The organism is Sphingobacterium psychroaquaticum, from assembly GCF_900177625.1.
In the GTDB taxonomy this organism is placed as follows: Bacteria; Bacteroidota; Bacteroidia; order Sphingobacteriales; family Sphingobacteriaceae; genus Sphingobacterium; species Sphingobacterium psychroaquaticum.
In genome coordinates, this window is record NZ_FXAU01000009.1 from 1 (window position 1) to 57,671 (window position 57,671).

General features: G+C 41.6%; 41 protein-coding genes (1 of these 41 running past the window's edge). 9 read left to right on the plus strand and 32 right to left on the minus strand.

What is annotated here, in order from left to right:
• Positions 1–1,392: 1,392 nt before the first annotated feature.
• From B9Y69_RS18295 to spt, 5 genes are read right to left on the minus strand one after another with little or no spacing between them, the layout of a single operon-like run.
• Positions 1,393–1,776, minus strand: coding sequence for a GtrA family protein (locus tag B9Y69_RS18295; protein WP_085474446.1), 384 nt, complete (start codon positions 1,774–1,776; stop codon positions 1,393–1,395).
• Positions 1,777–1,779: 3 nt separating this feature from the next.
• The gene (locus B9Y69_RS18300; RefSeq protein ID WP_085474537.1) at positions 1,780–2,466 is read right to left on the minus strand and encodes a CDP-alcohol phosphatidyltransferase family protein; all 687 of its coding nucleotides are present in this window, start codon (positions 2,464–2,466) and stop codon (positions 1,780–1,782) included.
• Between the two features lie 11 nt (positions 2,467–2,477).
• On the minus strand, positions 2,478–3,476 hold the full coding sequence (locus tag B9Y69_RS18305; protein ID WP_085474447.1) for an NAD-dependent epimerase/dehydratase family protein: 999 nt from the start codon (positions 3,474–3,476) through the stop codon (positions 2,478–2,480).
• Entirely contained in the window at positions 3,473–4,594 is a 1,122-nt protein-coding gene (locus B9Y69_RS18310) for a GNAT family N-acetyltransferase (protein ID WP_085474448.1), read from the minus strand. Before B9Y69_RS18310 ends, B9Y69_RS18305 begins: the two co-directional genes overlap by 4 nt.
• 4 nt (positions 4,595–4,598) lie before the next feature.
• Complete coding sequence (spt, locus tag B9Y69_RS18315) at positions 4,599–5,807, minus strand: serine palmitoyltransferase (protein WP_085474449.1); 1,209 nt, start codon at positions 5,805–5,807, stop codon at positions 4,599–4,601.
• 356 nt (positions 5,808–6,163) lie between these two features.
• On the opposite strand from spt, the gene smpB reads away from it, so the two are divergent.
• The gene (smpB, locus tag B9Y69_RS18320; RefSeq protein ID WP_085474450.1) at positions 6,164–6,619 is read left to right on the plus strand and encodes an SsrA-binding protein SmpB; all 456 of its coding nucleotides are present in this window, start codon (positions 6,164–6,166) and stop codon (positions 6,617–6,619) included.
• 5 nt (positions 6,620–6,624) lie between these two features.
• Here the strand turns inward: smpB and B9Y69_RS18325 are convergent, their stop codons facing one another.
• Complete coding sequence (locus B9Y69_RS18325; protein WP_085474451.1) at positions 6,625–7,533, minus strand: AraC family transcriptional regulator; 909 nt, start codon at positions 7,531–7,533, stop codon at positions 6,625–6,627.
• A gap of 150 nt (positions 7,534–7,683) precedes the next feature.
• On the opposite strand from B9Y69_RS18325, the gene B9Y69_RS18330 reads away from it, so the two are divergent.
• From B9Y69_RS18330 to B9Y69_RS18340, 3 genes are all read left to right on the plus strand, one after another.
• Entirely contained in the window at positions 7,684–9,186 is a 1,503-nt protein-coding gene (locus tag B9Y69_RS18330) for an aldehyde dehydrogenase family protein (protein ID WP_085474452.1), read from the plus strand.
• Positions 9,187–9,279: 93 nt separating this feature from the next.
• Positions 9,280–10,308, plus strand: coding sequence for an alcohol dehydrogenase AdhP (gene adhP, locus B9Y69_RS18335; RefSeq protein WP_085474453.1), 1,029 nt, complete (start codon positions 9,280–9,282; stop codon positions 10,306–10,308).
• Between the two features lie 118 nt (positions 10,309–10,426).
• Positions 10,427–10,801, plus strand: coding sequence for a DUF779 domain-containing protein (locus tag B9Y69_RS18340; RefSeq protein WP_085474454.1), 375 nt, complete (start codon positions 10,427–10,429; stop codon positions 10,799–10,801).
• 23 nt (positions 10,802–10,824) lie between these two features.
• On the opposite strand, the gene B9Y69_RS18345 is transcribed toward B9Y69_RS18340, so the two are convergent.
• From B9Y69_RS18345 to B9Y69_RS18355, 3 genes are read right to left on the minus strand one after another with little or no spacing between them, the layout of a single operon-like run.
• Positions 10,825–11,226, minus strand: coding sequence for an acyl-CoA thioesterase (locus tag B9Y69_RS18345; protein ID WP_085474455.1), 402 nt, complete (start codon positions 11,224–11,226; stop codon positions 10,825–10,827).
• A 21-nt stretch (positions 11,227–11,247) separates the two neighbouring features.
• Positions 11,248–13,062 (minus strand): MutS-related protein, encoded by a 1,815-nt coding sequence (locus B9Y69_RS18350; RefSeq protein ID WP_085474456.1) that lies wholly within the window; start codon positions 13,060–13,062, stop codon positions 11,248–11,250.
• A 48-nt stretch (positions 13,063–13,110) separates the two neighbouring features.
• Entirely contained in the window at positions 13,111–13,767 is a 657-nt protein-coding gene (locus B9Y69_RS18355; protein WP_085474457.1) for a protein-L-isoaspartate(D-aspartate) O-methyltransferase, read from the minus strand.
• A gap of 126 nt (positions 13,768–13,893) precedes the next feature.
• Here B9Y69_RS18355 and B9Y69_RS18360 point away from each other — a divergent pair, with 126 nt between their 5' ends.
• A complete protein-coding gene (locus B9Y69_RS18360) occupies positions 13,894–14,757 on the plus strand; it encodes a DUF4886 domain-containing protein (protein WP_085474458.1) in 864 nt (287 codons plus the stop codon).
• An 8-nt stretch (positions 14,758–14,765) separates the two neighbouring features.
• Here the strand turns inward: B9Y69_RS18360 and B9Y69_RS18365 are convergent, their stop codons facing one another.
• Both B9Y69_RS18365 and glmS read right to left on the minus strand, forming a co-directional pair.
• A complete protein-coding gene (locus tag B9Y69_RS18365) occupies positions 14,766–16,940 on the minus strand; it encodes a DUF4954 family protein (protein WP_085474459.1) in 2,175 nt (724 codons plus the stop codon).
• 5 nt (positions 16,941–16,945) lie between these two features.
• Positions 16,946–18,787 carry a glutamine--fructose-6-phosphate transaminase (isomerizing) gene (glmS, locus tag B9Y69_RS18370; RefSeq protein ID WP_085474460.1) on the minus strand — a complete coding sequence of 614 codons (1,842 nt, stop codon included), beginning with the start codon at positions 18,785–18,787 and terminating at the stop codon, positions 16,946–16,948.
• 258 nt (positions 18,788–19,045) lie between these two features.
• Here glmS and B9Y69_RS18375 point away from each other — a divergent pair, with 258 nt between their 5' ends.
• The gene (locus B9Y69_RS18375; protein ID WP_085474461.1) at positions 19,046–19,825 is read left to right on the plus strand and encodes a hypothetical protein; all 780 of its coding nucleotides are present in this window, start codon (positions 19,046–19,048) and stop codon (positions 19,823–19,825) included.
• A gap of 43 nt (positions 19,826–19,868) precedes the next feature.
• Here the strand turns inward: B9Y69_RS18375 and B9Y69_RS18380 are convergent, their stop codons facing one another.
• The 4 genes from B9Y69_RS18380 to B9Y69_RS18395 all read right to left on the minus strand — a co-directional run bounded on the left by B9Y69_RS18380 (position 19,869) and on the right by B9Y69_RS18395 (position 26,144).
• A complete protein-coding gene (locus B9Y69_RS18380) occupies positions 19,869–21,308 on the minus strand; it encodes a TolC family protein (protein WP_085474462.1) in 1,440 nt (479 codons plus the stop codon).
• A complete protein-coding gene (locus B9Y69_RS18385; protein WP_085474463.1) occupies positions 21,301–24,468 on the minus strand; it encodes an efflux RND transporter permease subunit in 3,168 nt (1,055 codons plus the stop codon). The genes B9Y69_RS18380 and B9Y69_RS18385 overlap by 8 nt, the downstream gene beginning before the upstream one ends.
• Positions 24,469–24,489: 21 nt before the next feature.
• A complete protein-coding gene (locus B9Y69_RS18390; protein WP_085474464.1) occupies positions 24,490–25,581 on the minus strand; it encodes an efflux RND transporter periplasmic adaptor subunit in 1,092 nt (363 codons plus the stop codon).
• 173 nt (positions 25,582–25,754) lie between these two features.
• Positions 25,755–26,144, minus strand: coding sequence for a hypothetical protein (locus B9Y69_RS18395; protein WP_085474465.1), 390 nt, complete (start codon positions 26,142–26,144; stop codon positions 25,755–25,757).
• Between the two features lie 239 nt (positions 26,145–26,383).
• Here B9Y69_RS18395 and B9Y69_RS18400 point away from each other — a divergent pair, with 239 nt between their 5' ends.
• Entirely contained in the window at positions 26,384–28,090 is a 1,707-nt protein-coding gene (locus B9Y69_RS18400; RefSeq protein WP_085474466.1) for a 3-ketosteroid-delta-1-dehydrogenase, read from the plus strand.
• A 20-nt stretch (positions 28,091–28,110) separates the two neighbouring features.
• On the opposite strand, the gene B9Y69_RS18405 is transcribed toward B9Y69_RS18400, so the two are convergent.
• From B9Y69_RS18405 to B9Y69_RS18420, 4 genes are all read right to left on the minus strand, one after another.
• Complete coding sequence (locus tag B9Y69_RS18405) at positions 28,111–29,040, minus strand: class I SAM-dependent methyltransferase (protein WP_085474538.1); 930 nt, start codon at positions 29,038–29,040, stop codon at positions 28,111–28,113.
• A gap of 188 nt (positions 29,041–29,228) precedes the next feature.
• Complete coding sequence (locus tag B9Y69_RS18410) at positions 29,229–31,892, minus strand: DUF5916 domain-containing protein (protein ID WP_085474467.1); 2,664 nt, start codon at positions 31,890–31,892, stop codon at positions 29,229–29,231.
• 160 nt (positions 31,893–32,052) lie between these two features.
• On the minus strand, positions 32,053–32,559 hold the full coding sequence (locus B9Y69_RS18415; RefSeq protein ID WP_085474468.1) for a GNAT family N-acetyltransferase: 507 nt from the start codon (positions 32,557–32,559) through the stop codon (positions 32,053–32,055).
• Between the two features lie 77 nt (positions 32,560–32,636).
• Positions 32,637–34,853: a TlpA family protein disulfide reductase gene (locus B9Y69_RS18420; RefSeq protein ID WP_085474469.1), complete on the minus strand. Its 2,217-nt coding sequence runs from the start codon at positions 34,851–34,853 to the stop codon at positions 32,637–32,639.
• A gap of 197 nt (positions 34,854–35,050) precedes the next feature.
• Here B9Y69_RS18420 and B9Y69_RS18425 point away from each other — a divergent pair, with 197 nt between their 5' ends.
• Both B9Y69_RS18425 and bioB read left to right on the plus strand, forming a co-directional pair.
• On the plus strand, positions 35,051–36,859 hold the full coding sequence (locus B9Y69_RS18425) for a M60 family metallopeptidase (RefSeq protein WP_085474470.1): 1,809 nt from the start codon (positions 35,051–35,053) through the stop codon (positions 36,857–36,859).
• 454 nt (positions 36,860–37,313) lie between these two features.
• Positions 37,314–38,288, plus strand: a complete 975-nt coding sequence (gene bioB / locus B9Y69_RS18430; RefSeq protein WP_085474471.1) for a biotin synthase BioB — start codon at positions 37,314–37,316, stop codon at positions 38,286–38,288.
• Positions 38,289–38,371: 83 nt separating this feature from the next.
• On the opposite strand, the gene trxB is transcribed toward bioB, so the two are convergent.
• From trxB to B9Y69_RS18495, 13 genes are all read right to left on the minus strand, one after another.
• Positions 38,372–39,334 (minus strand): thioredoxin-disulfide reductase, encoded by a 963-nt coding sequence (gene trxB / locus B9Y69_RS18435; RefSeq protein ID WP_085474472.1) that lies wholly within the window; start codon positions 39,332–39,334, stop codon positions 38,372–38,374.
• Positions 39,335–39,350: 16 nt separating this feature from the next.
• Entirely contained in the window at positions 39,351–40,286 is a 936-nt protein-coding gene (locus tag B9Y69_RS18440; RefSeq protein WP_085474473.1) for a 3'-5' exonuclease, read from the minus strand.
• 336 nt (positions 40,287–40,622) lie between these two features.
• Positions 40,623–41,741, minus strand: a complete 1,119-nt coding sequence (locus B9Y69_RS18445) for a discoidin domain-containing protein (protein ID WP_085474474.1) — start codon at positions 41,739–41,741, stop codon at positions 40,623–40,625.
• A 3-nt stretch (positions 41,742–41,744) separates the two neighbouring features.
• Entirely contained in the window at positions 41,745–43,514 is a 1,770-nt protein-coding gene (locus B9Y69_RS18450; RefSeq protein WP_085474475.1) for a LamG-like jellyroll fold domain-containing protein, read from the minus strand.
• Between the two features lie 13 nt (positions 43,515–43,527).
• Complete coding sequence (locus B9Y69_RS18455; RefSeq protein ID WP_085474476.1) at positions 43,528–45,516, minus strand: M60 family metallopeptidase; 1,989 nt, start codon at positions 45,514–45,516, stop codon at positions 43,528–43,530.
• Positions 45,517–45,550: 34 nt separating this feature from the next.
• Complete coding sequence (locus tag B9Y69_RS18460; RefSeq protein WP_085474477.1) at positions 45,551–47,272, minus strand: LamG-like jellyroll fold domain-containing protein; 1,722 nt, start codon at positions 47,270–47,272, stop codon at positions 45,551–45,553.
• A 14-nt stretch (positions 47,273–47,286) separates the two neighbouring features.
• Positions 47,287–48,930 carry a DUF5008 domain-containing protein gene (locus tag B9Y69_RS18465; RefSeq protein WP_085474478.1) on the minus strand — a complete coding sequence of 548 codons (1,644 nt, stop codon included), beginning with the start codon at positions 48,928–48,930 and terminating at the stop codon, positions 47,287–47,289.
• Positions 48,931–48,938: 8 nt separating this feature from the next.
• Positions 48,939–49,682 (minus strand): fasciclin domain-containing protein, encoded by a 744-nt coding sequence (locus tag B9Y69_RS18470; protein WP_085474479.1) that lies wholly within the window; start codon positions 49,680–49,682, stop codon positions 48,939–48,941.
• 11 nt (positions 49,683–49,693) lie between these two features.
• Positions 49,694–51,229 carry a RagB/SusD family nutrient uptake outer membrane protein gene (locus tag B9Y69_RS18475; RefSeq protein WP_085474480.1) on the minus strand — a complete coding sequence of 512 codons (1,536 nt, stop codon included), beginning with the start codon at positions 51,227–51,229 and terminating at the stop codon, positions 49,694–49,696.
• A gap of 12 nt (positions 51,230–51,241) precedes the next feature.
• On the minus strand, positions 51,242–54,385 hold the full coding sequence (locus tag B9Y69_RS18480; RefSeq protein ID WP_085474481.1) for a SusC/RagA family TonB-linked outer membrane protein: 3,144 nt from the start codon (positions 54,383–54,385) through the stop codon (positions 51,242–51,244).
• 11 nt (positions 54,386–54,396) lie between these two features.
• The gene (locus B9Y69_RS18485) at positions 54,397–55,446 is read right to left on the minus strand and encodes a DUF5007 domain-containing protein (RefSeq protein ID WP_234991306.1); all 1,050 of its coding nucleotides are present in this window, start codon (positions 55,444–55,446) and stop codon (positions 54,397–54,399) included.
• A gap of 3 nt (positions 55,447–55,449) precedes the next feature.
• Positions 55,450–56,121 carry a hypothetical protein gene (locus B9Y69_RS18490; protein WP_144036620.1) on the minus strand — a complete coding sequence of 224 codons (672 nt, stop codon included), beginning with the start codon at positions 56,119–56,121 and terminating at the stop codon, positions 55,450–55,452.
• A 10-nt stretch (positions 56,122–56,131) separates the two neighbouring features.
• Positions 56,132–57,671, minus strand: the 3' portion of a protein-coding gene (locus B9Y69_RS18495) for a RagB/SusD family nutrient uptake outer membrane protein (protein ID WP_159451884.1). The gene runs 8 nt beyond the window's last position; the window shows 1,540 of its 1,548 coding nt (coding positions 9–1,548); its start codon lies beyond the right edge, outside the window; the stop codon is at positions 56,132–56,134.

A 57,671-nucleotide genomic window follows, 5' to 3' on the forward strand; every position in this document is an offset into this window, starting at 1 on the left:
GTTCCTCCCTTGCGGAGTGGTGCAAAGGTAGAAAACTTTACCTATTACTTCCAAGGGTTTGTTGGGTCTTTTTTTGGGATGCTGCATAACGTACTGTAAACGTGGTGGATATTTTTGTAGTTGGTAGATCGTAGTTGGTAGTTTGTAGAAAGTAGTTCGTAGAGTATGGCTTGTAGGGGATAGATTATGTTTTGATAGAAAAGCGTGCGGGGATATGGAGGGACGTTCATGGATAATAGTTTGAAAGGAAGAGAGTACTTAGAAAAGAATAAGGACAAAAGGTTGCAGAAATATTAAGAGGATCGTAATAATGGTTGCCGCGTCGTACCTCCGCGCAGGGGCGACGCGGCATTCCTTGGCCTCTTTGCGAACCTGAGGCACGAAGGTGTAGCAATCTTATTCGTAACAAGCCTAGTCTTTAGGTATGATTAATAGATCTAGATATTTCTTATTGATATAGTCCGTGGATCCCTCCTAGCGTCGGGATGACGACCACTTGTTATGCGCGCGTTAAAACCTGCTTAACGTAGACTGCCTCATATCAATGACACAGCTCGCTCGTTCGAACCTGCCTATGGCAGACTGCCTCATGTCAATGACACAGCTCGCTCGTTCGAACCTGCCTACCGCAGGCGCTTGTAGCTCGGCCTTTTGATTGGGACACGAGCTAAAAGCTCGCGCCAGCGAATTGGCAATCTTATTCGTAGTAAGTCTAGTCTTTATGCATGATTAATAGATCTACATCGTTCTTATTGATATAGTACTTAGATCCCTCCTAGCGTCGGGATGACGACCACTTGTTATGCACTCGTTAAAACCTGCTTATCGCAGACTGCCTGATGTCAATGACACACCTCGCTAGTTCGAACCTGCCTACCGCAGGCACTTGTAGCTCGGCCTTTTGACTTGGACACGAGCTAAAAGCTCGCACCAGCGAATTGGCAATATTATTAGCAACTAGTCTAGTCTTTATGTATAATTAAATGCATCTGAATCGTTCTTATTGATATAGTCCGTGGACCCCTCTTAGCGTCGGGATGACGACCACTTGTTATGCGCGCGTTACAAACCTGCTTATCGCAGACTGCCTACCGCAGGCACTTATAGCTCGGCTTTTTGATTTGGACACGAACTAAAAGCTCGCGCCAGCGAATTGGCAACCTTATTCGTAGCAAGTCTAGTCTTTATGCATGATTAAGTAGATCTAGATAGTTCTCATTGATATAGTCCGTGGATCCCTCCTAGCGTCGGGATGACGAACACCGACTATAATCTACCCCCTACCAATCACAAATTAATCCCTATAAACCATCAACCACCAACTACAATCTATCCTCTATAAATTACCAACCACAAACTAATCCCTATCTACTACCAACTACAATCCCCCCCCTACTTAAATACCCAATACTTTTGAAGTGTGAAGTTAAATCCTAGCGAAACGAGAATTTCGACGATAGCTTTTGACAGCAATGGGTGTAAACCCAGCAGGTCATGAAATACATATATACCGGAAGATTTGAGCGTAATGCTACCGACAACAACAATGACAAACTTCCATAACTGACTTCCGACAGGTGTTGTCGTGTTATTAAAGGACCAATATCGATTTATCGTGAAATTCACCACGGCTCCAAGCGAACCACTGATTACATTTGATAAAACCGGAGAAAACAAAAACACCTTATAACATAAGGTGTATATACCAAAATCGCATAATCCGCCTAGAAAAGCAGACAACTGTGCTCGTAGGAATTCACGGAATTTGGCACTCATAATCTATTCAGCCTCCTCCGCTTTTGCTTTCTTCTCCGCCGCATCACGTTCATCACCCAACACCAACAACTTCTTTGTATCGCTTAGATTGATAAAGAACAACGCAATACATATACCCATAACAAGGTAATTAATACTACCTTTAAAAAGAACTTCTGCTAAAAGAACAGCACATATCACCACACGTACTTCGGTTGGTCCGAGTAGCCCGGCATCAATGGTATACTTATCTGTAATCTTGTACCGCAGTTGTGAGATGATCATAGCCCACCCGTACATGGCAACAAGGAAAAAACCTGAATATTTAAAATCATCGGGCGCATAGAAAACATAGCCTAAACCAATCAGAATGGTACTAATCCAATCCATAACGATATCGAGGGCAAAACCATACCATTTACGAGACTTATTTCTGTAAAACGCGATACGGCCATCCAGGGAATCTCCGAACCACTGCACAAAAAAACCAAAAATACCCAAAAGCAACCACGGTAAAGCCACATATTCTGCCAACAGAAAACTTCCTAAAACGATGACAGCCCCTAAGAAACCAATTGCTGTTAGGCCATCGGATGTAATAGAAGAAGGAATACGTGGTACCAAATAGGATATAAATTTTTGCTCTGGATTACTTAAAATGTTTGTACGCTTCCTATCTTGGAAAAGTTTCTTATTTATCTCTTGACTCATCTTCTCTTCTATTAAAACCAATTATTTTTTTTGTACCACAGCAGACTTGCCTTTAAACCTGTCTTGAGGTCATACTTTGGCATAAACCCTAATTTATCCTTGGCTAGTTGAATATCGCATGCCCAATTCTGGGCCGTCAATTCATTTAATCTTTCAGGGTATAACACAGGAGTCTTCTTAGAGTTTTTATAAAACCACGCCGAAAGCATCGCAATCTTCTCCACAAGTGGATACGAAAGGTGTACGCGCCACAGCTTCTTGCCTAGAGTTTCGGAAAAAATATCTGCCATAGCGTAACGGGAATACGCATTGCCATCTGTAATGTTAAACGTTGAAACTTCCGTACTGTTATTTTCGCAAGCTCGAAGTAAAATATCAACTAAATCGAGCACATATACAAAAGATAGCTTTTGTGGATTCTTGCCAATATACGCATCCAAACCTTTGTTCATCGTCTCAAAAAGAATAAATATATCTTTTTCACGTGGACCATAGACTGCTGTTGGGCGAATAATAGTAATAGGCTTATGAAGAAATTTCTCGTGGATCATACCTTCAGCCGCCTTCTTACTTCTGCCGTATACCGTAACGGGGTTATATGGGGTGTTTTCAGTAATATCCGAATCCTCGTATTTCACTGGGCCGACAGCAGCCAAACTACTTACAAAGACAAATTGTTTTGGCGGTACCGTTGCCTTATCAAAAGCCGCCTTTAGCAAGTGCTCCGTATAGCCAACATTCACGTTGAACATCTCTGCTTCGGATTTTGCTTTGGTCATCGCTGCTGCATGGATAATATAATCATACCGCTCTTCTTCCAAAAGCTGTACGAGATTATCAACACAATTAAAATCGGGGTAAACGAACTTACGAACGTAAGGTTCAATATCTTTAATATTACTGGACTTGCGCACCGCAGCGTGTACCTCGAAGCCAGCCTCATGCGCCTTTTCGATCAAATGAAAACCGACAAAACCACTGGCACCAGTAATTAATATTTTTTTGCTCATATCGCTTTTTCGAAGAGACGATAACGTTTGTATAGTTCTCCGTTTATCTGCTCTATCGCATGATTCATCATATAATTGTTATCAAGCATCCAAGAACACTCCGCACCAATTATACCTTCTGGGGTTGCATTTTTTATTATTCGGCCGTAGAGACATGCCTCAATGCCGAGTTTACGGTAATCATCTAAAACCCCAAGCATCAATACACGAAGGGATTTAATTTTTTTCAATCCGAAGAGTAGCTTAAAGATACCGAATGGCAATAAGCGTCCGCGTTTGACATTGATCAAAACCTCATTAATATTAGGGATACCGAGCGCAAAACCCACAATTTGATTGTCCTTTTCCGCTACAATACAAAATTTAGGGTTAACGATCATCTTTAGCTCCTTTGCCGTAAAGTCAAATTCAGCGTCAGTCATCGGCACAAAGCCAAGGTTTTCATCCCATGCTTTGTTATATACTTCCTTGATTTTCTTTGCTTCATTGGCAAAGTCTTTCAAATTAATTTCACGGAGCACAATTCCAGACCTCTTCAAGCGTGCTTCCAGCTTTTCAAGTAACAAAACGGAGCGTTGACTTGCTGTATTAGTGGCAACCCAATAAGCTCTAAGATCCGTTTTTGTCGTGAAGTTAGCGCCATTGATTAACGCGGAATAGTAAGGCGGATTGTATGGCATCATCGCCATAGGTGGCTTATCAAAACCGTCAATCAACAATCCACACACATCATTGGTGGTTAGGTTAATTGGTCCAACGATTTTCGTTCCTCCTTTTTCCTTCACCCACGCTGTCGCAGTCTGCAATAAAGCATCGGCAACTTCTTGATTATTTATAGATTCAAAAAAGCCGAATTGGCCTTCTTGAACCTTATTAAAATCATTATGATTATTGTTCCATATGGCAAGAATACGCCCAACAACTTCACCATCTTTATACGCCAAAAAAGGCTGCGCCGAGGAATGTTGATAGAACGGATGCTTCTTTGGAGAAAGCAAATCCTGCTGTCCTAAGAATAATTCAGGGACATAATTTGGATCTTTCGCATAGAATGTATGCGGAAGATCTATAAATGTTGCAAGTTGCTTTTTATTCTCGACAGGAACAATCTCAATCATTGTATTAATTCATGAATGATTCAACCTCTACTGTCTTGAACACCTTCGCCATTTTATCAATTGCTTCATCAATCTGATCAAATGTATGCGTTGCCATCAGTGAGAAACGAATCAACGATTCCTCAGCAGGTACAGCAGGTGCAACGACAGGGTTTACGAAAACACCATTATCTTGGAGCATTTTCGTCACATAATACGTTTTATCGTTATTACGAACAAAAATCGGAAGAATAGGACTTTCTGTTTCACCTAGGTCAAAGCCATTTTCAAGCAACAGTTTCTTTGCATAGTTCGTATTCGCCCACAATTTTTCAATGTGTTCAGGTTCTGTTTGGATAATTTCCAACGCTTTCAACGTTGAAGCAACAGAAGCAGGTGTCATACTGGCACTGAACATCAATGAGCGAGCACGGTGTTTTAGGTATTCGATTGTTTGCGCATCTGCCGCAACAAACCCGCCTAATGAAGCCAAAGATTTACTAAAAGTCCCCATAATAAGGTCAACATCTTCTGTTAATCCAAAGTGGCTTGCCGTACCTGCTCCTTTATCTCCGATTACCCCTAAAGAGTGTGCATCATCACATAAAATAGCCGCATCGTACTCATTAGCAATTTTTACCATATCAGGTAGATTAACGATATCCCCTTCCATACTAAAGATACCATCCGTAGCAATAAGCTTTAAGCTTTCTTCAGGCAAACGTGCAATTTTAGCACGCAAATCTTCCATATCATTGTGGGCATATTTGATTACTTTCGAGAAAGACAATCTACTACCATCAATAATTGAAGCGTGGTTACGCTCATCTAGAAGGATATAATCATTACGTCCTGTAAGACAAGATAAGGGGCCTAAATTAGACTGGAAGCCTGTACTAAAAAGTATAGCGGCCTCTTTACCTACATAATCCGCCAACTTCTCTTCCAGTTCCACGTGGATATCAAGGGTTCCATTTAAAAAACGAGAACCAGCACAACCTGTACCATATTTAGCCAACGCATCCTGAGCAGCTTCTATGATCCTAACATCGGTTGTTAAACCCAGATAAGAGTTCGACCCGAACATCAACACACGCTTCCCATCGATTATTACTTCCGTATCTTGTTTCGATTGGATCGGTCTAAAATATGCATATAGACCATTAGCCTTGATTGGTTCTAGTTCACTCTGCAGGAACTTAGAAGTTCTTTCACTTAACTTTCCCTTACTCATGCCGTAGGTATTTCTATTTTATGTGATAAAATTACTATAAAAATTGAGCTATTTACTTTTTGACTCTCAAGTAATAATCGTCAAAAGTAGAATAATAAATAAAAAAATACAATTTTACCTTTTAAAAGTCGTTTATTAATTAAAAACCAACGAACAACTTGTTAAAAACCAACATTGTATACATTACAGCTCAAAAAAAACCGCTGCAAACATACGAAACTTCGCTTGATTTAACATCATTTATAATACATATAAATATCATAAAATTAAATTATTGTTAAGATATTCGCAATAGTTTATGATTAAAAGTTCTATAAAATCACAAAATAGTTATTTTTGCGGTTCAACAATTAAAAATGGCAATTGCAGCAAACGTAAATATAAAAAATAAAAGCGCTTCTTTTGAGTATCATCTCTTAGACCGTTATGTCGCGGGAATCAGCTTGTTAGGTACGGAAATAAAATCTATTCGGGAAGGTAAAGCGAACATTAACGACAGCTTCTGTGCTTTTTTTGAAGATGGTCTATATCTCCGGAATATGCATATCGCAGAATATTCCTTTGGCTCATTTTATAACCACGAAGCAAAACGAGACCGTAAATTATTACTTACGAAGAAAGAGTTAAAAAAATTGAAAGATAAAGGCGAAGAGAAAGGTTTTACGATCGTGCCTTTACGTATTTTTATTAACGAGAGAGGCTTCGCTAAAGTGGAGATAGCGCTCGCCCAAGGTAAAAAAGATTTCGATAAACGCGACACCATTAAGGAACGAGAGAGCAAACGTGAATTGGATCGTGCCATGAAGCGATAAACCACTTAGGACATCATTATGTACCGTCCAGGTGTAATTCCCTCTCGTTGTTTAAATAAACGAACAAAATAATTGATATCTGAAAAGCCTGCCGAAAAGCAGGCTATTTTTACACTTTTCGATTGCTGCAGAACCTGTTTCGCGTAAGCAATCCGTTCCCGAATAACATACTCGACCGGGCTAACCCCTAATTCGGTCTTAAATGCCCTGGACAACGCACTTTTACTCATCCCCGCTTCCGCGGCCAAGGTATCCAGCGATATTTTTTCTCCGATATTTTGACGTATATAGCTTTTCAGGTATGTAAAAGGTGTACTGTTATTTTTCGTATCTGTATCGAGTACCAGTAACTCCTGCGTCTGCATAATACGGATCATAAGTTCCTTTAACACTAAATCCGCCAAAGCCTCTTTATGGATATCCGTACTTAAACTAACCTGAAATAACCGATTGGTCAGTCGTACCAACTCATCGTTATTACTAAAGTGAAACTTGTCCAATTGAAACGACCAGGTCGAACGTTCACTCTTCTTTGGATAAAATTCATTTAAATATTGTACCACTTCCCCGATCTTATCTGCGCCGATTGAAATCGCCGTACACTGTGTCGGGGCAGCCAGTTGCGCCTCTGGAAAATCAATACGCATTGGTGTATACTCGGGTAGCAACAAGGTCTCACCGGGATGGTAATCAAAAGAAACCTTATCCTGCAGATGCATCACTTTCTTTCCCTTGAGCATATTTATAATCACCAAATCATTAAATTGTAGTGGTATCTGCTCACTTGCTTCGTACGTTTCAAAAATATTCAATTCAAAATTCCGTAGCGTAAATGCACGTTTATTTTCAACGAGTCGATCCAGTTCCCCTTTTGTGGATAACGGCAGCTGCTGCAGTAAATGGTTCTGTGACATGGTCCCTCCTGTACTAATACGAGTATATTGATTAACGATTTACCTAAAGGTAGCAAAATAATGCTATCCATTGGCACAAAAATGCTACAGAAAAAACAACTAGCCGCCTAGCTTTGTTTTAGTTATAAACCCGTTTAAAATTAAGTGATCATGAGTACGATTAAAAAACCAACGTTCAAAGAACGTTATGACAATTACATTGGCGGCAAATTTGTCGCTCCTATCCATGGTAAATATTTCGACAATATATCCCCTGTTGATGGCAAAGTGTTCACACAAGCCGCACACTCCACCAAAGAAGATATCGAGCTTGCCGTAGACACCGCCAGCAAAGCTTTTGAAAGTTTCAGTAAAACTTCACCCACCGAACGGAGTATCATGTTAAACCGCATTGCGGATCGGATCGAAGAAAACTTAGAATATATCGCCGCTGTTGAAACGATTGACAATGGAAAGGCTGTGCGAGAGACTTTAAACGCAGACATTCCGTTAGCTATTGATCACTTTCGTTATTTTGCGAGTGTTATCCGCGCGGAAGAGGGATCCATCAACGAGCTAGACAAGGATACCGTATCCATTATTGTACACGAACCAATCGGTGTTATCGCACAAATTATTCCATGGAATTTCCCTATTCTCATGGCCGTTTGGAAGCTTGCTCCAGCGCTGGCTGCAGGAAACTGTGTGGTACTGAAGCCTGCAGAGAGCACGCCTACTTCTATCCTCGTCCTTATGGAACTGATTGGCGACCTGATCCCTGCGGGGGTGATCAACGTTGTGAATGGCTTTGGCTCCGAACTGGGCCGCACGTTGGTAACCAACCCTAAAGTTTCCAAAGCCGCCTTTACGGGATCAACTGCAACAGGACGTATGGTTATGCAATATGCAACAGAGAACATCATACCTGTAACCTTAGAACTAGGTGGTAAATCACCCAATCTTTTCTTTAGTTCGGTGATGGATCATGATGATGACTTTCTGGATAAAGCCATCGAAGGAGCTGTTCTCTTTGCATTGAATCAAGGTGAGATCTGTACTTGTCCCTCTCGCCTACTGATTCAGGAAGATATATATGATCGATTTATTGCTAAAGTCATAGACCGTGTCAACAAAATAAAGGTAGGTGACCCATTAGATCCAACAACCATGATGGGGGCACAGGCATCGAAAATCCAGAAAGACAAGATCATGTCTTATATTAAATTAGGAAAAGAAGAAGGCGCTGAGGTATTAACAGGAGGTGATGAAAACGTATTGGGTGACGGTCTTGAAGCAGGCTACTACATTAAGCCAACCTTATTTAAGGGCACAAACAAAATGCGTATTTTCCAAGAGGAGATTTTTGGTCCTGTCTTAGCGGTGACCACTTTCAAAGATGAGGCGGAAGCCATCGCGATTGCCAATGATACGATGTATGGATTAGGAGCCGGTGTATGGACCCGCGATGCACATCAACTGTATCAGATTCCGCGCGCCATACAAGCCGGACGTGTGTGGGTGAACCAGTACCACTCTTACCCTGCAGGCGCTCCATTTGGTGGTTACAAACAATCTGGAATAGGGCGAGAGAATCACAAAATGATGTTGGATCATTACCGTCAGACAAAAAACATGCTCGTATCATATAGCAAACAAAAACTCGGATTCTTTTAATTCCATTTAAAGCAATGAACCACTGCCCGTTGATCGTATTACGAGGAAGGCCGCAGTGGTTCATTCCTACCTTTAATCATGTAAAACATCATTATGATTCCTAAAACCATGCAAGCTGCCGTTGTTCGTCATTTCGGACAACCGCTAAACATTGAAGAGGTCGAGGTAAAACGACCTGGAAGAAATCAGATTCTTGTAAAAGTAATTGCCAGCGGGGTCTGTCATACCGATCTACATGCGATCGACGGCGACTGGCCCGTTAAACCAAAAATGCCGTTGATACCGGGACACGAAGCTGTAGGATATGTCGCAGCTGTTGGCGAAGGCGTAACCAATGTCAAAGAAGGCGATGCCGTTGGCGTACCTTGGTTATACAGCGCCTGTGGCGGCTGTGAGCATTGTATTACCGGCTGGGAAACACTGTGTGAAAGTCAACAAAACGGTGGTTACAGTGTAGACGGTGGTTTTGCCGAATACGTTTTGGCTGATGCCCGTTATGTAGGACACTTACCGAGTAATGTAAACTTTTTAGAGATGGCCCCGATCCTCTGTGCAGGTGTCACAGTATACAAAGGATTGAAGGAAACCGAAACCAAACCTGGTGAATGGGTTGCAATTTCCGGGATCGGTGGCTTAGGTCATGTTGCCGTTCAATATGCCAAAGCCATGGGTATGCATGTCGCAGCGATCGATATAGCGGACGACAAGCTTGAATTGGCAAAACGCTTAGGAGCAGACTTAACCGTAAATGCCCGTAATGTAGACCCCGGACAGTTCTTACAGAAAGAAGTTGGCGGAATGCATGGCGCCCTTATTACTGCCGTCTCGCCTATCGCATTCAAACAAGGTATTGACGTTCTTCGTCGCAAGGGAACTATAGCCCTAAATGGACTTCCTCCGGGCAGCTTTGATTTACCGATTTTCGAAACTGTATTAAAACGCATTACGGTTCGCGGTTCGATTGTGGGAACACGAAAAGATCTACAAGAGGCCATAGCCTTTGCCAATGAAGGTAAAGTAAAAGCAAATGTTACTTCAGCCAAACTAGGCGACATCAATGAGGTTCTAGACCGCATGAAGAAAGGACAAATTGAAGGGCGTATGGTTTTAGATATGGCCTAACAAACACGTACTAAGTAAAAAAAGAATACGGTTTCATCCCACGCCCATAGCCGCCGCGATGGCTCCCCTGTAAGGCCGGGGTGAAACGGTTCTTTCACAGAGTAAGGAAAGGAAAAAAATGACTGAACGACTTGCAGTAACGGATAAAGCAAAAGCACTTATCCAAGAATTGGTAACAAAACATGGCGACCTTATGTTTTACCAAGCCGGTGGCTGTTGCGAAGGAACGCAACCGCAATGTTTTGAAAAGGGCACATTTTTCCCTCGGATGAACGATGCCTGTATAGGCTTAGCCGAAGGTTTTGAATTTTGGGTAGATCGCGACTTGTTCGAGTATTGGCAACATGCACATTTTACGCTCGATGTTCTGGACGGCTTTGGGCCGGGAGGCTTCTCCTTAGAAACACCGCTCGGTAAGACCTTCAAGGTACACTACCGCATGTTTACAGAAGAAGAATTGGCTGATCTTGCTCCGGTACAGCGCAACGCTTAGCCAATTCTTCTCATCTTCGTTTATTAAGCAACATCAAGATCGCTTAATACAGGGATAGGTGTTTTATTTTCGTCAAGGGCTACAAAGGTAAACATCCCTTGAATAGCCAACTCACGTCCATCCTCATACATTTTTTCCAGATAGATTTCTACCTTTACCTTTAAGCTGGTGCGCCCCACACTCTCCACACGCGCTACAGCCTCAATAATACTTCCCGAAGGAATCGCTTTTTCAAAATTGATCTTATCACTCGAAACGGTCACCAATCGCTTGCGGCAAAAACGCGTGGCAGCCATAAAAGATACCTCATCCATAATAGCCATCGCTTTACCACCAAAAAGCGTATCGTGATGATTGGTAAGAAATGGAAATACTGTAGTAAAAACACGTGTTTCAGACGTATTTATTCGCTCCTCAATTGTCATTTTTGAATATTTTTGGCAAAGTTACGAATTTTCCGCCTTTTCAACATCGACGCCAATTCCTTTTAAAAGGATGGATGCATTGAATACGGTACATTTTCCATCTTTCAGCTTATAGTCAAATAACATTTCTCCATCCACCACTTGAATATCAAAATGAAAATTCTGCACAGCCGTTGGATATTCTTCTGCCAAAGTGGATAATTGAAGGTCATGTGTTGCCACCATCCCCTTTCCATTTTCTGCGATAAGATTTTTTATAATAGCTCTGGAACCCAAATATTTATCCACCGAATTAGTCCCTCTCAACATTTCATCAATTAAGAAGAAACTATCTTTGTGTTCCGCCACAGTTTCCAGGATAAACTTCATTCGATCCAACTCTGCTTTAAAGGTCGAGGTACTTTCATTCAGCGAATCTTTGATACGCATGTAACTAATGAGGTTATAAATCGGCAAGCTAAATTCGGCCGCACAAACAACGGCTCCCGTGTATGCTAATACCGCATTGATACCAATAGTCCGCAAAAAAGTACTCTTTCCGGCCATATTAGATCCCGTAATCAACGCAATGCGATGTCCTTCATTCGTATAATCGTTTGCCACAGCATGCCCCGCAGCAATGAGCGGATGATTTATCTGCTTCGTGTGGATTTTATCGGAGAGAGGATCATCTAACACTGTAGGGACGACCCAAGTTGGGTTATTCCGCTTTAATACCGCCAATGCATTGAGGGCCTCGAACTCCGCAACAACATCAAAAGCAACCAAAATACGTTCCTCGTATTGCGATTTCCATCGTACGATCTTTAAAACATATTTAAAGTCCCAAAGCATAAACATATTAAGGAGAGCCCCGACCAACATGTTATTTCGTGCATCTAGGTTATTAATTAGCGACGATAATTCCCGAAATGCAACAGACAGCTTTTGATTATCAAGCATCAATATCTGTTGAAGTTCAATATTTCTCTGTGCTAAAAATTTACGGTCTTCCACCATCGCTATTCCTTCTGCGTAAGCGCCTAACATCTGTCCCACCTTATCAATCTTACTCGAAAACAAGCTCACTTTACCGGCCATCCCCAGCGTCCAAAAAAGATGTATCAGCGCCAATCCACCTACATAGGGCCATATCGGAGAAACAAAAACAGAAAACAGTATCCCGATTAATAACACAAAAGGCGCAACAAGAACATAAACGTGCATGAACTTATTTCCAAAAGAGTGCGAAGAATCCTTAAAGTAGCGCGAAAGAAATGATTTTACTTCGATGCGTTGCGAGAGATTAAACAATAGTTTAGACTGAAAATTTTGGCTCCATGTAATATCTTCCGCCAGTTCCGAACTAGCCTCCTGTCGCTCCAAAATTTCCTTCTTTGTTCCCGCCTGTGCAAGCCAATTACTCAACCGTGCTACACCCAGCTTGGTCGCACATCGATTCAGTAACGTAAAAAGTGAAAAAGAACCAAAAATATCGAGATCAGAACTATAGGGGTGTTTACCATTTTCAAAATCTCCCCCCTCATCGTACATCGTTTTGCGATGATCACGCAGCTCCATCTCATTGACATTCACACGTAAGAAGGCTTGTTGATTGTCCCGTTCCTTCTCCAATCGACTTTGTCGCTTTATTAAAAAAGCAAACACCAAAACAATCAAAAGTGTTAAACCACAGACGAGTAAGATACTCGTTGTTTGAAAACTATAGAACAGCAATCCGCCGCCCACGAGAATAACGAACAGTCGAGCTAGGCTATTTTTATTAATAGCGCGATCCAGCTGTTGTATCGTAACAGTTGCCTCCTCAATATGCTTTTTATAGGTTTCGTAAATCATGCGTTAAACTTAGATAAATTTGTCTTAAACGCAAAATACGAGCGGTATTTACCAGGCTTGATCACCTACAAGAGGTACAAATCTAAAGGTGTCCAATTCGATACGTTCAAAATCGTTTTCGCCCACCCGAAGGATCGTGACCATCTTTTGTGATTTCTCATCCCCTACCGGTATCACAAGCAAGCCCCCCAGGCGCAACTGCTTGAGCATAATTTCTGGCACAAAGGGTGCACCAGCCGTCACAATAATTTTGTCGTAAGGCGCATGTTGAGCTATACCTTTGGAGCCATCTCCCAAAAAGAAATGCGGTTTATATCCCATATACGGAAGTACTTGGATGGTTCGTTGGTATAGTGCCTCCTGGCGTTCAATCGTAAAAACCTCTGCACCAAGCTCCATCAAAACACAGGTTTGATATCCCGACCCCGTACCTATTTCCAATACTTTATCCCCTTTTTTAACATGCAATAATTCGGATTGGTATGCAACGGTATACGGCTGAGAGATCGTTTGTCCGTCTCCTATAGGGAAAGCAATATCCCGATATGCCTGATTCCAAAAAGTTTCGTCAAAAAAGAAGTGACGTGGCACCTTACCTATGGCTTGGAGCACGCGCTTATCTTCAATTCCTCGTTTTTCTAAATGTTTGACAAGCTGTTTTCTTGCTCCTTTTTCTCGGTAGTTATCTACAAATTTATACGCCATTGTTCCTCAAAAATACCATTGTTAAGGCACATTTATGACATCAAAATACAAAATGTTTACATTCAAGCTTCTATAACTTCTCGGCTTTGGCTATATTCGTGACCTAGCTATTCACTTATTTAAAACATGAAAAGATTATTTACCTTCCTACTCGGAATGTTCGCCTTTTCGCAATTGATTTTTGCGCAGGTGAACCACACCCCTCCCCACGATGACGATGTTATAAAACTACTAGCGATCGGCAATAGCTTTTCGGAAGACGGCATCGAAAATTATTTGCATGAACTTGCTGCTGCAACAAACAAAAAAATGATCATTGGAAACCTGTATATCGCAGGAGCGTCTCTAGAACTGCATGTCAAAAACATCAATAAGGATGCATCTACCTACAACTATCGCAAAATATCTTTAGATGGTAAAAAGACGGTCACCAAGGATGTGAGTATTGCTACGGCTCTTGCTGAAGAAAATTGGGATTATATCAGCTTTCAGCAAGCAAGTCCAATGTCTGGAAAATATGATGTTATTAGTAAAAGCCTACCTGAATTGGTTGACTATGTTCGTAAACGCGTATCGCCACAAACCCAATTCGTTTACCATCAAACATGGGCTTATCAGCAAGATTCCAAACACGATGGCTTTAAGCATTACAACCAAAATCAACTAACGATGTTTAACGGTATTGTTGATGCCGCGAAAAAAGTTTCGAAAACAGGTTACTTTACCTACATCATCCCGGCAGGCACCGCTGTACAAAATGCGCGGACAAGCAGCATTGGCGACAACTATACCCGAGATGGCTATCATTTACAGCTCGATTACGGTCGTTTTACCGCAGCCTGCACATGGTATGAAAAACTCTTTAAGGAAGATGTTCGTAAAAACCCTTACAAACCCGAAAAAGTAACGGACTTACAAGCGAAAATCGCTAAACAAGCAGCGCATAAAGCCTGTAAGAAACCATATAAGATTTCAAAAATAAAGCTTTAGGGGTTCCCCTAAAGCTTTGCTATAAGATTATCAAGGCTAACTTCAAAGGCCTCCAGGGCTATCGTTTCCTTGTTGATAAAATCATTGTCTTCAAATTTTCCAATCACCGCTTCCATTTCTTCATAGGAGTCATAAACCATTTGTTTATACGGATTTTCATAGTCCTTATGCCTAGAATTTACGATTTCATGGAATATCCACCGTTTGGTTTCACGTGCTTCTTCTAATAAGGCAGACACAAAATTTTTGTCCCATGTTTCTATGGGTCTATCTGTAATTTCTACCAGAGCGGCTACACCGTGCAAAAACTTATCCAATGGATAGTCTGCGCTACATTGGTGATAGTACGCATGAACTTCCTCCCAACTATTATACCGACCCGTACGAATCCCATCCAAGAGGTGTGCTAAACGATCCAACCGAAAAAGCTGTCCCCCAATATTTTCCACCTCAAAGCGCGGAGGTAAGTGTGCTACTTGCGCTTGAAACGATGACCAATCGTGTTGTTCCAGAAAAGAAAAAACCTGCATTGCCCCGTAATACCGAATCATGCGTTTATATAGGTTATATGCCTCATACGGCTTTGCTAGAACAACTTTTCGCTTAGAATATTCCACATTCTCCAAAAAAACATCCTGCTTTGGCCAGGGCTGTTCGTTGGTTAAGAGCTGCCTGCCGAAGGTTTGTTCCGAAGTCATATCTGCACCTTTGCCCATCGTCTTCCCTACCGCCTTTTCAATTTCCGATAAGGCGACAAACATTTCATTTATGGTATCCGGCGCCAGGATGTCATACTCAATATGTTGGTTTTTAAAGCGACGTTTATCACGCGCCATAAACTTGGATGTGTTACGCATTAACGCGTACATATTGTACATAAACCAGTAGCCAGGAAGAACCACAAGTCTATTCGTATCGACCTCATTGCTAATCAAACAGAAGGGAAACTTCACATCTAACTCGTGAAGAAAGTCTCCTTTAACAATTAAGCTGTATGATGCAAAACGTGAATTATGTTTTAGACTGACGCACAGTCCTGGCCAGAAGCCACGTCCTGCTATAATCTCTCCATCGGCAGCACGCGAGTTGTGATTGGATCCAACGGTCGCTCCGGCAGCCATATTACTTTGTCCCTTCACCAATGCAGCACAAAGAAAAGAGTTGTTATGGTGCTGTTCATGGGCAGGAAAAATCAAGGAGTTCAATACTTCACAACAAGAGATGGTCGAGTTATCGCCTAAGAAAGAGTTGATAAGTCGCGCACCATATTTCAACTGCGAGAACGAGGACAACACAAAACGCACCGCTTTCACGCCATAGAAAATTCGGCAACCATATCCAATAATGCCATTAACGAGTTCACAGCCTTCACCAATCTGCGTAAAAGCCTCTTGTGAGGAATTAATTGTTAGATTTTTAAGCTTATTTACACCTTTTATATAGGCATCTGTGCCAATTTTCACATCCTTTATTGTCTGTGTATTCTTGATCACACAGCGATCTCCAATTGTACTATAAAATCCCCGTTCAATCGAATATTTATTCTCGGTTAGTTCTCGAAAACGAGTTTGCAGCTCGTCGTCTGCTCGGTATCGAGACCATAGAAATACATCCCCAGCCTGCATGCCATCAAACGGCAAAACCGACCGACCTCCGTTCTCATTACACAACTCCAACTGTATCCGTCGCTCTTCCACATCTCCTACCTTTAGAATACCGTTCCCAAACTTCGCATTATTACTCGTAGTCATCTCGTTGACATTCGCCAAGATCACATCATTCCCCACGATAAAATGAGAGATAAAACGAACATGGCTGATGGCAACAGTATGTCCAATATCACAGCTAACGATGGTGGAATTATAAATCCCACATGGCAAACGGAGCTCTCTATAGTCTAGAAACACCTCTTCCATATCACCAATACGGATAAAACCGTAAAACTTATTGTTTTGAACCAGTCGGGGAATAAATTTATCAGTCACCCAAATATGATCCCAATTGCTGGAATAATTATTATTTGTCGTCAGCGTTTCAATCTCTTCTATGGTAAGTTGCCGATAGGATCTATCCGCTTTAAATTGCCGGTTGCGATGATGATATTCATCCCCTTCGACCAGATAAGGTTCCGGCACAAAGTCATACCCCAGACGCGCTAAAGATTGCTTTACTACATGTGACATAGGCGTTATTCTACCGTAACAGATTTCGCCAGATTACGTGGCTTATCGACATCCAACCCTCTATTTACACCAATATAATAAGACAACAACTGCAACGGTACGACCGAAAGAATAGGCGCAATAATCTCATGCACCAAAGGCACCACCATCACATCGTCTGTCAGACTCGTAACGGTGTTGTCTCCCTCGGAAACGACGGCTACAACTTTCCCTTTACGGGCCTTTATTTCTTGAATATTACTGACAATTTTTTCATGGTAACTGTCTTTTGTTGCGACAAAAACGACCGGTAAATGTTCATCGACCAATGCAATAGGTCCATGTTTCATCTCTGCAGCCGGGTATCCTTCTGCATGGATATAAGAAATCTCTTTTAGCTTCAAGGCGCCCTCCAAGGCGATCGGAAAATTGTAGCCGCGACCTAGATACAAGAAATCGCGTGCATCCGTATATTTCGCTGCGATCTCTCGAATATTTTGGTCCTGCGTCTCCAATATTTGTTGTACATGTTCTGGCACTTTAACGAGATCGGTTACCAGTACGCTATAAAGGTCGTCCGTAATCGTATTTTTCACCTTGGCGACTTTCAATGCGATCAAATAAAGGACAGCTAATTGTGCCGTAAAAGCTTTTGTACTAGCTACACCAATTTCTGGACCCGCGTGTGTATATGCACCAGCATCGGAAAGGCGCGCAATAGAAGACCCCACAACATTTACCAGCCCAAAAATGGTAGCACCTTGTTTTTTTGCGGTCTCAATTGCGACCAAAGTATCGGCAGTTTCTCCACTCTGCGAGATGGCAATGATCACATCTTTATCCGTAATAATGGGATTTCTGTACCGAAACTCCGAAGCATATTCTACCTCTACATTTATACGGCATAGCTCCTCAATAACGTATTCAGCCAGTAAACCCGCGTGCCAGCTCGTACCACAGGCAACAATTATAATTCGATTTGCGGCCATTAGTTTATCCGCAATCTTATCGACCCCACTTAATGTAATCGTTTGTTGCCCCCCATCGAGACGCCCACGTAAGGAATCGAAAATAGTTTGCGGCTGTTCGAAAATTTCCTTTAACATGAAGTGATCAAATCCATTTTTTTCGATCGCAGCAAGTTCTAAATCCAATTTCTGAACAAACGGCGTGATCCGCTCATTACCAATATTTTTTAAAATCAATTCATCGGCCTTTACAATAGCCAACTCATAATCGTTAATGTATACCACCTCTTTAGTGTAGGCTAACATAGGAGACGCATCCGAACCCAGGTAATGTGCGTTTTCACCGATACCGATTACCAGTGGACTCCCCTTACGTGCTGCAATAATGGTATCCGGCAAATCCTTATCCAACAACAGGATAACATACGCTCCCACAACTCTCTTTAATGCAATACGAACCGCTTCTTCTAAAGAACAGTCGTTATTTACCTTGATATCTTCAATAAAATTAAGGAGTACCTCCGAATCGGTGTCACTTTTAAAAGTGTAACCTTTCTGCTGTAGCTCAGACTTTAACTGCGCGTAATTTTCAATAATTCCATTATGGATCATTGCGATATTCCCCGAGTTAGAATAATGCGGGTGCGCATTTCGATCAGAAGGCTCACCATGCGTCGCCCATCGCGTGTGTCCTATACCAATTGTTGATAATAAATTTTGCCCTTCTGCAAAACTCTCTAAAGCGGCAACCTTGCCTTCTTTTTTATAGATGGCAAGGCCATCACCTGTATGCAGTGCTATACCTGCACTATCATAACCACGATACTCCAGTTTTTTTAATCCGTCAATAAGAATGGGATAAGCCAGATTGCTACCTACGTAGCCAACGATTCCGCACATATATATCTAAGTTTGAGATGTTAATAGGCCTCAAAGATAGCTAAAAAACCAACTACGCAATCGATTGATATTAGTTTTTAACTAAATCTTAAGCCCAAGCGCTTAAAAAAGGTTTTAGCCTATACTCCAGCACTCCGATTCCAAAATAAATGATGTTGGAAACCGCTTTGCATAGAAAAAATATCACTTTGCATCCATCACGACTCAACAAAAATCACTTAATTTGCATTATTTAGAATTGGTATAAATAAATACACTATGAATTTCAACACGTCACACCCTTCCTCCATATTAAAGGTCACTGGATTAAGCTGCATGCTACTGTTAACACTTGTTTCGTGCAGTAAAGACGACAAACCGACCGAAATTCCAGAGGAGGAAGTGGTGACTACAGTGCCATACTATACCCAAACCCGCGTAAATAATTTGGCTGCCGAATCGGACGACAGCAATCCAACGGCCGCCAAGCCGACCTTGTTATATAGTCTACGGACGGCAAAGGAAAACCCGATTGCTGATATAAAAACCTCGCGATGGGATGTTTCATTTGGAGGTTTGTATAATAGCTTTTTAGGCGGAAATAATGGGTCCAACAGTTCGAATATTGCCGCTGGTGCAAAAGGTCAAGGTGGTATTCTTATTATAGAAAAGACCTTTGACGATGTCATCGACATTCCAGCTGACAATCAGTTCAAAACAGGGTCAAACCTTTACGGAGCAGACGCGGCAGGCGCTTTCGGAGAAGGAGCAGGTTGGTATTTATATGATTTTGAGGGAACTGTTCTAGGAGATGGTTCCGAACAAAAGAAGCACGTAGTTTACCCGTTGACGACCGAAACAACCACAAAACAAGGTAAGAAAGTTGCACCGCGCACACTCGTAGTAAAACTACCAAATGGTGATTTTGCAAAAATCAAAATCATCAGTGTATATAAAGATGCACTAACATCGAACCTCTGGTTCAAAACAACGCCAAAGATGTTTTACACATTTGATTACATGCTTGCGCCAAAAGGCAGCACCAAGTTTACGAAGTAAAAAAAGAAATCCTGAACTTATAGGTTCAGGATTTCTTTTTTTATTATTGTTGCCAGCCTCCACCGAGGTCACGATACACATTAGTCACATTCAAGAGCTGTTGTTTCTTCGTTTCAATCAACTCCATTTTTGCTTCCAATACATCTCTTTGGGTCATTAAAACCTCCAAATAATCAGCCCGTGCCGAAGCAAACAAATCATTGGCCACACCGATTGACTTAGTCAATGCAACCACTTGGTCATTTTTCAGTGCTAAGTTACTCTCCAAGTTACGGACGTTCGATAAGTCTCCAGAAACCTCCAGGTAGGCACGTAATATGGCACGCTCGTAGTTATACAAAGCTTGGAGCTGTCTCGCATTTGCACTGGCGAACTCCGCTTTCAATCCCTTTCTATTTACCAACGGTGCCGCCAAGTCTCCAGCTACATTGAGCAGCAGGGATTCCGGCAGTTTGGCAAAATATGTCGGTTTAAAAGCCTCCAGTCCGATAGCCGCCGAAAGGTCAAGCGAAGGATAAAACTCCGCCCTCGCCACTTTCACATCCAGTTTCGCGGCCTGTAACTCCAACTCAGCCTGTTTAATATCAGGTCTATTAGCCAACAGTTGCGCCGGTAATCCTTCATGAACGATCGTCGGTGCTATTTGTAGAAAAGCCGATCTTTCGCGTGGAACTTCCGATTTATAAGTACCAACCAACAGACTGATTTTATTTTCTGCATCCTTTACTTGTTGTTTAATTACAAACTCCAAGCTTTGCGATTTGAGGAGCTCCGCGCTAAACTTCTGCACCGCTAACTCCGTTACTCGTGCCGCTTGTTTCTGGATCTTAACCACCTCCAGCGCATTCTTCTGCAACGTAATAGACTGCCTTACAACCTCCAACTGGTTATCAAGAGCCAATAACTCGTAGTAGGAATTGGCGACCTCGGCAATGAGATTTGATAAAACAAAGTTTTTACCTTCGACTGTCGAAAGATATCTACTCACCGCAGCAGCTTTAGCATAATGCAATTTCTTCCAAATATCTACTTCCCAATTTGCGTACAATTTAGCACCATAATGCTGTAACGGATCTGGCATTTCACGTCCCTCTTCAATTTCTGTCGCCGCATCCCCGGCCCCCTGGCTGGTGTAACGCCCCACCTTATCCACATCGGCACCTACTTTTACACCAACTGAAGGTCTGATTTTTCCATCCCGTACTTGCACCTCATTCTTAGCGATTTCTATTTCTTGAAGCGTAATGAGGAGCTCCTGATTATTATGCAAAGCCGTGTCAATCAGTGCTTGCAAATACGTGTCCGTAAAAAATTGTCGCCAAGGAATGGTCGTACTATTGGTACTATCCTGCTGTTGCGCAAAAGTCGTCGGAACCACCTGTTGTTTTGCTGGCGGTTCCACTATCGCAGGCACCTTACAGCTCGCTACGATGAAACTCACGATAACCATCGTGATATATATCCTTATATTTTGCTTAAACATGATGTTCAATCTCTTCAGTTAACGGATTTTCTTCTTCTTTTTTGACCAATTTGTTACGTCCTGCGATCGTCCCAAATATAAAATACAGCCCCGGAACAATAATAAGTCCGAACACGGTACCGATCAACATTCCTCCTGCCGCCGCTGTGCCGATGGTTCTATTTCCAATAGCACCCGGCCCAGTCGCCATAACCAATGGAATAAGCCCGGCAATAAAAGCAAACGACGTCATTAAGATTGGACGGAACCGCATCGTCGCTCCTTCGATCGCAGACTCCCAAACACTCATCCCCTCTCGATGTTTCTGCACAGCAAACTCAATGATCAGCACAGCATTTTTACCCAATAATCCAATAAGCATAATCAAGGCAACCTGGGCATAAATGTTATTCTCCAACCCAAGTAATTTCAAAAACATAAAAGCACCGAAGATACCTGCTGGTAGAGATAAGATCACAGGCAGCGGCAGTACAAAACTCTCATATTGTGCTGAAAGGATAAGATATACGAAGCCGAGACAGATTAAGAAAATATATAAAGCTTCATTTCCGCGACCGACTTCATCCTTAGAAATTCCGGCCCAGTCAATACCAAAACCGCGAGGCAGTTTTTCTTTCGCCACTTGCGCGATAGTCTGTATCGCTGTACCACTACTATAGCCTGGCGCTGCCGCTCCACTAATCTCGGATGAGTTATACATATTGTGTCGCGTAATCTCCGATAATCCATACACTTTCTCCATTTTCATGAAAGCAGAAAACGGCACCATCTCATCTTTATCGTTCTTCACATAAAGCTTTAGAATATCTTCTGGCAGCGCCCTATATTCCGGCAATGCCTGCACCATCACTTTGTAGGGGCGGTCAAACTTGATAAAGCTTGTTTCATAATTACTTCCAACCAAGGTGGATAATGTGTTCATCGCATTTTCTATGGTCACCCCTTTCTGTTGTGCGATATCGTTGTCAATACGCAGCATATATTGCGGAAAACTCGCGCTATAGAACGTAAAAACAGACGACAATTCAGGTCGCTTATTCAGCTCCTTCACAAAGTCGTGGCTTACCGTTTCCATCTTTTTGAAATCCCCCGTCCCGGTTTTATCCAATAAACGCAACTCAAAACCACCTGCCGCACCGTAGCCCGGCACTGCTGGAGGTTGGAAAAATTCGATGGTAGCACCCGAGATACCTTGACATTTTTCTTCCAGCTCTTCAATCACATCCTGAACCGAGTTCTTCCGTTCATCCCACCCTTTGAGGTTAATCAAACAGGTACCGCTATTCGCTCCGGTACCTTCGGTAAGTACCTCGTAACCGGCTAAGGAAGAAACAGATTTAACCCCTTCAATATGTTCAGCAATTTGCTGCAATCGCTCCGCAATCTGATTGGTACGCTCCAGCGTAGATCCTGGCGGTGTCTGGATAACCGCATAGAACATGCCCTGATCTTCATTGGGAATAAAACCAGTTGGAAGACTGTTGTTCAAAAAGAAAACACCAGCACAAAAAACGCCAAGCATCAGGAACGTCAGCATCCGACGATTAACGATACGCACCAAAAAGTTACCGTACCGAGTCGCCCCCTTGGTAAACATATTATTAAACTTATCCAATCCCTTCTGGAGCCACGTATCTTTAGGCTTCTTACCATGATTATTTTTAAGGATCATCGCGCAGAGTGCCGGAGTAAGCGTTAAAGCAACCACCCCAGAGAGAATAATGGCTGTCGCCATCGTGATGGAAAACTGTCGATAAAAAATCCCGACCGGTCCCGACATAAAAGCAACAGGGATAAACACCGCAGCCATGACCAACGTAATCGCAATGATAGCCCCACTTATTTCATGCATCGCCTCTTGTGTCGCTTCCAATGGCGAGAGATGCTTCGTCTCCATCTTGGCATGGACCGCTTCGATAACGACGATTGCGTCATCCACCACGACACCAATAGCCATGACCAGCGCAAAGAGCGAGATCAGATTCAGGGTAATTCCAAAAAACTGCATAAAAGTAAAGGTACCAATCAGCGATACTGGAACAGCCATGGCCGGAATAAGCGTGGATCGCCAGTCTCCTAAGAAAAGGAACACCACAATACCAACCAAAACAAAGGCTTCGACCAAGGTGTGGACAACCTTTTCCATGGACGCATCCAAAAACTTAGACACATCATAACTGATTTCATAGTCCATTCCTTTGGGAAATGTTCCTGTCTTCAGCTCCTCCATCTTGGTCTTGATATTCTTGATTACATCGCTTGCATTACTTCCGTATGATTGCTTGACAACAATCGCCGCAGAAGGTTTACCATCCAAATTGGAGTAAAGATCGTACAGCGAGCTACCAAATTCGATGTTAGCCACGTCCTTTAGCCGAAGAATCTCTCCATTTTGATCTGAGCGAAGGATAATATTTTCATACTGTTCCTGGGTATTATACCGTCCCGGGTATTTCAAGACATACTCAAAAGACTGCGAACGCTTACCCGAACTCTCTCCAGCCTTTCCTGGCGAAGCTTCCAAGCTCTGCTCATCTAATGCCTTCATCACCTCCTCGGCTGATATTTTATAGGCCATCATCCGATCTGGTTTTAACCAAATCCGCATGGCATACTCCCGGTTTCCCAGAATATCGGCAACACCCACCCCATCGACCCGTTTCAGTTCAGAAAGGATATTGATATCCGCAAAGTTGAACAGAAATTTCTGATCTGTATTTTTATCCGTACTGAAGAGGTTGATATACATCAACATATTCGATTCCTCACGCGTAATCTTCACCCCTTCACGAACCACCAATGGCGGTAGTTTATTGATGACCGCCGACACCCTGTTTTGCACATTTACGGCAGCCAAATTAGGATCCGTGCCCAGGTTAAAAATAACCTGAATCGTGGCTTCCCCATCATTTCCCGCATCCGAGGTAATATATTTCATCCCTGGCACTCCATTCAAGGCCCGCTCCAAAGGAATAATTACCGCCTTAATCATTAACTCTCCATTGGCCCCCGGATACTCAGCTTTAACATTGACCTTAGGTGGTGAGATGGACGGGAACTGCGTTATCGGCAGCTTAACCAATGAAATCACGCCTAAGAACACAATAATCAAGGATACTACAATAGATAGTACAGGCCTTCTTATAAAACTAGAAAACATAACAATTCTTGATTTAAGTGACTATTCAGATTTTAACCGGAGATTTCCTAGAATAAACTTAGGATCCATCAGCTTGGTACGCACATGCTCATCGTCTTTTACTTTCTGTAGCCCTTCCAATAAAACCTGATCATTTTCAGAAAGTCCAGCCGACACCACATATACATCGGGCAGCATGTGACTAATTTCAATTAGCCTGCTATGCACCACCCCATGTGCATCGACGACAAAAGCATATTTTTGATCCTGCACTTCATACGTAGCTTTCTGCGGAATCACCAAGGCCTTTTCCAGTGGTACCCGCATTTGAATTTTACCCGTCTGCCCATTCTTAAGCAATCGATCAGGATTTGGGAAGCGGGCTCTGAAGGCAATATTGCCGGTTTCACTATTAAATTCTCCTTCTACGGTTTCGACACGTCCCGGATATTTCAACAGTTGATTATTAGCGAGTAGCAACTTGACATCTTTGTTCTGTTGGGCTGTGGCATTGTTTTGGTAATCCAGGTACTCAGGTTCAGAGACATTAAAGTACGCAAACATCTGGCTGTTATCGGATAAGCTCGTAAGGAGCTCTCCCTCATCGACCAAACTTCCCAATTTCAATGGGATACGGTCAATAACTCCATCAAAAGGCGCTCTAATTTCTGTTGCTGATAAATGGAATTTAGCAAGAGCTACCTCCGCTTTCGCCTTTTCTAATTTCGCTTGGGCAAGTGCCAATTCATTGGGAGAAACAATCTGTTTTTCAGCCAATATCTTAACATTTTGAACCTCAATTTCACCGGCCTTCACCTCGGCTTGTGCTTTTAAATATTCCGCTTGATAGAGCTTTGGCATAATACGAAAAAGCAACTGTCCGGCATGAACATTCTGTCCTTCATCTACATACATTTGTTCTAAAAATCCTTTTTCCAGGGCCCGGATTTCAATATTCCGTACCGAACGGATTTGCGACACATACTCTTTGTTAAATGTTGTATCAACCCGTACTGGGTGTGTTGTGGGGTAAACCACGTGTTCTTCTTCTTTCTCTGCTTTTGATTGCGTACAACTGTATAGGCTTACCACCAAACACGTACTCGCTACAAGCGCAATACCAATTTTTTTCATTGTTGAAAATGGAATAAAAATAAAAAATAAGGATAAGGATGATCGTTGACTATCGATCAAATTTAAGACGTCGTCAAGGCAACAGAAATGAATAAAACCCACGATTTACCTAAACAAAACAGGCATATCCGTATGCTTTCAAGTGTGCATTGACGAGAAGATATTTTTTATTTTCAGATTCGAAGAACCCGTTGCAGAATATACTTATAAGAGGCAACTATAGGCCATTGCCAAGTAAAGGGAAATTTATTCTTGAATGATAAGGGAAACCAACTGAGGAGAAAGACATAACTGAACAATAGTAAATCTTTGCCCCGCAAACTCATATTCTGTAGATCTTGGAGATCTTCTGTAAGCTCGGTCAGGGAGTCACTCTCTCTACTCATCGGAGTTAACCCTTTACTCAGGTGCATGGTCTTGTGTGCGTGAATTTGTTCTTGTCGAATCTTGTTCACCACAATATGGTCACAGAATCCTATATGCTGCACCTTGAAAAGATGTACTTGCTCCCCTTTTACGACAAGGAAAAACAACGATAGGACCAATGTTACCAATACTCTCATTTGACAAGCCAAATGTACGAGCAGTTTTTAAATCTGCAATGCAGTTACTACATTTTATCGTCATTTTTTTTGTCACGACAAGAAAAAAACAACATTAAACATTGATTATCAATATATAAACAAAAACAACCCTTCGTTTTATTGCACAAAAAAGGTTATATTACGATACCCCCTTTTTCTCAAATCTGTCTAAAATGTCTCGTTTTATCTGGACGACACCTTATAAACAATAAAAGAATATGAGCAAAACACCATTAAATAGGGCACCTATAGGTCCAAAAGCAAATGATTGCACCATCGATCTTCTCATCATGGGATCTGGCACCGGTATGGCAGCAGCACTAGCCGCCCAAGAACAGGGATTGGAATGTCTCGTTATCGAAAAAACAGAATTTGTAGGCGGTTCTACAGCCCTCTCCGGAGGAGCCTTCTGGATTCCAGCCAATCGTACATTGCTGGAGAGTGGCTCCACAGACGACCTAGACAAAGCAAAGAAATATCTCGATGCCTTGGTTGGCGACAACAGCTCAGCAGTACGACGTCACGCCTTCCTGTCCAATGGAGCTGCCGCTGTTGATATGCTGTTGCGTACCACACCCATGCATTTTTTCTGGGCCAAAGGCTATGCCGACTACCATCCCGAAAAACCAGGAGGCGATCTTTTGGGACGAAGCTGCGAATGTAAACCTTTTGATATCTCCAAGCTAGGTGCCGAACGTCACCGCTTTCGGGGTAGTCCCATGGAAGCCCCTGTTCCGATGCCCGTCACGGGTGCGGACTATAAATGGATGAACCTGATGTTACGTCGTCCATTTAAAGCATTTCCCCTTATCCTCAAAAGACTAGCACAGGGGGTGGGTGGCCTTTTATTGGGGCGAAAATACGTTGCCGGCGGCCAAGCGATCGCAGCAGGTATGTTCGCCGGACTTCTACGCGCTGGGGTTCCCGTTTGGACAGATACCCGCTTGATTCGATTAAATACGGATGGCAACAAAGTAATCGGGGCCGTTGTGGAGCAACGTGGTGAACAATTTACCATACAAGTACGTAAAGGTGTAGTCCTCGCTGCAGGTGGCTTTGACCATAATCTAATCAAAAGACAGAAATATCAATCACCTTATATCGTGGATGACCTGAGTATGGGTGCTGCAGGAAATATGGGAGACACACTCGATATTGTAGAACCGCTAGGCGTACAAACAGGATTGATGGAAGAAGCCTGGTGGTTTCCTGCAGTCGCCCCCCTTTCCAAAGGCGAAAAACCGATGATCCTCCTCGCGGAGCGTTCTCTCCCAGGCAGTCTGATTATCAATGAAGAAGGAAAGCGATTTATTAACGAAGCAACAGACTATATGAGTTTTGGCCAGTTTATTCGTAAACAAGAAGCTGGTGGCAAGCCTATACAGACGATGTGGTTTATCTTTGATCAGTTCTATAAAAACAATTACCTGATCGCAGGATCCATATTTCCACGGATGCCTTTTCCAAAAAGCTGGTATCAAGCTGGCATTGTCCATCAAGCGACAACAGTTACTGAAATAGCACATGCAATTAATGTTCCTGCGGAGGGACTAGCAGAAACCATATCACGTTATAATGACTTTGCAGAAGCCGGTGCCGATCCAGACTTCCAACGGGGTAAAAGTGCCTACGACCACTACTATGGTGACCCTACGGTACACCCAAACCCTAATCTCCGTGCCTTAACTGGCAAGCTATATGCCTTACGATTGGTACTTTCCGATCTCGGCACCTGTGGTGGCGTGATGACCAATGAATATGCACAAGTTTTGCGTGAAGATGGCGTACCAATCTCACGTCTCTATGCTATTGGGAATAACGCTGCAAATGTTTTCGGACGCAGCTATCCTGGCGCTGGCGGAACAATTGCGCAAGGTATTGTCTTCGGTTATGTCGCAGCAAAGCATGCCGCAACATCGCCATAAAAACGGAGAAAAATATGTTTTTATAAGTACGGGTTTGTGGGGATTTCTATCAGTTTATAGTCAGCCGCTGAGAGTCTTTCTTTCATCTGTTGATCAGGCATTTCTTTAAACACGACAATGCTCAGGGTCTGGCACGGTACAATCCCCCACTTACTCAGTACGTCTCGTAATTTTTTCTTGAAAAGAATCTTTTTAAAAGCCTTTTCGGACTTATGTGCGAGCATCCTATTGCTTCCAGGAAACCAGAAATTAGGATTTAACATTTTAATTGCAACCAGTGGTAAGTTTAAGCCTGCTGCAAACTTCTCAAACTCTCTTTCAGATACTTTATAAACAAAGTTACCGACCGGTTCATACGAGAATCGATTTTTCCAAATTTTGCCAATAAGCTTTTGGTTTATCTTCTCCAACAGATTACTTGCAAACAACAAGAGCGGCATCTTACTGATCGGATCTTGCGGTTCTATAATAATAATGCCTTTTTTTGCGACGCGAATCATCTCATACAACGCGGCGTAAGGACGAGGAAAGTGATGATAACTTTCTTTACACAGAATATAATCCATACTATTTGTTGCAAACGAAAGATTCTCTGCGTTCTCGGCAGCAAATTCATTCACTAATTTCAATTGCTGTGCAAACTGTAGAAAATTATCATTCAGGTCACTCGCAAGAACTTGTTCTACACCATTTTCTAAAAGGTACATAGCATCATGTCCATACGCATCACCCACCGTAAGCCAACGATCCTTTTTATTGGCTATAAATGGTTTTAAAGCACTAAAAAAAACCTCTTGCAACCAGTGATTTATTGTTCCTTTATAATCGCGAATATTTTCAAGTGCTGCGATTTTCTGTGCATCGTCGGGAAATAACGAATGATACCAGTTCGCATGTTTTTCATAACTAGTCTCATTGTAATTTCCAGGTTCATCTTTTCTTTTATCCATATCTAACATAGATTTTAAAGAGAGTAAGCCAGCAGAGCTGGCTTACGAATACTTTTCATGTTTATTGGTTTCTTTTTTTGTTAGGTAGCAAACACAACAACTAACAATATATTACCAAGAATCCCAGGCTTTTAGTCTTCTTTCGCTCCAAATATATATAAATTCCCCCTAACAGGAAATTAATTTTTCTATAAATTGAACCAATAATTCAATTTCATCATAAATGTATTGCTCGCCGGGAATCCCAACAAACGGTCAAGATTATTTCCCCAGCCTGGTTGGTAAATAGCATCGCGATAAGACTGATTATGCTCCCAAACCAAATAAACCGTTGATCCTGGCAAGTACTCCCACCGCGCAACCAAATTAGAACGAAACTCGTTGAAACTAAAATTAGGATCTTTAAACCGCAAACTTTTACCCGCATGATCTACGGTATAAAAACCTTCCTCCAACTGTACCTCCGGTTCTGCAAACGCGATAAAGCGATCTCCATATCTACGCGCCTTTGTATCGCCGGCCAATTTAAACTGATCATATTTAGCAACCGACGTGAAGGGTGAACCATAAAATTGAATAGATACATCCGGCGTCACGTTAACCTGCATATTGAGGGTTACACCGTAGGTTTCCTGATCCATACGTCCTAAAATATATTCCGTTGGATTTGTCGTCGGACCGCCCATGGGTACAACCGTGCTTACATACTGTATATTATCTGTATTCCACGCATAATTAAACTGCCCCGCTAACCGCACATGATTCCCCAATCGAAAGACCATACTCGGGTGGATTGCATTGTATCCCGTTTTTTCATCCAAATAATGGCGTCCATTGTAGTCTAATTTAAACATAATACGCTTGGCACGGTCTGTACTCAAGGCAATATTCGTCTCAAAATTGGAGTTATATCGCATGTCAGGCCCTCCACGTAAACGGCGGCTATCCACCGTATTCCAACTAAATGTTTCTTTGATATCCATCTCAATGCGTCGTTTGATACTTAAACTTCGCCAACGAATAGCAACATCATTATTCATCGCATCTCCCCCATAATTCCATACATTTTTTTGCGTGAAATTAATCCCCGCGAAGCGGAATGGACCCCAGGGATCCGTCTTTCGAAAGGCAATTTCGGACTCGTTTAGTTTATAGTCCGCTTGCTTCATAAACCCGACATCATTGAGATCAAATCCGGGAGAAGCCCAACTAAATGTTTGTGAAAAATTCCACTGCGCATTACCTTTCTTTCCAGCCTTAATAAAACCACTGGTTCCTTGTAAGGACCGTGCATCGGGCTCAAGATCTAAATAAGGAAGTCCCGACGCACGATGGTAATAATGGGCAGCGTTTAGTTTTGTATTTAGAATAGCTTGAGATGAACCGTGAAGCGTACTAAACATTGCTTTTGCATCAATGTAATACAAGCGCTTAGCAAAATATTGCGTAAAATCTACGCCTCCTGTAAAAGCGTTGGCAACAAGCGCATCCTTGAGGTAGTTTTCATTTAGTTTCCTGTTCACAGCAGTCACCATTCCTCCGACCAATGTATTACCGTTCCAGTTTTTCTGTACGCGTGCTACCGTATAATTTGTTAAAGGCTCCGTTACCTCCGTATGCGCAACACCATCGCGGGTTACCGCCGAGGAAGTCTGTGCGGTAACACTCTGTAAAAAACCTACCGTCACCCCGTTACGATTTGTTCCGGTGAGCTTCATCGCGCCCAAGATTGGGATATTTTTTGGCGTCGCGGCAAAGCTTGTATTATTATCGATGCCACGTGGCTGATAGGAAGGCATAGCGCCAATACGTCGGGAATAGAACATCATTCCCCCGTCATTGTTGTCAAATTCAAGAATATGTTTTCCTTCTAAAAAGAAAGGGCGCTTCTCATCATAGTAAACTTCATAGGCTGTAAGATTCATCACCGAAGGATCAAGTTCCACCTGTCCGTAATCTGGATTTATAGTTACATCAAGCGTAAAATCGCTCAAGGCAAACTTAGCATCCAAACCTACATTTTTCCCCCATTTACTCCCCGTTTGATAGGGGCTCCCAACGACTTTAGGCTCTTTGGTGAACTTGGCCATCGTATAAGGCAAAAATTCTATTCCTCGCGGCTTTGGAAGAGCATTCATTCCATGCATCTCGCCAAAAGAAAACACATGTCCATTATTTTTAATAGGGATCATGCTCCAGTTCTGCACCTCATTATTTCGCCGAATGATCCGTCGCACATGCAATCCCCAAATACCATCGCTATTTTTTTGGTTATAACGAAGTTGACTGAATGGTATTCGAAGCTCTGCCGTCCAACTAGAGTCCGGCATATTAATATGGGTATGTCCCTCCCATACCGCATTCCAGCTCAAGTTGACCGATAGTTTATCGGTTACCGTCAGATCCGTTTTATTTCCTCCAAGGTTAATATTGAACTCACTTGCCACCCGGTAATCGTGGTAGGTGTCAAAGGCAATACTGATTAAATCCCCATTACTATTATCATCCCGATTCCCGATAAAAGCATTCATCGTTTCTGGGTGTTTATCTTTACAGTATACGCCTACGTAAAGGTTGGTGTCATCATAAAAAATCTTGACCCTTGTCCAGGAATCCGTATGTGCCCGTTCAAACGGTATGACTTGAGAGAAAATCTCGGACCAGACACCTTTATTCTGCCAGATATCGTCATCAAGCCTTCCATCTACCCGCGGTCGTTCTCCAGCTAGCTTAGTAATAGGATAATTTCGTTTATAAGCATCCTCGAACGATACAACTTCCTTTCTTTCCTCTTGCGCTCGACATAAGTTACTAACGAAGAGCCCGAGCAAAAGGAGATAGTAGTACTTCATACGTATTTTAGTTTAGAATCGGTTGATTATTAGTCCGATTCCAAACATAGAGAAAAAAGTTTATTTTCTTTTACATCTTTCACAAAATATTTCATTAAGTAACAAAAATGTGTGAATAACCACGTACAATAATGGCAGAAAAAGAACAGCTACAGTCTCTTTATCGCAAGACCTTCTCATATGCTTTCCGCTTGGCGCCCCGGAAAGTTACTTCACCACAATAAACATACCCTTGTTTTTCGAATGTTTTCAACATACCCGGATTATCAAAGTTGGTGTCAGCTTTAACACTATAGATACCTTGTTGTAAAGCGAACTCTTCAATATGATGAAGTAAGAGCTTTGCGAGTCCTTTTCCCAGCTGTTGCTCTGCAATCGCCACCCGATGAAACACCACAAAATCACCTGTAGTTAGCCAGGTCCCTTCGAGTTCATCATAAGCAGGTTCATCATTGATAAGAATTGCGGTATACCCCACAATTTCTTCACCAATAACCAAGACATAACCAATTCCACGTGTTATATCACTTTGGATAACCGTAGGATTTGGGTACCCATCCTGCCATTGCTTACTGCCATCCGCTTTACGGCGTAAGATAGCTTGCGATATAATTTCCCAAATTGCGGCATGATCGGCTAGGGTTGCTTGTCTGAATATATAGTCCATCACTTAAAAACATTAGTATATATGCAGTAAACTTAACTAAACTTGCTGTTCTACGCAAACATCAATGATTTACGTCATTAAAGCGATGCCAATTTAGCGAGGAATGGTTGCCAATCGAAACCAAAACGTACGGGAATCATCTTTCCTTCAGGTGTAATAATATACTTTGCTGGATATCCTGGCACCTTATAATCGTGTTGCACTTTAGCATCCGACAGGAGTACCGGAATAGAATAACTATTGTTTGTTAAAAAGGTTCGAACCTTGTCCGCCGTGTCGTAACAAGCTATCGTAATTAGCTTAATATTAGTGTTCGATTTATCCTGATTATCTGTATAAAACTTATTTATTTTGGGCATCTCTGCCACACAGGGACCACACCATGTGCCCCAAAAATCTATCAACGACCACTTTCCTTTTAGGTTTTCAAGCGCCACCTTATTTTGCTGCAAATCATACAAAACAAAATCTGGTGCATTAGGGAGCTGTGGGATAATTTCCTGCTTGAAGAAAGTGACAAAAGCCGCTCGTCCCTTCAAGTTGCTGTAGAAAGTAGCCAGATCATCATAACCATCAGTAGGGTTGTACAAAAACTCCTGCACACGTTTTTCAAGGGCCACATCGGATTGCCCCCTTTTGCTGAGCTCTTCTATATAGTCATTCGTATAGTTTTCCTTCGACAGGAGAAAAACACGATCATAAAAACTTTCGCGCGCTTTGTCTGCCGCCCCTTTTGGCGAATAGAAGGCGGCCCTTTCCAAAGAAGCTAAAGCTTGCTCTTCATTAGTTTTTACTTTTGTTTCATACTGGAGGTAATACGCATATGCCAATAAGCCCTTATGCGTTAACCTTCTTTTATTTTCAGGATCTTCAACTAATCGTTGAATCTTATCAATGATCATCTGCAAGTCGGCATCATGGTTTAGATTTTTCTTTATCAAAATCTGCTGAAGCAACAATGCATAGCGTCCGGCATTACTTTTATTCCATGTTTCCTGATCCCACCCGAGCATTATCTTTTGCCAATACTGCACACTGTCCATCTGCGGTGTCCTTAGCGATTTCGCCCAAAACACCAATGGATCAGTTTCTAATTTTTCCTTAGCCGTCATATTAGCATTGATATGCAATAAGGTAGCAAATGCTTGTTTATTTTGTTTATCGAGGAGACGTTGTGCTAATGTATTGTGTAGGAAATCATATAAATCTCCCTCACGTAAAAGAGGAATAAGATCAGTCAAATCTTCCATAGAAAGACCCTCATCATTAAGCTTATTGCTCAAGTGAAATGTTCCCCTTAATAAAGAAATGGGCATATGGTTCAATTCTGCCCGATAGCGTTTATAACTGTCTGCCTTTTGCAAACTCCCTAACTTCATCCCAGCATATAGTCGATTATTACTATAATTCGGCTCATAGCTGGCGATGTACTTTTCAACTTTCAAGCTATCGGTTTTTCCCTTCTCTTTCAGGGCATCGCTCCAATAGCTTCCCCGCATCAACATATCTAAATAATCGCTTCTCACATTTCCTTTCCGTATATAGGCCGTTTGTTCCACATGTAAGTTCGTCTCTCCGTTGATTTGTCTGTTATCAATCTTTAAAGAAAATGATATCTTGCTGTCTAACTTTTTAATCATCGCGTTACGGGGATCATAACGTACTTCAGCTTGCTGTGTCGATGTGCTATCCGTTTTCGTGAAGGAAACCTGGCGTTCTCCTTTTCCGTTCTTCAAAATCGCATACGTCGTATTATCGACGACAGCCGTCTTTCCCACAAATTTTGGTTTAAACTTTTTCGATAGATTGGAAAAATAAAGGTGATGCATCAGCTCTTTGAGGCTTGAATAGATGCTCCCAACAAGTTGCGTACCTACTTCTGATTCGATGACCCAGCGATCGAGCTGTTTCTCTATATATTGACGGACTGGAAGAGAATCTAATTTAGGAATCCCATCCTGCACAAGGAAAGGTATGGGCTTGTTAAGCATACACATGTATTCGACGGCACGAGATGAGTTCATAAAGTCAGGTTCCATCACCTGCTCCCTATAGGAAAATTTTAACATCGAATCCGCGGCATCACGAACCTCCAAGTCCTCAATCGTATAGGTCATCTGTTGGCCACCCCTCGCTGCTTGACCTAAAGTTTGCAAGGCTATATAGTAAGTCTCCTGAACTCCTTTAGCACCCGTACTGTTCCTTTCAATAGCGACAATAAAGGTTTCTTTCGTTGCTTTTTGTGCAAAACAAACGTGCACAAATATAAATACAAGGGTGAGTATCTGTCTCATTAAATTAGTTGTTCATCTTGGTTAAACGATAAGCTAAGATGTGTAAATTTCTCCACAACAAGAATTTATTTCACTCTTTTTAACAACATGAACAATCAATAATTAAAAAACTAGTAATAAACTATTTACACAATCGTTTGCGTTTAAAACGGATACAAAACATCGTTTAACAATGCTTATTTTACACAAAAAAAATCATGAAGAAAACCTTACTTTTTGGGTTGCTTTTAGCGGCTCATTATTACGCCATTGGGCAATCACCGCAAGATCTCAGCGTATTCCAAAACCAGAACCTAACCAAACTCAAAAAAAATGTAACGTTACAACAGATCTCCACCATTAGTTCTTCAAGTATACAACAGGCGGCTACGGATCTTTTCAACCATACCTACCCACTAAAACAACGCCTACGTTCTTATAGCAGCTACACGAATCCAAAACTACTGGCTTCACAAATGAAGACCAGTTCTTATTCGGCCTATGAAAATCCGACGGGTATCTACTTTGATGCGAACGACGAAGCGGTCATATGGTTATCAAAAACAGCAAATCCCGACATCAAGCTCATTGTGGTCAATTGGGATGACAAAAATTTTAAACAAGAAAGTTATCCGTTAAAACCAGGATACAATACTTTTAAGGTAAAAAATAAAGGGAACAGCTACATTCAGTATTTTACAGACGGTAAGAAACAAGCTGATGTGGAGGTGCATATTTTATCGGGAAAAGTAAACGGGGTTTTTAATCTTGCTAAAAACAACAACGCAGATTATGTGCGCATGCTGGCAGGCTCTTATGGTCCGGTGGTTGATTTGGTGGGTAAAAAAGTTCACCTGGCATATTCCGTAAAATCGCTGCAGAAAGAAAATCCGTCGCATGGCGTTGAACTGATGCAGTTGTATGATTCACTCATCACGATTCAGCATGAGATTATGGGATTGGTGAAGTATAAGAAAGAACCAAAGAACCATATGTTTGGACGCGTTATTTGGGAAGGCTTCATGCATGCCGATCATATAGGTGCTGCCTTTCATGACAACACGATGCAAAGTGTAGCGAACATACCGAACTTACGCAAGAACTCGTGGGGCGTAGCGCATGAATTTGGCCATGTGAACCAAGTACGTCCGCATATGAAATGGGTCGGCACAACTGAAGTGACGAATAACATTTATTCCGTTTGGACACAGTACCTTTATAACACAACGGAACCGAAACTGGAACGTGAAGTTTTAAAAGATTACGATGAGCGAAAGGTTGGAGGACGTATAACAGCCTATATGGAATCTGCTTTTGTGCATAAACAGCCTTGGCTTACACAAGCGGGGCCAGACCGTTGGGAGCGTGAGAGACCACGCGACTGGGGTGGTGATCATTTTGTCAAACTTGTTCCGCTTTGGCAGCTTCAGTTGTATTTTGTGGTTGCCGGTGCCGGCAATAGCTGGGGACAAAAGGATTTTTATGCCGACATTTTTAACAAGGCTGCTCAGCAAGAGGATGCCGGAGATGCGGGGGACAAGTTTTATCAGTTAGCTTTTGTAAAAAATGCATGTGACGCAGCACGCTTGGATCTTACTGACTTTTTTGAGAAATCGGGCATTCTCGCTCCTATCGATTACATTGTCGACGATTATACAGTAGGTCGCATGCGTATTACGGAAGCTGATATCAATGAAATAAAACAATATGCGTCTAAGTTTCCTAAACCTTCGACACCCGTTCTACATTATATCACCGCAAATTCAACGGATATCTACAAAAATAAACTTCCGCTGAAAGGAGATACTGGAAAAGGGTTTATTAAAGAAGGTGAAAAGATTATTGTGGATAATAGCCAGTGGCAGCATGCCGTTGCCTTTGAAACATGGTCGGGTAATAAATTGGTCAAAGTTGCTTTCACGGGTGCTGGTTCGCCGGATGCTTCAAAGACTATAGTTCATATTCCTACCGGAACAACAACAGTTCAAGCGATTGGTTGGGATGGTAGTAAAAAGATGGTATTGTAGTTTTTCCTGTATAAGGCCGGTTTTGATCGGTCTTATACATTTATCAAAATCAATTTCCTTCTCACTTTAAAAACGGTCCATCTCTTCCAATACGCACGTATTATACCCCTTAAGTTTACTCCAACACAGCATTCCTCGTTAAGGAACCCCAACACTAAACCGGGCTACCTCCTATATACAAACTGGATCATTAAACCCTCCGGAAGGCTTAATACTTTTGTCAAAAGCAAAGGTATGAAAGATACATTGGCAGTTGTTGCAAAAAATAAAACACCACAATACGAAAGGTTAAGCACAGGCTTATTCCCGTAAATCCCTTCCTTCAAAACAATAGATTCCTACAGGAAACGACAGCTTATTCCTGTTCGGACTTCCACATTACTTTTATCGACAGAAATACTGACCAAGACAACTGAAGTAACTTGAAACGATCTACAGCAAAACAACAAAGAACATGAATAATACAGGAACATTACGCCACGACTGGACAAAACCCGAACTATTAGCAATTTACGAACGTCCGTTATTGGATCTCATATATGAAGCGGCTACTATACACCGTACTTGGCACAAAGCAGATGAAATACAAATATCAACCTTACTCTCCGTGAAGACGGGCGGTTGTCCGGAGGATTGTTCGTATTGTGGGCAAGCGGCACGCTACCATACCGACATCAATGTCCAAGCCCTCCTACCGACGGAAACCGTGCTTGCACATGCACAAAAAGCAAAAGATGCAGGCTCTTCGCGATTCTGCATGGCTGCGGCCTGGCGTGAGGTACGAGACAACCGAGATTTTGATCGTATTATCGATATGGTAAAAGGTGTAAATAATCTCGGCATGGAGGTTTGTTGTACCCTGGGTATGCTAACCGAGCAACAGGCACAACGCCTGCATGAAGCGGGTGTCCATGCCTATAATCATAACCTCGACACGTCCGAAGAATATTACAAAGAGATCATATCTACGCGTTCTTTTGATCATCGACTCGATACGATAAAGCATGTCCGAAAAGCGGGGATGACCGTTTGTTCGGGCGGAATTATTGGTTTGGGCGAAACTGCAGAAGATCGGATGTCTATGTTGCTGACGTTGGCCAATATGGAAACGCATCCGGAGTCGGTTCCTATCAACGCTTTAGCGCGGGTAAAAGGAACGCCATTGGAGAATAATCCGAAAATAGACATATGGGAAATGGTGCGCATGGTGGCAACAGCTCGGATTGCGATGCCCGCCTCTATGGTCCGCCTAAGCGCTGGCCGTATCGAGATGACGGAGACCGAACAAGCGTGGTGCTTTATGGCTGGAGCAAACTCTATTTTTACGGGTGAACGGGAAACATTACTGGTAACACCTAATCCAGGCGTGTCAGAGGATAAGCAAATGCTGACCAACTTAGGCCTAAAGCCGATGCGTTCCAAGCGATAGCAAAAAAAAAAGGAGTTCCTTCGATTTGCAGGAACTCCTTTTCAGTATCAAGATAGCTGGATAAAACCAGCCCAAAGTTTTACTTATTCGCCACTTTCTTTAGCTGCTAAGTAGCGTTCCGCCTCCAGTGCAGCCATACATCCCGTTCCAGCAGCTGTAATAGCCTGACGATAGATATGATCTTGTACGTCACCACATGCAAAAACACCTGGAATATTCGTAGCCGTACTGTCAGATTTTGTAACCAAGTAACCTGTTTCATCCATATCCAATACGCCTTGGAACAACTCCGTATTCGGCTTATGCCCAATAGCAACGAAGAAACCTGTAACATCCAATACGCGTGTTTCCTTTGTTTGGTTATTCACGACGCGTACGGCATTCACCCCTTGTTCACCACCTAAGATCTCTTCGGTCTCGGTATTGAAAAGTACTTCAATGTTCGCTGTATTTTGAACACGGTGTACCATCGCTTTAGATGCTTTAAATTCATCCTTACGTACCACCATGTAAACTTTTCTACACAATTTAGCTAAATAAGTTGCTTCTTCTGCTGCTGTATCACCTGCCCCTACGATCGCTACATCTTGTCCTTTGAAAAAGAAACCATCACATACCGCACAAGCCGAAACACCAAAACCATTATACTTCTCTTCAGACGGTAAACCCAACCATTTTGCAGTTGCTCCAGTTGCGATAATAACCGTTTCTGCACTCACCCATTTCGTACCATCAATCTCTACTTTATGCGTACCGCCATCTTTTGAAAACTCTACTTTCGTCGCATATCCAAAACGAACATCCGTACCAAAGCGCTCTGCTTGCGCTTTCAGGTCTTCCATCATAATTGGTCCTGTAATACCTTGTGGATATCCAGGGAAATTATCTACTTCTGTGGTTTGTGTCAACTGACCTCCGGGAACAATCCCTGTGTATACCACCGGTTTCAGATCTGCACGTGCTGCGTAAATTGCAGCCGTATATCCTGCCGGTCCTGAACCAATAATAACGCACTGTAAGTGCTCCATTTCTGCCTGATTAGTCATTTTATTTTTATAATTGTTATTTTCCAAATTTACCCTGTAAGTTCTTTAGCATATCTGATGTAATAGGCTTTGCCGGTTCACTTACTTTCGTTTGTTGTACTTTTACTTTGTTCACCGCCGCACGCTCTTGCTGTTGCGCATCCCTTTTCTGGCTACGGTGTTCGTTCCACAACTGTTCCAATACTTTTTTCGTATACAACGGGAAGTCTCCATTCTGCATCCAAGCGTAATAGCTAGGTTCCACTTCAAACACATGGGTAACCTTCTTCCCTTTATGTTTACCAAAATTAATTGTTGCATCACCGTCAGCATCAAAGACTAGACGGCCGGCAAAATCAACCGGATTACTTAAGTTGGTAAATTTATGCAAAGCTTCCACATCATTTACAACTGGGGTTGTAACATTTCCGTGCTTGTCTTCATAAGCCACTCCTTCGTATTTTGTCAGCTGTGCCTTCAACACTTCATATGTCGCACGAACATCAGCTTCTGCCGTATGCGCATTATCTAAGTTCTCATTACAATAGAATCGATACGCCGCTTTTAGCGTCCGCTGTTCCATTTGATGGAAAATATTTTGTACATCTACAAAAGCTCTACCGGTCAAAGAAAACTCAACGCGCGCGCGGATGAATTCTTCCATAAGCATCGGGATATCAAATTTATTGGAATTATATCCTGCTAAATCAGCATCTCCAATAAAAGCAGCAATCTCTGCCGCTTTCTCCTTAAAAGGAGGAAGATCTTTCACATCTTCGTCATAAATACCGTGGAACATGGAAGACTCTGCTGGTATAGGCATTTCTGGATTGATACGCATCGTTAATACCTGCTCCTCTCCACTTGGCAACACTTTTAAGATCGCGATCTCAACAATCCGATCTACTGAAATATTTACCCCCGTGGTCTCTAAATCGAAAAAAGCCAAAGGACGTTTAAGTTGTAATTCCATCTATATTTTTTACTTAAAAACTTAGGTTACAAAAATACGAAACTCTTTCCGTGTTCTTGATACCACCGGAAAGAATTGACATTATTCCTATCTTTTAACCCAAGCTTTATTGTTTCGACGATTTTTCAAGGCAGTTTCAAAAAAAATTCTATAAAATAAAGAATAAGCCTTTATGCAAGCGTACAAATATAAGAGGGAAATTTTCGATTATTGAATCGTACCGATCAGGAAAGAAGGAAGCGAACATTGTTCACAAGAAATGATTCGAGCATAAAAAAGGCCGCTAAAAATAGCGACCTTTTCTTGACTAAGATAACACAATAATGCGCTATCTCTTTATGGTTTAATCACTAGAAAACGTTCTTTAAGAGAGATTTCACCCATTGTCAAATAAGCAAGGTTATTAACACTGGTTTTGAATAATAATCGTACATATTTCGTTTCAACAGGTGTCGTTAAATTATAGGATAAAACGGCGGCATTGGTTACCGTTGTATTTACAAAAGACTGTTTCGTAACAAAGTTAACACCGTCGGTACTCGTTTGAAAATCGAAATCTTTAGGTGCCCCACTGCCGTTATTATGTCTTAGATTAAGAATAAAACCACCTAAATCACGAACCTTATTTAAGGTTAATGTAGCGTGATGTGGCCAAGGTAAAACGGTTCCGCTATAAGGAGAGTGCCAAAAAGTGTCCGTTGCACCATCAATTAAAGCTGCAGCACCACCACCATCGCCACTTTGATTTGAACTTACCGCAGCAGTCCATCCTGTTTTCTGTGCAGCAGTAGTAAGATCTGTTGTAGAGAAGCCATAATTTACGGTATGTTTCGCCACATTACCCAAACTATCCCTTATTTGTAACTCAGCAGATACACCATACTTACCACTAAATGAAAAGTTGCCTTTCTCTGTTGTGCTATTAATCTTCTCGGTCTTCTGTCCGCTCGCAGTTGTATGTATAATACTAATTTCTACCCCTCTCGTCAGTGGGTTACTCCATTCCAGAACGACGTTATTATCTAATGCACTCGCGCCAACGAAGTTGATTATATCATCGATATACAACCCTTTATTTTTTACTTTCTTACTTGTCGCAGACGTTTCAATACCACTTTTTCCGATACTGCTTAGCTTAAATTCAAATTCTCCGACATCACTCGTTGTAAGAATCAAATTCTTGCTAAAGTCTGTCACTACAATCTCCTTATTCTCTGTCCCTTCCTTATATACGACCTTTACTTTTTCTACTTTCTCACTAAAAACGGGCCACTTAAATGTAAATTTCTTCTCATATCCGCCCTCAATTTGTACATCGGTCGGCTTTACAATAATATCTATCGGTTCTTTATCTTCGTTTTTAGCAACTTGCTCCGGAAAAACCAAGGTATCCTTTATACAAGAAGATAAGAGGAGCAAACCGATTGCCACAAAGCTGAATCTAATTTCCTTCATAATTTATTTTCTAAATTCGTTTTCAAAATTCTTTAAGAACACATTTCCAGATAACTTCCAGTTATCATTTGCGGTAATATTCATCCAATAAAACACCTGTGGGACCAGATCTATATTTTGAACAAAAACTTCTTCCGCCCCCGTTTTACAAGGTTTATAGTTGGATAAGACATTCACTGCTGGGCGACCTGATAACGTCATATCAGGGGCAGAAGTACCCGCTGTATTCTTCCATGTCGCTCCATTAAACTCGGAGTAATAAGCGACAAGGTTACTTCGCAATGGATAATCATTAGCGACCCATTTCATACAAGCTAACTCATCTACCTGTTTATCATCCATTGCTTTGTTCCACACCCTAACATCGGCCATATCTGCATTCACGAACGCCATTCGGGTATCAGACGTATTAAAACCTATGGTTAAAGGTTCTGTATTTTGAAATGCAGCAACGGCATACGGAACTTCCTTCGATGCTGCTCTCGTACCATTTACATAGACAGTGGCCAAGGTTTTTGTTCCCATCGCTTTAAACACAATAGTAAAGTGATTCCAAAGACCATCTGTTCCACGAGAAAACTCCAGTTCGTCCGTAGCAGAACCATTCTGAACACGCAGTCTTAAAGCCATGTCTTGGCCTCGAATATGCCAACCTGCATTCGTACCATCGGATGCATCCTTTCCTAAGAAATAGTTATAGTAGTTCCGATATCCCCCTGCAAAAGATAAACCGGCCCAGAAGTTATCTTCTCTAAGCTTCATTTTAAATTCAAATGTCATCTCACCTGTTGTCGACGGATTAAACATATTACTTCCAGCTCCTGCAGGGCTCTGTGCACGCACCCCAGTCTCGCTGAACGTACGTGTGGCCTTTCCATCATAGTGCGTATAGGTTCCCGGGAAATATCCATTTGCAAAAAATGTAGACATTGGATCCGCTTTTAACTCTACGGGTAGAAAATCCTTGTTATAATACATCGTGAATGTCCCCATTTCACTCATAGAAACGCCACCAAAATCTCCGGTTGCTGTACCGCCATGTGAAGAACATACAACAATTAACCAATTTTCATTCGCATAGTTTGCACGTGCTTCTAGTGCTGCTTTAATCTCTCCAATTTGCGCATCAGCCTTATCCAAGGCTGCTTTATACTTTGGGTTACTGATTAAAAAACCACCATCTACTCCAGCGGTTTGTACTTCAGAGAGTTGTACAAACATAAAGTCCGTGTTATTATTTTTCAAGAAATTAACCGCTTTTGCTTTCACTTCTTCGTCACTCGTCTCTACGGCGCTAAAATCAGCTTCTCCCAAAAAACTATTCGTCACGGCCATATTCCGCATGATAGCAGCTGTCCTATTTTTACTATCTTTTTCTTCCAACCGATAGATTACCGATGGTGTAACACCCAACTCCGCATGCGGTTTTGAGGGATCAAAAACAGGTAGGTATGATTCTGATACTACCTTGTGAATAGACGATGGATATCCTGTCAACAGGGTGACCATACTTGCTGGATCCTTCGTATCCAAATCCGACTGAGCCGCATAAGAATACTTAGATTTCTCCAACATTTTTGCCATCACCGTAGGTTTGTATTCTTTTAGTTGTGCCCCAACCAAACCATCTACTGTAATAACTAAAACTTTATTTTTGATGACCGTATCTTGCGGTAGCTCATACTCCTCAAAAGATGGTTGTGGGTTATCATAACGTGTACACCCTACCGATAAGAAAAGAGCAACAAAAACACTTGTATAAAAAATCTTCATAATTTACTCCTTATTAAATATCAAAAAATAACCCTAACTCTGCGACAGCCACATGGTTTGCATTTACCCCATAACTTGGGAACTCCAGTCTAAAATACCGAGCTTCATGTATTTGATCGAAACTAATTTCGATACGTTGTCCACGAATATCAAGTTGATTTGGATAATCACCTAACAAAGTCCACACCTTGCCATCGTTACTCTTATATGCCCGAACATGTTTATTGTACATGGAGTGATTATGTCTATTTCCGTAGTAAAACCCTTTAAAAGCCTCAATACCTTTCAGATCGACATCGATTTGCACCGGCAACGTCGGAATTGGACATCCCGAATAACAGGTATGCCAGTACGTGTTATAATCCCCATCATTTAAGGCTTTCAATGTATTGGCTGCCCCTTCATTGGTTGCCGTTTGTGCGTTTGGCGTATAGGTAAAGAGCGTATTATTTAAGTCATATTTTGTTCCTATTGCAGCGTCTCCGCCGGTCTTAGACCATGGATCGTATGTCCACAGGGCTTTATTCATCGGTGGATATTTCAGGCGCATTTCCCGACGCGCTATACTACTTACCGGAATTCCCCAAGCGGTAAAGAAACGCTGATAATCCGTAGCCGTATAATCGCAAAGCGAACGATAAAAGAAATCAATTTTTGCCTGATCCAGAGAAAATGATTGGTTCGAATTACGAGCTTGCGTATATACATAGGTCATAAAATCCCATCCAGGTTCATTGTTTTTTCCTTTCACCTTATTGAATATTTGCAAAAATGGTGTTAAACGAAAGAACGCTCGTATCCCTTCGTCATATTCAGAAAGGCTGTTGAAGTTTTTTGCCGTAGAACTTTTAGCATACAACAATGCTCTTTCAAAAGCCCCTTTAAGTGCCGGATGAGAAGCCATCGCAGGATTGTTAAAACGCTCAGCGGCTTTAAAAACAAATAGATTGTTTGTTGTCTCCCCTAGCGCCGACCAGCTCCAAGCGCGTGACTGCTGATAATTGTGTCCAATCTCATGGAAAGTTCCCCAAGCACCTTCGTTTTGAGAAAAAGTTCCCATAACGTAGTTATAGTTACTGAACATTAAAAACCAATGTTTGTCCTGTTGTGCAACCCACGGAAAACCATCTTCTGAGGAAGCATGTGCATACCCCGCACTCGGGTGTATATCTAATACTGCACGCTCAGGAAGATCCGGATAACTATTCTTGATATTGGCATTATTTTCACTTAATCCCATCCAATCATAATAATCTTTCTCATAAATATCCTCCCATAGGTCCAACACTTCTGCAACACGTAGATCATTTTTGTATTGTAGGACCAAAGAGCGCGGCACGGCAAAAACAGAACGTTTGGAACGAAGCTCCAGCCAAGGTACATCACTCATTTCAACCTCTTTTATCCAAGCCGCTTGGTTCGTCACCCCGTGAATAAAGTCTGGGCTTTTTACGGCTCCACTCACCTTAACCGGAACAGCTTGCGGATGTGATAAAGCAGCCTTAATCCATAGTAGTCCGCCGAAAGGATTTCGGATATAGTTATCCCCAGGCATTAATTCTTTAACCGTATAAATAAGCTGTTGTCGACGCGGCCCCTCTTTCCCTGCTAAGTCATCCATATGCGCGCCTACTTGTGCGGTCAACCCCACAACTCCCGAAGGAACAGTAATACGTACATTCTCTCCCGCAGGAGCGTATAATCCGGTACTAAAAATTGCCCCCGGGGCAGACCTCACCTTTAGATCATTCGCCGAAACCCGACGAAAATTTAATGGTAAATTAATCGTTGTATCTTGGATCCGTCTAACATTAGCCCCCACCATACCTGGATATACACGCGCTTTATCAAACATAGACTTGTCAATGTAGGACATATCCTTTTCAATATCTTTACCCGTGGGGTCGCCATCTTGATATCCATCTTGAAAATCATATCCATATTTACCACATGATATAAGCGTAGATAAAGCAACACCGATAAATAATAATTTCTTCTTCATTTTCTTAATTACTAAACAAGTAAACACTTAATGCTTAAAACTCTAACACCGCGTAAGGAGGTGTCCAGGCCATGCCATCTAAATTCCATTTGGCATTTGGCAAAACACCGTACCATTGATAGATAAAAAACGGAATATCAACCTGGTTTGGCACGAGGCGGAAGGTACTCTCATTAATATCCGGTCTAAAGTAAGGCACGAACTCATCGAAAGACATCCATTTAAGTTCATTTACGACCGCCATATTGCCTGCTTTTCCAGTTACATCCCGCAAGACGCGTGTTCCATTATCCTGATAGGCTGGCCAATAGCCTAAGAGGTTATTGTAGAGCGGTGAATTATCAGGTTTCACGAGACCGATTCCAGCATACGACTTGACTTGCGCATCAGTCATAGCCACGTTGTATACTTGTAAGTTACATACGACAAAATCCCCTGTATTAGACGTGTTCCCAGCTTTCTTTCCCCATACCATTGGCAATGTATTCGTAATGTTCGTGGTGCCTGCTGTTGTTTGATTCGATAACACGCCGTCCGTATAAAGTCTAGCCGTGTTTGCTGTGCGGTTAACCGATACCGTGATAGCGTGCCATTTGGCATCTTTTACAGGCGCTGTATTAATCTTATTAATGCCTGAAGCACCAAATTGAATATTACCGCCAGCCATAATAAATTGCCAACCTGTACCGTCATCCGTATTATTACGTTTCATTAAAATAGGTGGGTAATTATGATCGGTATTAAGTGTGTTTTGTTTAAAGAAAAATGTAATGGTAAAATCCTGGTTTGCCGCAAAATTCATTTTATTTACATCACTCAATTGGGCAGACGTCGCATTAACGCCCGAGCTTCCATAGGCCAAATGTAAACCTGACCCGACAAACGGCAAGGTATTGGTGGATGGCCGAGGCTGGTATTTACGCGTAAATCTAGGCGAATAAAAGTATGTGAATGTATTCCGAACATTATCTGTATAGACCGTTTGGTCCGTCGGATCAACATATGCTATTGGACCACCAACCGAAGATGTGATCACAACAAGCCAGTTTTCTGTTTTATAATTCGGTCTCTTTTCCAGCGTAGTAATTAAGTCTAACATCTGCGCATCAAACGTCATAATTGCCTGCTTGTAAGCGGGATCATTACTTTCAAAGGAATTACTCTTTCCAACCTTCTCGATATTAGAAAGATGGGCAACAACCATCTCTGTATCGCCAGAACTAATGGCTTGTTTTGTTTTCGCAAGAACCTCCTCATCAGTACTCACCACTTCCTTCTCATCAAGATCCTTAAAAAGATGTGTGTTTACTTGCGCATTCGTCGTATATCCTTTACCGTGAAAACCACTGTATCCGTTCTTTAAACGTTCAAATAGCGTAGGATAGGTTTCCGTATTCAGCGCAGAAAGATCTGTCGTCACCTGATGTTTCACAGAAGTTACACCTGTAAAAATATTGGCTAAACCGGTCTCTTTCGTAAAAGGTATTTGCTGTCGGAAATCCCCCAATGAAGAGTTTGAATAGAAGGAGTTTCGTGCAATCTTACGCATATTTTCCGGGTCAATATCGGTCATCGCATTTCCTCGAATACCATCCACGACCACAACCAACACTTTATTCAGCGATGATCCCATCTCTTTATTATTATACTCTTCCTTTAGAATGTTTGGGAAGTCTTCATTACAGGAAAATTGTAACAGTGTTCCGCATAGCAACATCAACCTACAAAAGCCTGTAAAATTCAATATCGTTTTCATATCTAATTCTTTAATTAGTTTCTAACTTCTAGCTTAAATAACCCGCCTACCGCACGACCATCGGCCAGTCCAATACTTCCCCCGATTAACAAAGCCGGATAGCCGAGACTTGAAGTCGTTTCTATAACATGATTTATCATTCCACCAAACTCACCAATATTATTGTATTTCTGTAACGCCTTTCCGTTGGCTTCGAGAATCAATAATTTAGATCGCTTAATGCCATCATAGCGTTCAAAATCACCCGTAACCAACACCTGTCCCGTATTCATTACGTAAGCATACGTAGCAATGCGCTGTTGTACATCACCCAGGGTAAAAGCAGGAATGATAGAACCGTCTGATTTAAGAAGGACTACCCCAGGCTTAGCCTGCCCATTAAAGGTGGTAAAGCGTCCGGCAAGCGCAATTATATTTAACGTTTTGTTATAGGTAATTGAATAGATCTCATCGTTAGCCGCACTTCCCACATTAAAAGCCGTATTAATCGTTCCATTTTTGTTAAAAGCTACAATACGGTTACGGGCTGTCCCATTAAAAGAAGTAAAAGATCCAATTACGACGATTTTACCATCATTCGTTTCAATAGCGCCACTAATAAAACCATTGGCCCCCACATTATTATAGCCAAATAGAGAGTCTACCCTACCGTCAGCCTTTAGGCGAACAATATTATTTACGGCAGTAAAAACAGAAAGCTTCGATTCGCGTGAAGAGTATTTGTAGTCGATATAACTATGAACACCAAAATTTCCAACGGCAATAACGCCGGAGTCTGGCGTAGCAAACAGATTGGTAACATTTCCAGATCCTGAACTAAAAGTTGCGCCCAAATAGGCATTAAAGGCAGGAAGCGTATCATACGCATTCAAGGGTTTTTCTGGCGTTGTATTGATGAGTTCCACAACTGTCGAATCAATACTACCTTCACTATTCAGTCGGGTAATACTTTTCAAATTATACCGATGTTTGTTGAGGTTTTCCATCGCAAAAATACTCCCGGCTACCATATATTTTCCGTCAGGTAGTCGAACCATACTATTTATAATACCTTCCGCTCCTTTTTGCACGGAAAAAGACCCAGCGGTTGTGGCGACCGATTCGCCCATCGCGTTAATTTTGTGGATATTACGTCTAAAAACTGTAGCAGAAGCTTGATTCTGAAAGTCTGTAAAGCTTCCTAAAATCCAAAAATCATTTCCACTACTTCCAGGCAAAATCTGAGTTACCGAACCATTAAAGCCATTTTTTATGCCATAATCCGTATCAAAAGTTACATTCCCTTCAATCGGTACCCGGGGGCCAAAAAACACTTGATCATTGATCTTCACTTTTAATCCTCCGGAAGACACCTCTAGCGGCACCCGTACTTCTAACGTAGAGTCCGTCAAAGAAACAACTTCAGACTTCTCTTCATTAATAAATACTTCAAGATTAGTTTTATACTTTAAAAGGCCTTTTACCGATACTTCAAAAACATCATTTGGTCTGACACCCGGAAGGGGTCTATTAAGACGTTCAAAAACAACACCTAACGCTTCCTTTCCACCAGCATAGGGATCCGCACCAAAACCATCAACCGCTGTTTTGCAGGAGTGGAAAAGGATAACACCTAAAACTAGGGCAATGATCTTATTTATATTTAAAATTCGTTTCATCAGCGTGACTATTTATAAATTATACCTTTAGTGATTGCCGCGTTTACAAAGTTTGAGGTTACAAAACCAAACGTATGGCGACGATACTCCAATGCATGAATTACCCCATTCTGGGTTTTCAGATCAGATGTAGCTACTGGTGCATTTATCATACTTCCAAAAGCGCCGACATTACCGGTATTTCGTATGTACGATAAAAATAGCTGACGATAACCCGCATATTTTACCACTTGAAATTCATCCTTTCGGATTTCTGATACCACATCGTTATAATTAACGCCAAGATTCATATTCTTGCCTTCGTACGAGATAAATCCTTGTCCCGGATAGATATTGAGGTTTAATGTATCGACCTGCGGAATATCTTTTAACATATAGGTATCATTATAAATGTATAGGGATAAAAACTCACGCCAAACAGAAGGATGAACCTGATTCAATGTAAAAATCGTATCTCGTCCAAGCTGATATAAGGTTTTATTTAAAGCATATACTGCCTTCCGAATCGAGGGATCACCCGGTGCAAAAAAAGTTACTCCATTTTGATCTAGAGCCGGTTCGAGCCCCGCGAGTTTCACCACCGTGTATAAAGAATCGAATACATCCTTTCGCATTTTTACATAGTCCAGCACGGTACCTTCATAATTTGGCTTATGTATCCCTGAATCGATAAAATAATCTTTTTTACAGGAAACAAAAAGCAATCCCAACAAGCTGGTTAAAAACAGATTTCTTACTATATTAATTTTCATAATTTAAAAGCTTAATTGTTCCAATAGGTATTTAACTTCATGTACGGATTGTTCACTAATGCTACCCGATCAATAGGCCATGTCCATGCCCCTTCGTTAAAAGCAGCCAAGGATATTGGGTTAGAAGTATACTCTGAATTTAAAATCCGTTTAGTACGTACCAAATCATAGAAATAATGTCCTTCCCCTAATAGTTCGCGAACACGCTCCCACCAGATTGCGTCTTTCAGGTCTTTTCCACTATCTTCTATTTCTATCGCTTTTGCACGATCACGCACCACTTTGACAACGGTTCGTGCTTCTTGATCCCGTCCCAACTCAGCCAAAGCTTCGGCACGTAACAAAATGGCATCAGCATAACGAAAAACAATAGCGTTATCATCCGGGTTACCATCTTCTCCCTCTGCAACGAAGATGTTTGCATACTTCAAGAAAACAAAACGGTTACTTGTTGCATAGATATCTTCTTGGAACCAAAATGTTTTACGCTCATCCACCGCATCTTCAGGGTACATCTTTTTCATAAAACGAGGCTCATAATGGATGTATGATGCGGTAACCAATGCCTTATATGGTGCACGCAACACATAATCTGCATAAGTTGCTGAAATATGGAAAAGCTCTCCATAGTTATAGTTCTGCACAATTTCAAAGAGTCCTTCTTTGGTTCGTCCTTTAAAGATTTGCTTGGTATCTTTTAATGGCAGTAATTCGTAAGCACCCTGATTTTCCTCCATAAGCTCCTTACCGAGTGTGTTCACGCGCTCGTAGTACTTGTCTTTATCTGCATCAGAGAAACCGGCCAACCACATGTTGATATGCATCATTAACGCCAAGGCTCCGCCACGCATCGCTCTATTTCCAATAACCGTTGGATCTTCATAAGTCCAAGGAAGATCTTTATACTTCGTTTGCATATCGGTATAAACCTTCTCTAACACCTCCAACATCGGGCTACGACCGATAGATTTAGAATGGAAAGCTTCCGTGTAATAAGGAACATCGCCAAATAAACGGACCAAGAAGAAGTAAGAAAGATTACGCATAAACGTTGCCTCTGCTACAAAACGTTTTTTCTCTGAATCCGAAATTACGTTCTCTAAACGTTCGATTTCATAGATTGCAATGTTTGCTTTTGCAATGACCGTATAAAAACGGCTCCAGTTACGAATATTATGAAAGCCAAAAAAGTCATTGCGATCACCATATGCTCGACTTGGATTGTTATACTGGTTAAACAAACCATTTAAGTCATTATTCCGTAAGTAGGAAATATGGTTCATAAAGCTTCCAGCTGCATTTGATCCTGCATTCCGAACCGTAGGTGCACATCTTAAATCACCGGTACCAGGAAAGAAAGCATGATTCATCGTCGCATGACGAAAATTAGCGTATAACCCTTGGACAAACATGCGTACATCGTCTGGTGTTTGCCAGTAGTTATTCCCTGTAAGATCGTCAATAGGTCGAACCGTTAAAAAATCTTTGCCACAGGAGCTCATAAAAAGAGCTGCAAATGATACGATATATATAAATAATCTTTTCATGTCTAAATACTTTTAAAATTGAACATCTAACCCGAAAGTAAAGGATCTAGCTCTAGGGTAACCATTGGAATTATCAAAACCCATTGCCGTAACCAACTCTGGATCAGGCCCTGAATATTTAGAAAATGTATAAATATTAGAGGCTGTTAACAAGAGACGTAAACCCGATATATTCAATAATTTCTGTAATTTTTCTCTATCGAAATTATACGATAATGTAGCGGACTGAAATTTCAGGTATGAACCATCTTCTTGGAACAGCGTGGAATTTCGTCTAAACGGATCTATGATACCCGAGCGTCTAAAATCAAAGGGATTCGGGTACATTGCGTTTGGATTTGAACTTGTATAATAATCATAGTCACTGATTGGTACGCGTGCGAGATCATTTACCGGATTATAATAGTTCCGAAAACGGTCTGCTAGGGCTGAGTTTACAATATCACGTTTTAATGTGTATGAAAAAGCCGTCTGTAAACTCCAACCTTTATATTGTATCGTACCACCAAAACCACCAGTTACTCGTGGCATAGAGTTTCCAGCAATGACCAAATCGCGTTCGTCCAAGATGTAGTCACCATTTAGGTCGGTAAAAATTGGATCTCCTGCACGGAAGAAATACTCTTCACCTAAGTTTGTCGACGCGCGGTAACGTAATCCCGTTGCCGGATTCACAGGCACATCACTATCACTTTGATATACGCCTTTATAATGATACAATACATTGGATAGTGTGTTACGACCTAATCGTTTTAATATTTTCACATATTGATCGTCTGTACCAATAAGCTCCTGACGAAAATCACCGGCCATATCTGTTAAATAATCCTTATTCAACGATCCATTCGCATAAAAAGTAGCGCGCCACTTTGTATTATGGAAGTTCGGTCTAAAAAATACAGAAAGCTCGTGTCCCATATTCACAATAGATTGCTCATTGATTTTTAACTCTTCAAAGGCATTCATATTCGCTAACTTAATCGCAACCAATTCCTTATCAACCTGCTTGTAATAGTTTTCATACGTTAGCGTTAAGCGATCGTTTAAAAAACCAAGATCTAAAATGGTGTTCCACTGCGTCGTGACAATAGGTTCTAGATTAACATTGGGCAAAGACTTCATGTTAAGACCAACAGTAGGCTGACCGTTATAGGTCGATGCATCCATCACGTATTTCCCGTATGCATCATAGATTGTACCTGTCGGCACGGTATTCCGCCCCCAGTTTGTCCGAAGATTGGCACTACTCAACCAATCAAATTTGGCCATAAACTCTTCCTTTCCAAAATTCCATCTTAAGCCGACAGACGGATTTTCCGACCACATATCTGCAGAGCCACGGTTTGAGTTTCCATCTAAGCGATATGATACCTCGAAAATATACTTCTCTCCCAATTGGTACATCAACTGCCCAGCATAACTAGCTGATTTAAAATCATTCAAGTTATCCAGAACGCCCCCCGCGGTATAGCGTGTGTTATAGCTTAAACCAGACTGTATACGATCTGATCCTGTGCCGATCAACCGCATAGATTCCGCACGGAACTTACTCACTTCAACCTCATTGAAGAAATAAGCATTCAACAAATGTTTGGAATCTCCAAAAGTAGTATTGAACTGTAACATATTCCGGTTATACATCTTATTCCTACGATCGTTGTAAACCTCGACCATACTTTCGCCAGAATTCAATATTTCTGGGGTAAAGCGATCTTGATTAGCAATGTTATAGTTATAACTCAATGTACTTGTTGCACGAAGGCTCTTTAATAATTGATACTCCAACTGCACTTGTGTATTCGCCATTGCAGTTTTGTTATCATTCAATACATTGGTTGCTGCCAACGCGTCATAACTCCCCGAGAAAATGGATGGTGAAGGTGCAAGAGAAGTTGTATTTGAACCGGAGGCAACCCCAGATTGTTCATATGCATTTCCAGACCCCATACTATTACGCACCATATTCACATTCATATAGGCCGCCATAAAAAATTTGGTACTTGGTCTATATTGCATGTTGGTATTCATCGTATAGCGTGTAAATCCCGTGTTCTGAATAATACCATTTTCTTTATAATAACCAGGAGCAACCTTGTAGTTAAACGTCTGATCACCACCACTTATGGTTAATGCTTGTTGCATATTAACCGTGTTACCATAAAAATAAGATTGCCAGTTGGTAGAGTTGTTATAAAAGGCGTTTAATGAATCCGCTAAGCCTGGTGATCTATTGATTAGATCTAAGGCCGAATTTAGGGTTGTATCATTCGCTAATATTTGCCACACGCGCATTCTGCGTTCATCGACACCACCAATAACAGATCTTAAGGTTGGAACCGTGTTCACGAAGTATTTAGAGTTCCAGCTGACAATAGGAATCTTTGAGTTTCCTCGTTTTGTAGTTACCAAAATTACACCGTACGCACCTTTTGACCCATATTGTGCTGTTGCCTGTGCATCTTTTAAAATTGTAATATCCTCAATATCCTCCGTTGGAATCATCGAAATAGGACTGATACCGGGACCTTGCGTTTGAAATCCATACTCATAACTATTCCCTTCATCCACCGGTACACCATCTATCACAAAAAGTGGTGAAGTATTTGTCATATAGCTATCAGCCCCACTTCCGGAAACATTTGCCGAATTTAACCCACGTAAGGACATCGAACCACGTACACCAGGCGTTCCCGTATTCAACTGCACATTTAATCCAGAAACACGTCCTTGTAATAAATCCGTAAAATTGGCTGCGGGAGCATCTTTAATATCCTTTGCCTTAATTACGACTGCAGATCCTGTTAAGGTTTCTTTTTTACGTGCAACATACCCCACCGTAACGGTTTCGATTTCACGGCTCTGTTCCTTCATTTGCGCTTCATAGGACGTTTTACCCGCAACAATACGAATGGTAACATCATTGTAATTCATGTGATTAACCCGCAGACTGGTCGTTCCTGCTGGCGCTTTTACACTAAAAGCACCACTTCCAGAAGTCAAGCCTAATCGCTTACCACTTGGTAGGGCGGATAACGTAGCGCCTGCAATAGGGTCACGCTGCTCATCGCGGATAACCCCTGTAAGGGTAATTTCTTGTGCCAAGAGCTGCACAACATATATGTTCAATACTAAGAACACTAAAAAAATTCTTTTCATAAGGCTAGCAATTACTGTTCGTTTTCAAAATTTGGAGTCTCACCATTAAACCGAAGTTGGATTTCCCAATGCCCTTCTCGGAATATGGCAAAATCAAACATCAAGAATGCTTCCCTCATAAACCCTCCTTTACCAATGCGATTATATTTCAAATTCATACGGGCTCTATTTCCCGAGGGACTCGTATATCGAGTAGGATAAGAAATTAACGGCATAGGGTACACCACATCATAGGTTACTTTCCCATCATGGAAACGCGGATTAAATCCGTGTACAAGGTGTTCAAAGTTGGTATCCTTAAACTTTCGGATATCAATAGCCTTCCCTAGCGAGTCCAATGCACTAAATGTAAGCGTGTTGCCCTTTTCTACATTCAATTTATCTTCGAAGATATACATCCGAACATCCGTGGTAGGTGTGCCTGTTCTATCACCAAACAGATTCATTGTTAAAGTAGGTCTTAAAAAAGCGTCTTTAGCAATTCCTAATACATCATCGTATTGCGATGGTTCATATTCACGTTCTTTTTTAGGCTTTAGCGCAAGATTACGTACATATCGTCTTCCTCCTGTATTTGCAATTTCCACATCAAAAAGATAGCCTTCACTGGGTAGCGTTTTTATAAACGAATCATCTCCAGAATTCCAAAACACGATATCACCACTCTTTTGTTGAATTTCCAGCAGTGGTCTATATTCTATTTTACGCTTATTCTCAATTTCTTCCAGCGTCGTTTCTTTTCCCGTATAGACGTCAGTCCATATCTTCACCGGATACTTCTCTAAAAGCTCTGGCGCCTCAACTCCGTCTGCTGTGCGCGGTCCCATAATTTGAAAACTTAGTGGAAGCGTAGACTTGTTACTAACATTCACAATATTTTCATAGGTGGTTCTTCGTCCCAGATAAGGGCTAAACTCCGTTGTCGTAATCGTTACATCATCCCCTAACGCATCCAGATCATCAGGAATCAGCCCCTTACATGATGCCAGCAGAGACACGATGCCTAGCAAACCAACAGGCAGTGCCTTCATAATATTATAATTTGGTCGTATACTTTTCATAATTTAGAATTTTGATAGATAGGTCGTGAATTTCCCAAACCCAAATTCATGTCGCGGTGTCAACGTGTGTACAACGCCATTCTTAGTCTTTAGGTCCACAGACTCCGTTGTTGTACTATTCCAGTACCTTTGGTAAATTGACTTGTTTACATCCGAAAACATAAGTTGCTGTTGTCCACCGCCAACAAGACCAGATGAGGTCAGCACCTGATATAAAGCGTGCATCTCATAATCAAACTTCGAAGAAATGATGCTTTGACCATCCAAATAACTTTCAAAAGCAGCAATAGGATATTCCTCATCAAAAACGTAGCGATAAACCAATGAATCAAGCACATCCAATTTGATATCTTCCAAATACATTGGCGTAAGCCCATTTTGTTTCCGTGCCATGTTAAGGTTATTGATTGCTAACGAAAACGAACGATTGTTCACGGCAAAGAAAGTTACTTTCTGCTCCGTTTGTTTTAGCTTTTCCTTTAGATCAGGTAGTCGCTCCAAAACAATAGCCAACGAGTCGTAGGTCCCTTTTTGATTCATTATATAATCAAAAATAACCCCATTATAAGTTTGTTGCTCTTTTTGATAATTATAATAAAAATCATCTCCCTTTTCACAACTTACGGCACAGCATAAAAGACCTATACTACACAGTAATACATATATATATCTCATATTCATAGTGCTAATTCCAGTACGTATTTTGCTTAATTAGTTTATTATTTCTAAGTACACTGCGAGAAATCGGCCAGTAGATACCATCTTTCTGAATGAGCTCGACAACTTTTGCATTTACCGGTTTGATACGGTTCCAACGTACCAAATCAAAGAAACGCCACCCTTCACCCATCAGCTCTCTTCTACGTTCTTTAAAGATCTCATCAATCAACGGTTTGGTCTGAAGTTCTGAAACCTGGTACGAAGAGGTAAAACGCATCGCTTTGATCACATTTAGCATCTCAATCGCTTTGATATTCTGACCTAAAACAGCCAGTGCCTCTGCGCGCAAGAGTGTTAACTCTTCCAAACGAGTAAATACTAAATTAGACCCAAACACGGCATAATCTCCATCCTCAACCCCGTCACGAATAACCTTAATCTTGTTGAATACCGGTATTTCATTGTTATAGTCCTTAAAATAATTTTCACGGAATAAGCCGGAAACGGTATCTACTCCAAAACGTCTATCATTACGTTCCACAAAAGCCTGTGTAATAGTATCCTTACTCACATAAACATCTGGATTTGCACGGTTTATATAGGGTCTAGCCATGGTCAATTGTTCAATATGTCCCGAAGCTGTAGCCTCTCCATAACTATAAGCCGCACTAAAGTTGATAATCTGTCCAAACTGAAAGTTATTTGTAAATACACCATAATTTCCGGCTAAGCCTGCGGTACCCGTACCCGACGGAGCGACATTGTTTAGGTATGAAATATTTGCTTCCGTATAATTATCCATGATAAATTGGGTATACGCTGCCACATCTAAGTACTTCCCTTGCCAAGCCGCCAAATGTGCTAGAATAGCATATCCAGAAATCTTGTTGAAAAGAATTTTTTGCCAGTTTGAGGAGAAAGTTCCATAATACAACTGTGGCGCAACACCATAACGGAAAGGTAAAACCTCAACAGCTTCAATAAGCTCTTGTTCGGCGAAAGTAAGTACATCTCTATAGTCCGTACGCGGAAATTCTGGGAATGTTCCATTGTCAAAAGAAGAAGTAATTAACGGTACATCTCCCCAAACGCGAACCATATAAAAGTAGGTAAAGGCACGTATCGCTCTAGCTTGAGCAATATCCAAATCTAAATTATAACGCGTATATCTAGAATCATGTTCTAATACTTGAGGCGCTTTTTCAATAAACAAAGAAGCAGCGTTAATCACGGCATAGAATCTTCTCCAGGTGGAAATATTTTCTAATAAGTCGTAGGATTTATTGAGTTCGCTGTTTATTACGGCATTCAAATCTTGTCTTCGGTACGAAGAAAAATCTCCTGAACGAAATTCCCCGAACATCCAGTGCGCATTGTTGTCCACCATAGCGGCGCGCATCAGACCATACATTCCGATAAGAGCTGCTTTGGTATCGGAAACACTTTGCCAATGTACCTCCTCCGATGAGACCTCGACAGAAGGGGCATCTAAAGCTTTATTACAGGAAACCTGCAATTGCGAAATAGCCACCAAAGCAAAAAGGCTAAATTTTATGTAAATATTT

Coding starts and splice junctions, on each gene's coding strand:
- B9Y69_RS18295 (WP_085474446.1), bottom strand. CDS start 1,776: ATGAGTGCCAAATTCCGTGAATTCCTACGAGCACAGTTGTCTGCTTTT.
- B9Y69_RS18300 (WP_085474537.1), bottom strand. CDS start 2,466: ATGAGTCAAGAGATAAATAAGAAACTTTTCCAAGATAGGAAGCGTACA.
- B9Y69_RS18305 (WP_085474447.1), bottom strand. CDS start 3,476: ATGAGCAAAAAAATATTAATTACTGGTGCCAGTGGTTTTGTCGGTTTT.
- B9Y69_RS18310 (WP_085474448.1), bottom strand. CDS start 4,594: ATGATTGAGATTGTTCCTGTCGAGAATAAAAAGCAACTTGCAACATTT.
- spt (WP_085474449.1), bottom strand. CDS start 5,807: ATGAGTAAGGGAAAGTTAAGTGAAAGAACTTCTAAGTTCCTGCAGAGT.
- smpB (WP_085474450.1), top strand. CDS start 6,164: ATGGCAATTGCAGCAAACGTAAATATAAAAAATAAAAGCGCTTCTTTT.
- B9Y69_RS18325 (WP_085474451.1), bottom strand. CDS start 7,533: ATGTCACAGAACCATTTACTGCAGCAGCTGCCGTTATCCACAAAAGGG.
- B9Y69_RS18330 (WP_085474452.1), top strand. CDS start 7,684: ATGAGTACGATTAAAAAACCAACGTTCAAAGAACGTTATGACAATTAC.
- adhP (WP_085474453.1), top strand. CDS start 9,280: ATGATTCCTAAAACCATGCAAGCTGCCGTTGTTCGTCATTTCGGACAA.
- B9Y69_RS18340 (WP_085474454.1), top strand. CDS start 10,427: ATGACTGAACGACTTGCAGTAACGGATAAAGCAAAAGCACTTATCCAA.
- B9Y69_RS18345 (WP_085474455.1), bottom strand. CDS start 11,226: ATGACAATTGAGGAGCGAATAAATACGTCTGAAACACGTGTTTTTACT.
- B9Y69_RS18350 (WP_085474456.1), bottom strand. CDS start 13,062: ATGATTTACGAAACCTATAAAAAGCATATTGAGGAGGCAACTGTTACG.
- B9Y69_RS18355 (WP_085474457.1), bottom strand. CDS start 13,767: ATGGCGTATAAATTTGTAGATAACTACCGAGAAAAAGGAGCAAGAAAA.
- B9Y69_RS18360 (WP_085474458.1), top strand. CDS start 13,894: ATGAAAAGATTATTTACCTTCCTACTCGGAATGTTCGCCTTTTCGCAA.
- B9Y69_RS18365 (WP_085474459.1), bottom strand. CDS start 16,940: ATGTCACATGTAGTAAAGCAATCTTTAGCGCGTCTGGGGTATGACTTT.
- glmS (WP_085474460.1), bottom strand. CDS start 18,787: ATGTGCGGAATCGTTGGCTACGTAGGTAGCAATCTGGCTTATCCCATT.
- B9Y69_RS18375 (WP_085474461.1), top strand. CDS start 19,046: ATGAATTTCAACACGTCACACCCTTCCTCCATATTAAAGGTCACTGGA.
- B9Y69_RS18380 (WP_085474462.1), bottom strand. CDS start 21,308: ATGTTTAAGCAAAATATAAGGATATATATCACGATGGTTATCGTGAGT.
- B9Y69_RS18385 (WP_085474463.1), bottom strand. CDS start 24,468: ATGTTTTCTAGTTTTATAAGAAGGCCTGTACTATCTATTGTAGTATCC.
- B9Y69_RS18390 (WP_085474464.1), bottom strand. CDS start 25,581: ATGAAAAAAATTGGTATTGCGCTTGTAGCGAGTACGTGTTTGGTGGTA.
- B9Y69_RS18395 (WP_085474465.1), bottom strand. CDS start 26,144: ATGAGAGTATTGGTAACATTGGTCCTATCGTTGTTTTTCCTTGTCGTA.
- B9Y69_RS18400 (WP_085474466.1), top strand. CDS start 26,384: ATGAGCAAAACACCATTAAATAGGGCACCTATAGGTCCAAAAGCAAAT.
- B9Y69_RS18405 (WP_085474538.1), bottom strand. CDS start 29,040: ATGGATAAAAGAAAAGATGAACCTGGAAATTACAATGAGACTAGTTAT.
- B9Y69_RS18410 (WP_085474467.1), bottom strand. CDS start 31,892: ATGAAGTACTACTATCTCCTTTTGCTCGGGCTCTTCGTTAGTAACTTA.
- B9Y69_RS18415 (WP_085474468.1), bottom strand. CDS start 32,559: ATGGACTATATATTCAGACAAGCAACCCTAGCCGATCATGCCGCAATT.
- B9Y69_RS18420 (WP_085474469.1), bottom strand. CDS start 34,853: ATGAGACAGATACTCACCCTTGTATTTATATTTGTGCACGTTTGTTTT.
- B9Y69_RS18425 (WP_085474470.1), top strand. CDS start 35,051: ATGAAGAAAACCTTACTTTTTGGGTTGCTTTTAGCGGCTCATTATTAC.
- bioB (WP_085474471.1), top strand. CDS start 37,314: ATGAATAATACAGGAACATTACGCCACGACTGGACAAAACCCGAACTA.
- trxB (WP_085474472.1), bottom strand. CDS start 39,334: ATGACTAATCAGGCAGAAATGGAGCACTTACAGTGCGTTATTATTGGT.
- B9Y69_RS18440 (WP_085474473.1), bottom strand. CDS start 40,286: ATGGAATTACAACTTAAACGTCCTTTGGCTTTTTTCGATTTAGAGACC.
- B9Y69_RS18445 (WP_085474474.1), bottom strand. CDS start 41,741: ATGAAGGAAATTAGATTCAGCTTTGTGGCAATCGGTTTGCTCCTCTTA.
- B9Y69_RS18450 (WP_085474475.1), bottom strand. CDS start 43,514: ATGAAGATTTTTTATACAAGTGTTTTTGTTGCTCTTTTCTTATCGGTA.
- B9Y69_RS18455 (WP_085474476.1), bottom strand. CDS start 45,516: ATGAAGAAGAAATTATTATTTATCGGTGTTGCTTTATCTACGCTTATA.
- B9Y69_RS18460 (WP_085474477.1), bottom strand. CDS start 47,272: ATGAAAACGATATTGAATTTTACAGGCTTTTGTAGGTTGATGTTGCTA.
- B9Y69_RS18465 (WP_085474478.1), bottom strand. CDS start 48,930: ATGAAACGAATTTTAAATATAAATAAGATCATTGCCCTAGTTTTAGGT.
- B9Y69_RS18470 (WP_085474479.1), bottom strand. CDS start 49,682: ATGAAAATTAATATAGTAAGAAATCTGTTTTTAACCAGCTTGTTGGGA.
- B9Y69_RS18475 (WP_085474480.1), bottom strand. CDS start 51,229: ATGAAAAGATTATTTATATATATCGTATCATTTGCAGCTCTTTTTATG.
- B9Y69_RS18480 (WP_085474481.1), bottom strand. CDS start 54,385: ATGAAAAGAATTTTTTTAGTGTTCTTAGTATTGAACATATATGTTGTG.
- B9Y69_RS18485 (WP_234991306.1), bottom strand. CDS start 55,446: ATGAAAAGTATACGACCAAATTATAATATTATGAAGGCACTGCCTGTT.
- B9Y69_RS18490 (WP_144036620.1), bottom strand. CDS start 56,121: ATGAGATATATATATGTATTACTGTGTAGTATAGGTCTTTTATGCTGT.